50 protein-coding genes and 2 pseudogenes are annotated in these 56,548 nt (G+C 70.5%); 24 read left to right on the top strand and 28 right to left on the bottom strand.

What is annotated here, in order from left to right:
* The first annotated feature begins 315 nt into the window (after positions 1–315).
* The gene (locus Q8A52_RS35495) at positions 316–1,560 is read left to right on the top strand and encodes a putative hexosyltransferase (RefSeq protein ID WP_316759057.1); all 1,245 of its coding nucleotides are present in this window, start codon (positions 316–318) and stop codon (positions 1,558–1,560) included.
* Positions 1,561–2,379: 819 nt separating this feature from the next.
* The gene (locus tag Q8A52_RS35490; protein ID WP_316759344.1) at positions 2,380–2,799 is read left to right on the top strand and encodes a cold-shock protein; all 420 of its coding nucleotides are present in this window, start codon (positions 2,380–2,382) and stop codon (positions 2,797–2,799) included.
* 458 nt (positions 2,800–3,257) lie between these two features.
* Here the strand turns inward: Q8A52_RS35490 and exaC are convergent, their stop codons facing one another.
* The 5 genes from exaC to Q8A52_RS35465 all read right to left on the bottom strand — a co-directional run bounded on the left by exaC (position 3,258) and on the right by Q8A52_RS35465 (position 8,582).
* Positions 3,258–4,781 carry an acetaldehyde dehydrogenase ExaC gene (gene exaC / locus Q8A52_RS35485; protein ID WP_316759055.1) on the bottom strand — a complete coding sequence of 508 codons (1,524 nt, stop codon included), beginning with the start codon at positions 4,779–4,781 and terminating at the stop codon, positions 3,258–3,260.
* Between the two features lie 94 nt (positions 4,782–4,875).
* Positions 4,876–6,144, bottom strand: coding sequence for a GAF domain-containing protein (locus Q8A52_RS35480; RefSeq protein ID WP_316759052.1), 1,269 nt, complete (start codon positions 6,142–6,144; stop codon positions 4,876–4,878).
* 76 nt (positions 6,145–6,220) lie between these two features.
* On the bottom strand, positions 6,221–6,820 hold the full coding sequence (locus Q8A52_RS35475; protein ID WP_316759050.1) for an N-acetylmuramoyl-L-alanine amidase: 600 nt from the start codon (positions 6,818–6,820) through the stop codon (positions 6,221–6,223).
* Positions 6,821–6,869: 49 nt separating this feature from the next.
* The gene (locus Q8A52_RS35470; protein WP_316759048.1) at positions 6,870–7,883 is read right to left on the bottom strand and encodes an acetamidase/formamidase family protein; all 1,014 of its coding nucleotides are present in this window, start codon (positions 7,881–7,883) and stop codon (positions 6,870–6,872) included.
* A gap of 525 nt (positions 7,884–8,408) precedes the next feature.
* Positions 8,409–8,582: a hypothetical protein gene (locus Q8A52_RS35465; RefSeq protein ID WP_316759045.1), complete on the bottom strand. Its 174-nt coding sequence runs from the start codon at positions 8,580–8,582 to the stop codon at positions 8,409–8,411.
* A 170-nt stretch (positions 8,583–8,752) separates the two neighbouring features.
* Between Q8A52_RS35465 and Q8A52_RS35460 the strand changes: the two genes are divergently transcribed.
* Positions 8,753–9,247: a DUF4232 domain-containing protein gene (locus Q8A52_RS35460; RefSeq protein WP_316759042.1), complete on the top strand. Its 495-nt coding sequence runs from the start codon at positions 8,753–8,755 to the stop codon at positions 9,245–9,247.
* A 21-nt stretch (positions 9,248–9,268) separates the two neighbouring features.
* Here the strand turns inward: Q8A52_RS35460 and Q8A52_RS35455 are convergent, their stop codons facing one another.
* The gene (locus tag Q8A52_RS35455) at positions 9,269–9,757 is read right to left on the bottom strand and encodes an NUDIX hydrolase (protein WP_316759040.1); all 489 of its coding nucleotides are present in this window, start codon (positions 9,755–9,757) and stop codon (positions 9,269–9,271) included.
* Between the two features lie 98 nt (positions 9,758–9,855).
* On the opposite strand from Q8A52_RS35455, the gene Q8A52_RS35450 reads away from it, so the two are divergent.
* Positions 9,856–10,695 (top strand): alpha/beta fold hydrolase, encoded by an 840-nt coding sequence (locus Q8A52_RS35450; protein WP_316759037.1) that lies wholly within the window; start codon positions 9,856–9,858, stop codon positions 10,693–10,695.
* Between the two features lie 43 nt (positions 10,696–10,738).
* On the opposite strand, the gene Q8A52_RS35445 is transcribed toward Q8A52_RS35450, so the two are convergent.
* The gene (locus Q8A52_RS35445) at positions 10,739–11,947 is read right to left on the bottom strand and encodes an ROK family transcriptional regulator (protein WP_316759034.1); all 1,209 of its coding nucleotides are present in this window, start codon (positions 11,945–11,947) and stop codon (positions 10,739–10,741) included.
* Positions 11,948–12,014: 67 nt separating this feature from the next.
* Positions 12,015–13,460 carry a xylulokinase gene (gene xylB, locus Q8A52_RS35440; RefSeq protein ID WP_316759032.1) on the bottom strand — a complete coding sequence of 482 codons (1,446 nt, stop codon included), beginning with the start codon at positions 13,458–13,460 and terminating at the stop codon, positions 12,015–12,017.
* Between the two features lie 178 nt (positions 13,461–13,638).
* Here xylB and xylA point away from each other — a divergent pair, with 178 nt between their 5' ends.
* Together xylA and Q8A52_RS35430 are read left to right on the top strand one after the other, a co-directional pair.
* Positions 13,639–14,805: a xylose isomerase gene (gene xylA / locus Q8A52_RS35435; RefSeq protein ID WP_316759030.1), complete on the top strand. Its 1,167-nt coding sequence runs from the start codon at positions 13,639–13,641 to the stop codon at positions 14,803–14,805.
* A 175-nt stretch (positions 14,806–14,980) separates the two neighbouring features.
* Positions 14,981–15,427 carry a hypothetical protein gene (locus Q8A52_RS35430; RefSeq protein WP_316759028.1) on the top strand — a complete coding sequence of 149 codons (447 nt, stop codon included), beginning with the start codon at positions 14,981–14,983 and terminating at the stop codon, positions 15,425–15,427.
* 8 nt (positions 15,428–15,435) lie between these two features.
* Here the strand turns inward: Q8A52_RS35430 and Q8A52_RS35425 are convergent, their stop codons facing one another.
* Both Q8A52_RS35425 and Q8A52_RS35420 read right to left on the bottom strand, forming a co-directional pair.
* A complete protein-coding gene (locus Q8A52_RS35425) occupies positions 15,436–16,782 on the bottom strand; it encodes an esterase-like activity of phytase family protein (protein WP_316759026.1) in 1,347 nt (448 codons plus the stop codon).
* 182 nt (positions 16,783–16,964) lie between these two features.
* Positions 16,965–17,405: pseudogene (locus Q8A52_RS35420) on the bottom strand (SNF2-related protein); the annotation flags it as partial.
* 278 nt (positions 17,406–17,683) lie between these two features.
* Here Q8A52_RS35420 and Q8A52_RS35415 point away from each other — a divergent pair.
* A complete protein-coding gene (locus tag Q8A52_RS35415; protein ID WP_316759023.1) occupies positions 17,684–17,866 on the top strand; it encodes a hypothetical protein in 183 nt (60 codons plus the stop codon).
* 289 nt (positions 17,867–18,155) lie between these two features.
* Here the strand turns inward: Q8A52_RS35415 and Q8A52_RS35410 are convergent, their stop codons facing one another.
* From Q8A52_RS35410 to Q8A52_RS35400, 3 genes are all read right to left on the bottom strand, one after another.
* Positions 18,156–18,998: a hypothetical protein gene (locus Q8A52_RS35410; RefSeq protein WP_316759020.1), complete on the bottom strand. Its 843-nt coding sequence runs from the start codon at positions 18,996–18,998 to the stop codon at positions 18,156–18,158.
* A gap of 137 nt (positions 18,999–19,135) precedes the next feature.
* On the bottom strand, positions 19,136–19,432 hold the full coding sequence (locus Q8A52_RS35405) for a hypothetical protein (protein ID WP_316759019.1): 297 nt from the start codon (positions 19,430–19,432) through the stop codon (positions 19,136–19,138).
* Between the two features lie 132 nt (positions 19,433–19,564).
* Positions 19,565–20,098: a PadR family transcriptional regulator gene (locus Q8A52_RS35400; RefSeq protein ID WP_316759016.1), complete on the bottom strand. Its 534-nt coding sequence runs from the start codon at positions 20,096–20,098 to the stop codon at positions 19,565–19,567.
* 125 nt (positions 20,099–20,223) lie between these two features.
* Between Q8A52_RS35400 and Q8A52_RS35395 the strand changes: the two genes are divergently transcribed.
* Positions 20,224–20,979 (top strand): alpha/beta fold hydrolase, encoded by a 756-nt coding sequence (locus Q8A52_RS35395; protein WP_316759013.1) that lies wholly within the window; start codon positions 20,224–20,226, stop codon positions 20,977–20,979.
* Between the two features lie 81 nt (positions 20,980–21,060).
* Here Q8A52_RS35395 and Q8A52_RS35390 read toward each other — a convergent pair whose 3' ends face one another.
* Positions 21,061–21,660, bottom strand: a complete 600-nt coding sequence (locus Q8A52_RS35390; RefSeq protein WP_316759011.1) for a class I SAM-dependent methyltransferase — start codon at positions 21,658–21,660, stop codon at positions 21,061–21,063.
* 189 nt (positions 21,661–21,849) lie between these two features.
* Between Q8A52_RS35390 and Q8A52_RS35385 the strand changes: the two genes are divergently transcribed.
* The 5 genes from Q8A52_RS35385 (at position 21,850) to Q8A52_RS35365 (ending at position 26,842) form a co-directional block, all read left to right on the top strand.
* Complete coding sequence (locus Q8A52_RS35385) at positions 21,850–22,626, top strand: MHYT domain-containing protein (RefSeq protein WP_316759009.1); 777 nt, start codon at positions 21,850–21,852, stop codon at positions 22,624–22,626.
* Positions 22,627–22,673: 47 nt separating this feature from the next.
* Positions 22,674–25,184, top strand: coding sequence for a sensor histidine kinase (locus Q8A52_RS35380; protein WP_316759006.1), 2,511 nt, complete (start codon positions 22,674–22,676; stop codon positions 25,182–25,184).
* Positions 25,181–25,618, top strand: coding sequence for a roadblock/LC7 domain-containing protein (locus Q8A52_RS35375; RefSeq protein ID WP_316759003.1), 438 nt, complete (start codon positions 25,181–25,183; stop codon positions 25,616–25,618). The genes Q8A52_RS35380 and Q8A52_RS35375 overlap by 4 nt, the downstream gene beginning before the upstream one ends.
* A gap of 22 nt (positions 25,619–25,640) precedes the next feature.
* A complete protein-coding gene (locus Q8A52_RS35370) occupies positions 25,641–26,054 on the top strand; it encodes a DUF742 domain-containing protein (RefSeq protein ID WP_316759000.1) in 414 nt (137 codons plus the stop codon).
* Positions 26,055–26,236: 182 nt separating this feature from the next.
* A complete protein-coding gene (locus Q8A52_RS35365; RefSeq protein ID WP_316758997.1) occupies positions 26,237–26,842 on the top strand; it encodes a GTP-binding protein in 606 nt (201 codons plus the stop codon).
* 9 nt (positions 26,843–26,851) lie between these two features.
* On the opposite strand, the gene Q8A52_RS35360 is transcribed toward Q8A52_RS35365, so the two are convergent.
* Entirely contained in the window at positions 26,852–27,280 is a 429-nt protein-coding gene (locus Q8A52_RS35360) for a PPOX class F420-dependent oxidoreductase (protein ID WP_316758994.1), read from the bottom strand.
* A gap of 92 nt (positions 27,281–27,372) precedes the next feature.
* On the opposite strand from Q8A52_RS35360, the gene Q8A52_RS35355 reads away from it, so the two are divergent.
* Together Q8A52_RS35355 and Q8A52_RS35350 are read left to right on the top strand one after the other, a co-directional pair.
* Positions 27,373–27,786 (top strand): roadblock/LC7 domain-containing protein, encoded by a 414-nt coding sequence (locus Q8A52_RS35355; protein WP_263206034.1) that lies wholly within the window; start codon positions 27,373–27,375, stop codon positions 27,784–27,786.
* A 125-nt stretch (positions 27,787–27,911) separates the two neighbouring features.
* Positions 27,912–28,805 carry a DUF6397 family protein gene (locus Q8A52_RS35350; RefSeq protein ID WP_316758988.1) on the top strand — a complete coding sequence of 298 codons (894 nt, stop codon included), beginning with the start codon at positions 27,912–27,914 and terminating at the stop codon, positions 28,803–28,805.
* A 9-nt stretch (positions 28,806–28,814) separates the two neighbouring features.
* Here Q8A52_RS35350 and Q8A52_RS35345 read toward each other — a convergent pair whose 3' ends face one another.
* Together Q8A52_RS35345 and Q8A52_RS35340 are read right to left on the bottom strand one after the other, a co-directional pair.
* The gene (locus Q8A52_RS35345) at positions 28,815–29,678 is read right to left on the bottom strand and encodes an acyl-CoA thioesterase (protein WP_316758985.1); all 864 of its coding nucleotides are present in this window, start codon (positions 29,676–29,678) and stop codon (positions 28,815–28,817) included.
* 19 nt (positions 29,679–29,697) lie between these two features.
* Complete coding sequence (locus Q8A52_RS35340) at positions 29,698–32,211, bottom strand: DEAD/DEAH box helicase (protein ID WP_316758982.1); 2,514 nt, start codon at positions 32,209–32,211, stop codon at positions 29,698–29,700.
* 145 nt (positions 32,212–32,356) lie between these two features.
* On the opposite strand from Q8A52_RS35340, the gene Q8A52_RS35335 reads away from it, so the two are divergent.
* A complete protein-coding gene (locus Q8A52_RS35335; protein WP_316758981.1) occupies positions 32,357–33,151 on the top strand; it encodes a metal-dependent hydrolase in 795 nt (264 codons plus the stop codon).
* Positions 33,152–33,177: 26 nt separating this feature from the next.
* Here Q8A52_RS35335 and Q8A52_RS35330 read toward each other — a convergent pair whose 3' ends face one another.
* From Q8A52_RS35330 to kdpB (Q8A52_RS35295), 8 genes are all read right to left on the bottom strand, one after another.
* Complete coding sequence (locus Q8A52_RS35330) at positions 33,178–33,444, bottom strand: type B 50S ribosomal protein L31 (RefSeq protein ID WP_316758978.1); 267 nt, start codon at positions 33,442–33,444, stop codon at positions 33,178–33,180.
* Positions 33,445–33,489: 45 nt separating this feature from the next.
* A complete protein-coding gene (locus Q8A52_RS35325) occupies positions 33,490–33,960 on the bottom strand; it encodes a DUF5709 domain-containing protein (RefSeq protein ID WP_316758976.1) in 471 nt (156 codons plus the stop codon).
* An 805-nt stretch (positions 33,961–34,765) separates the two neighbouring features.
* Positions 34,766–35,284 carry a hypothetical protein gene (locus Q8A52_RS35320; RefSeq protein WP_316758974.1) on the bottom strand — a complete coding sequence of 173 codons (519 nt, stop codon included), beginning with the start codon at positions 35,282–35,284 and terminating at the stop codon, positions 34,766–34,768.
* A 106-nt stretch (positions 35,285–35,390) separates the two neighbouring features.
* On the bottom strand, positions 35,391–37,349 hold the full coding sequence (locus Q8A52_RS35315; protein ID WP_316758972.1) for an APC family permease: 1,959 nt from the start codon (positions 37,347–37,349) through the stop codon (positions 35,391–35,393).
* Between the two features lie 157 nt (positions 37,350–37,506).
* On the bottom strand, positions 37,507–37,869 hold the full coding sequence (locus Q8A52_RS35310; protein ID WP_316758969.1) for a hypothetical protein: 363 nt from the start codon (positions 37,867–37,869) through the stop codon (positions 37,507–37,509).
* A gap of 27 nt (positions 37,870–37,896) precedes the next feature.
* Entirely contained in the window at positions 37,897–38,673 is a 777-nt protein-coding gene (locus Q8A52_RS35305; RefSeq protein WP_316758966.1) for a GNAT family N-acetyltransferase, read from the bottom strand.
* Positions 38,674–38,889: 216 nt separating this feature from the next.
* Positions 38,890–39,699 carry an SDR family NAD(P)-dependent oxidoreductase gene (locus tag Q8A52_RS35300; protein ID WP_316758963.1) on the bottom strand — a complete coding sequence of 270 codons (810 nt, stop codon included), beginning with the start codon at positions 39,697–39,699 and terminating at the stop codon, positions 38,890–38,892.
* A gap of 336 nt (positions 39,700–40,035) precedes the next feature.
* Positions 40,036–42,189 (bottom strand): potassium-transporting ATPase subunit KdpB, encoded by a 2,154-nt coding sequence (gene kdpB / locus Q8A52_RS35295; RefSeq protein WP_316758961.1) that lies wholly within the window; start codon positions 42,187–42,189, stop codon positions 40,036–40,038.
* Between the two features lie 651 nt (positions 42,190–42,840).
* On the opposite strand from kdpB (Q8A52_RS35295), the gene Q8A52_RS35290 reads away from it, so the two are divergent.
* Entirely contained in the window at positions 42,841–44,253 is a 1,413-nt protein-coding gene (locus tag Q8A52_RS35290; protein WP_316758959.1) for a hypothetical protein, read from the top strand.
* Positions 44,254–44,339: 86 nt separating this feature from the next.
* Here the strand turns inward: Q8A52_RS35290 and Q8A52_RS35285 are convergent, their stop codons facing one another.
* Positions 44,340–45,914: a Na+/H+ antiporter gene (locus Q8A52_RS35285; RefSeq protein ID WP_316758957.1), complete on the bottom strand. Its 1,575-nt coding sequence runs from the start codon at positions 45,912–45,914 to the stop codon at positions 44,340–44,342.
* Positions 45,915–46,150: 236 nt separating this feature from the next.
* Here Q8A52_RS35285 and Q8A52_RS35280 point away from each other — a divergent pair, with 236 nt between their 5' ends.
* From Q8A52_RS35280 to Q8A52_RS49230, 3 genes and pseudogenes are all read left to right on the top strand, one after another.
* The gene (locus Q8A52_RS35280; protein WP_316758956.1) at positions 46,151–48,655 is read left to right on the top strand and encodes a sensor histidine kinase; all 2,505 of its coding nucleotides are present in this window, start codon (positions 46,151–46,153) and stop codon (positions 48,653–48,655) included.
* On the top strand, positions 48,655–49,461 hold the full coding sequence (locus tag Q8A52_RS35275) for a DUF4118 domain-containing protein (RefSeq protein WP_316758955.1): 807 nt from the start codon (positions 48,655–48,657) through the stop codon (positions 49,459–49,461). Before Q8A52_RS35280 ends, Q8A52_RS35275 begins: the two co-directional genes overlap by 1 nt.
* 142 nt (positions 49,462–49,603) lie before the next feature.
* Positions 49,604–49,895, top strand: a pseudogene (locus tag Q8A52_RS49230) (NAD-binding protein); the annotation flags it as partial.
* A gap of 188 nt (positions 49,896–50,083) precedes the next feature.
* On the opposite strand, the gene Q8A52_RS35265 reads toward Q8A52_RS49230, so the two are convergent.
* Positions 50,084–50,227 carry a hypothetical protein gene (locus Q8A52_RS35265; protein ID WP_316758953.1) on the bottom strand — a complete coding sequence of 48 codons (144 nt, stop codon included), beginning with the start codon at positions 50,225–50,227 and terminating at the stop codon, positions 50,084–50,086.
* Positions 50,228–50,641 carry a hypothetical protein gene (locus Q8A52_RS35260; protein ID WP_316758952.1) on the bottom strand — a complete coding sequence of 138 codons (414 nt, stop codon included), beginning with the start codon at positions 50,639–50,641 and terminating at the stop codon, positions 50,228–50,230. It lies immediately after the preceding gene.
* 284 nt (positions 50,642–50,925) lie between these two features.
* Between Q8A52_RS35260 and Q8A52_RS35255 the strand changes: the two genes are divergently transcribed.
* From Q8A52_RS35255 to kdpB (Q8A52_RS35240), 4 genes are all read left to right on the top strand, one after another.
* Positions 50,926–52,761, top strand: a complete 1,836-nt coding sequence (locus Q8A52_RS35255) for an APC family permease (RefSeq protein ID WP_316758951.1) — start codon at positions 50,926–50,928, stop codon at positions 52,759–52,761.
* Between the two features lie 268 nt (positions 52,762–53,029).
* Entirely contained in the window at positions 53,030–53,119 is a 90-nt protein-coding gene (gene kdpF, locus Q8A52_RS35250; RefSeq protein WP_016434100.1) for a K(+)-transporting ATPase subunit F, read from the top strand.
* An 8-nt stretch (positions 53,120–53,127) separates the two neighbouring features.
* Entirely contained in the window at positions 53,128–54,792 is a 1,665-nt protein-coding gene (gene kdpA, locus Q8A52_RS35245; RefSeq protein WP_316758950.1) for a potassium-transporting ATPase subunit KdpA, read from the top strand.
* Positions 54,789–56,548, top strand: a 1,760-nt coding sequence (gene kdpB, locus Q8A52_RS35240; RefSeq protein ID WP_316758949.1) for a potassium-transporting ATPase subunit KdpB, incomplete at its 3' end; no start/stop codon positions are given. The genes kdpA and kdpB (Q8A52_RS35240), both read left to right, overlap by 4 nt.

The raw sequence follows: 56,548 nt of genomic DNA, 5'->3' as shown, positions 1-56,548 counted from the left end.
ATCCCTAATTGCGCGTCATCTCTCCGACCGAGAAGAGGATCGGTCGGAGAGATGACGCCATAGTGTCAAGGGCGGGGACTGTTGCAGGCTCCGGCCTGGGCCCTGCAAGCTGAACCCCAACAGCTCGGGCACTGGAGGCGACCCTGTCAAGCTCGCGGCTCGATCGCCGACCCGACACCGACTCAAAGAGTGACTTTGACTGCTACCGACAATGAACGGTCCTCACGTTCTGCGGGTGCGATCCGGACAGCGCCCTGCCGGGCACCGGCGACCGCTGCGGAGCCTCGACCGCGGGCGGCCTTGTGGATGTGGGGGGTGAGTGTCGCTCTATACGGGCTGGTCGGCGCAAGTGCGCCCAACAACAATACCCTCAGGGAAGCGATCACCCCCTTTCGAATACCCGCCATGTCAGGCATCCTCTCCGAGGCGGCCACAGTCACAGCAATACTCCTGTCATGTCTCGCAACGCTCGGGATGCTGCACGCCCATAGACGGGGATGGAGTCCCGACGTCAGATTCCTGTTCCGCGTCGGCGCCCTTGCTGCACTCCTTTTGGTCAATTTCACACCGGTCGGTTCTTCCGATACGGCCAGTTACGCCGCATACGGCCGGATCACCGCACTCGGTGGTGATCCTTATTTGATGACGCCCGCCAAGTTGGGGGGCGGCTACGCCGAGCTGGTCGGTGCCGCGTGGCGGAACACACCGTCTGTGTACGGACCGGTCGCGACGTGGTTGCAGTCTGCTGCCGCGTTCGTCGGCGGTGACCAGCCGGGGCTGACGATATGGGTGCTGATGCTGGTGAACGTGGCAGCGTTCCTGGGCACCGGATACCTTCTGACCCGCACTGCCGACGACCCCGTCCGTGCCACTCTTCTGTGGATTGCCAATCCTCTTCTGATCGGTGTGCTCGTCGCGGGTGGGCATCTGGACACCGTCGTCGCCTGCCTGGCTGTCTGCGCCATCCGCCTCGTCAGCCGGGCAACTGTCCGAGGGCATCACGATCTGATCGCCGGCGGGTTGATCGGCCTGGCATCCTGCATCAAGATCAGTACGCTTCTGCTCAGTGTTGGGCTGGTTTGGCCGATGCTGCGTTCAGGCGCCTGGCGACGGGCTGTCCGGCAGATATTGGCCACCGTGCTGATCCTGATCGCCCTCTACAGCGTGTACGGTCTGCACGCCTTGGCCCCGCTCTCTGCCGCTTCACATCAGGTTTCCATACCCTCGGTGTGGGCTTTCTTCGATCAGTTCGCCGCCACATGGCTGGGACAGGGTGTGATATCGACCAGTATTGGTTTCCTGTGGCCTTTCCTGATGCTCGCGGTTGCGTCCGTACTCCGTCGCCACGTTCCGGCGGGCACTCCCGCTGTAGCCGCCGTCCCGTTCGTGCTCGCCTTCGCATGGATCCTCACGGCGCCGTGGGTGATGCCCTGGTACGCGGCTTACGCATGCGCGCTGTCGGCCATGTTCCGCCAAGGTCGCCTCACCCAGTACCTCGTCGTGACCACCGCTGTGCTGTTCCTGTTCCACAGCGGCGGCGGCCACGGCTGGAGATGGTGAGAGAGCCGGTGTCCCTACCCCCCACCGGGACCATCGGCATTCCGGAATGCGTCCCGGTTGCCATGTCACGTCATGAGCGGACATGAAGAGGAGGGGCCTGAGGCCATGAACGGCTTCAGGCCCCTCATCCATCTGCTCTTCGTCAGCCTTCGATCCAGCCGTTCTTGGTAGCGAACGGCAGCAAGCCCTCGTGAATCTGCAGAATCTGGCGCCCCGTGAGTTTCGGCTCCGTCGACAGCAGGATCTCGGTCACTTCCCCGGCCTACTCGTCGTAGCGGAGCACATGACACGACCCGTCGTCGTCGGCACTCTGCCCGGCCGCGGCGACGGCAGAAACCTCTTGAGGTGTGGCCAGAGTGCCGTTTCGCGTGTTTGGCGAGTCGCACCGACGATGCCTCTGGGCCGCGGCCCCTCTTCGATCTCGAACTCGGCGGCCGCACCGGTGGGGACAAAGGCCTTCGGCATCAGCAAGTCGTTCGTATGGAGAAGGCTTCCTCTCCGCCGTGGATCGGGCCTTGACCGCCGCAGTACCGCCGCATTGCGGAGCACTGGTGCAAAGCCTTGCGCACCAATGCGCCGCCACCTGGCTCGAGTTCGCCCGGCACCCTGATAAGCGCGACCGGTCGGTTCCCGAGGCAGCCGGATGACGACCTGCCTCACGTCCATCCGGGTCACATGCTTCTTCGTCGAGTCGACTGCGCCAAGGCCACATGAGCGTGGAGCTCCGTATCCCGCCGTGCGCTCGCGCTCATGTCGACCGCTGCACTAATCTCCAGCCAGATACTTTCGGGCAAGGGGCCCGAGTTGTTGGGGGTTGGTATGGTCACTGGTCGTGTGGTCCGGTTCGACGGTGCAAGGGGTTATGGTTTCATCGCACCCGATCACGGTGGAGAGGACGTCTTTCTCCACGTGAACGACATGCTGATACCGGAGTCCTATATCCGCTCGGGTACAGCAGTCGAATTCGAGATCGAGGAAGGGGACCGGGGGCCGAAGGCATCGTCCGTGCAGCTGGCCAAGAACGCCGACGGCACCCCGGTGACGCCCCCGCTGTCTGCGGCAGTGCGGCAGGCAGCGGGCGACGAAGCGTTGTGCGATGTACTCCATCGCGATGAGTTCCTGAGGGATGTGACCGAGGTGCTGCTGGAGGCAGCACCGTCACTGACAGGTGCCCAGATCGTCCCGATACGCACCGCATTGCTGCTCTTCGCAAAGGGCCATGGCTGGATCGAGGGCTGACGACGTCCCAACGTCCCGGACAGGCCTGGCGTGTCCGGGACGTTCTCACCGGGTCACCAGGGCTGTCCGTCATGTCATCCGCAGCTTTTGGACGTCATCGGCCTTGGGCCCGACAGTGACTGCCCTGCTGATCGCCGCCGGCCAACTCCGAGCGCCCGGCAGGCCAACGCCGCCTTCTACCGCATCGTCGTGACTCGCCTTCGAGTTCCTCGCCGAGGCGCGTCACCACGCGAACCGCTCAATTGAGGACTCCATGCGGCGGTGGGACGAGCGCGAGGACGTTGCAGGGGGGGTGGCCCGGGGCTGGCCCGGAAATGCCCCGGAACAGCTGGTCAGAGGTGGGAGATAGCCGGGAGAAATCGGGAGTAAAGCCGAATTCGCTTCGCGGCCCAGCCGGGGCGAGCCTGATAGGGACGCCTGCCAGGCATCTGCCCTGGGCAGGCGCCCTTTCCCTGTGTCTAGAAGAAGCCCAGCCTCTTCGGCGAGTACGACACCAGCAGGTTCTTCGTCTGCTGGTAGTGCTCCAGCATCATCTTGTGCGTCTCGCGGCCGATCCCGGACTGCTTGTAGCCGCCGAATGCCGCGTGGGCGGGGTACGCGTGGTAGCAGTTCGTCCAGACGCGCCCCGCCTGGATCGCGCGGCCCGCCCGGTACGCGGTGTTGATGTCACGGGTCCACACGCCGGCGCCGAGGCCGTACAGCGTGTCGTTGGCGATCTTGATGGCGTCGTCGAAGTCGTCGAAGGAGGCCACCGAGACGACCGGGCCGAAGATCTCCTCCTGGAAGATCCGCATCCGGTTGTCGCCCTGGAAGATGGTCGGCTGGACATAGTAGCCCCCCTTCAACTCACCGTCGTACTCGATGCGTTCGCCGCCCGTGAGCACTTTGGCGCCTTCCTGGCGGCCGATGTCGAAGTAGGAGAGGATCTTCTCCAGCTGGTCGTTGGAGGCCTGGGCGCCGATCATGGTGTCCGTGTCCAGGGGGTGCCCCGGCTTGATCAGCCGGGTGCGGGCGACCGCCGCTTCGAGGAACTCGGTGTAGTGGCCGCTCTGGACCAGCGCCCGGGACGGGCAGGTGCAGACCTCGCCCTGGTTGAGCGCGAACATCGTGAAGCCCTCGAGGGCCTTGTCCCTGAAGTCGTCGTCACGCGCCCAGACGTCGTCGAAGAAGATGTTCGGGGACTTGCCGCCCAGCTCCAGCGTGACCGGCTTGATGTTCTCCGAGGCGTACTGCATGATCAGCCGCCCCGTCGTCGTCTCTCCGGTGAACGCAACCTTGGCCACCCGCGGGCTGGACGCGAGCGGCTTGCCCGCCTCCACACCGAAGCCGTTGACGATGTTCACCACGCCCGGCGGCAGCAGGTCCGCGATCAGGCTCATCCAGTAGTGGATGGAGGCCGGGGTCTGCTCGGCCGGCTTGATCACGACCGCGTTGCCCGCGGCGAGGGCCGGCGCCAGCTTCCAGGTCGCCATCAGGATCGGGAAGTTCCACGGAATGATCTGTGCCACCACACCGAGCGGCTCGTGGAAGTGGTACGCCACCGTGTCGTCGTCGACCTCGCTTAGCGAGCCCTCCTGCGCCCGGATCGTGCCCGCGAAGTACCGGAAGTGGTCGATGGCGAGCGGGATGTCGGCGGCCAGCGTCTCGCGCACCGGCTTGCCGTTCTCCCAGCTCTCGGCGACCGCCAGCGGCTCGAGGTAGGCCTCCATACGGTCGGCGATCTTGAGGAGGATGTCGGAGCGCTCCGTCACCGACATACGGCCCCAGGCGGGAGCCGCCGCGTGCGCCGCGTCCAGCGCCCGCTCCACGTCCTCCGCGGTGCCGCGCGCGATCTCGGTGAACGGCTGCCCGTTCACCGGGGACGGGTTCTCGAAGTACTGCCCGCGAGCCGGCGGCACGTACTCGCCGCCGATGAAGTGGTCGTAGCGCGCCTGGTAGGAGACGATCGCGCCCTCGGTACCGGGCGCCGCGTAACGGGTCATGCTGGTCTGCCTCCTTCACAAGCGCTGCCCGCCGTTGGGCAGCGCTCGCCGGGAGGGTAGGAACACGGACGTTGCAACCACGTTGCGTGCCGGGTCAGCGGGGTGTCCGGCGGACGGGCAGCGCCAGCTCGGACTCCAGCGCCGCCAGCTGCGCCCGTACCGTCGCCGTCGGCCGCAGGACGGCGAGCGCCCGCCACACCTCGAGGTCGTCCTCGCCCCAGGGCGCGTGTGCCCAGTCCGCCAGCAGGTCCGGATCACGCCGGGCGATCAGCGCCGTGCGCAGTCCGTCGGCAAGACGCCGCCTGAGCCGCACCACCGCCGGTGCCTGCGAGCCGGGCAGCAGCGGTCCGGAGTACGCCGCCGCGGCAGCGGTGACCGCCCCCGCTTCCAGACGCCGCTCCACCACGGCGACGTCCGACTCGACCGGAGCCGTCAGTCGGTACGGCCTCGACGCGAGCAGCCCCGGGCCGAGCAGCCTGCGCAGCCGGGCCAGTTCGGCGCGCAGCGTCACCGGCGTCACCGACTCGTCCTCGTACAGCGCGCACTGCAGCTCGTCCCCGGTCAGCCCCTCCGGGTGCCGGGCCAGCAGCACCAGGAGCTCGCTGTGCCGGCGGCTGAGCCTGATCCGGCGGCCGTCGAGCAGGAGCTCGGCCTCGTCGCGGCCCAGCGCCGTCAGACCGTTCGCCCGGTCCGCGGGCCGTGGCGGGTCGAGCAGCGCGAGCTGCGACTCGGCGGCGCGCGCCACGGCCTGGACGAACCCCAGGCTGTGCGGATGGGCCAGGTCGTCACCACCCGTGAGGTCCACGGCGCCGAGCACCCGCCCGGTGCGCGGATCGTGCACCGGCGCGGCCGCGCAGGTCCATGGCTGCACCCGCCGGATGAAGTGCTCCGCCGCGAAGACCTGGACCGGCCGACCGACGGCGACCGCCGTGCCCGGTGCGTTCGTACCGACCGCGGTCTCCGCCCAGCGCGCACCTGGGACGAAGTTCATCCGGTCGGCCCGACGCCGGGTGCTCGGATGGCCCTCGACCCACAGCAGCCTGCCGTGCGCGTCGCACACGGCGAGCAGATGCTCACCGTCGGCCGCGAACGTGCCCATCAGCTCGCGGAACAGTGGCATCACCCGGGCCAACGGATGCTCCGCCCGATAGGTTCCGAGTTCCCCGTCCATGAGCTCCACGCTCGCGGTCCCGTCCGGCCCCACACCCGCCCGCGCGGAACGCCGCCACGAGTCCGCCACCACCGCGCGCACCGGCAGCGGCACGGTGCCGGCCGTGGTGAACGTCTCGTGCGCCCGGCGCAGCGCCCGTACGCGCTCGGCAGGGTCGGCCCCCGGCTCCAGGGCCACCCACGGATCGGACAACTCGGCCTCCCCGGACTGCGATGCTGGAGACATCGTCACTCGGGGTGTTCACGCGGGCAACAGTTTCGACTCCGGCCTAGGTGAAATTGACCAGTCTGATGTACCTGTCCCAGTCCCAGTTCGGCCCCGGATCGGTGTGGTCGGACCCCGGCACCTGGTAGTGCCCGATGATGTGGTCCCGGTCCTTGGGGATGTCGTAAGTGGCGCAGATCGCCGCGGTCAGCTTCGCCGACTCCGCGTACAGGGCGTCGGTGAAATAGGCGGGCCGATCCACCCAGCCCTCGTGCTCGATGCCGACGCTGCGGGTGTTGTAGTCCCAGTTCCCCGCGTGCCAGGCGACATCCGCCTCGCGCACGCACTGCGCAACGTGCCCGTCGGCCGAGCGCACCACATAGTGTGCGGACACCTCCTTCTTCGGGTTCTGGAAGATCGACAGTGTGTCGGCGTATCCCTCCTGTGTGACGTGGATGATCACGCGATCGACGCGATGGCTGCCGGGCCGGGCGGAAGCCGTGTAGTTGGAGGTGCTGGCCGCCTGCCACTCGGCGAGCGGATAGTCGACGGCGTGGGACTGCGCACCGGCCCGCGCGTCGGGGAGCAGCGCGTACGGGACGGTGGCGAGGGCAGCGCCCTTGAGGAACCGTCGCCTGCTGGGGATCGGTCTTGCCCGGTCCATGGTCGGTTGCCTTTCCATCGTGGGGGGTTTGGGGGCATGCGGCACGCAGTCACCGGCGGAGACCTCCTGCGGTCTCACGCAGCCGGGCGTGCAGCCCGCGGTAAGTCTCGCGCTTCGGCAGCCAGTCCTTGCGGAGCTTGGCCACGCACGTGTAGTTGGTGTCGCACACGTTCGCCAACGGTGATTGCACCGCCTGGGTTGCGAATTGATACGCGTCCAGTTGTCCGAACCCGTAGTCGCGCACCAGCCACTGCACCAGGTCCAGCTGGGATATCCGGAAGGCGTCCTCCAACGGACGTGCCGAGCCTGTCGAGATGATGTGCGTGTCCGATTCCAGGCGGGGCCACGGGGTGGCGACCCCCTTGAGGAGTTCCACGATCACCACCGTGTTCATCGCGCACTCGACCGCCACCCCGCAGGTCTCGCCCTCACCCTGCCGGGCGTGCCCGTCACCGAGGCTGAGCAGCGCGCCCTCGACATTCACCCCGAGGTAGCAGGTGACGCCGGCCCGCATCTCCGGTGTGTCCATGTTCCCGCCGTGCGCGTCGGGCACCAGGGCCGAGCGCACCTCCAGGTTGGCGGGGGCCACGCCCACCGTGCCGTGCATCGGGTCCAGAGGCAGCTCGATCTCGATGTCGCCTTCGTGCGCCCGGAACAGCGCCGTACGCCGGGTCCGGTCCAGCTGCCAGATCCACACCGTCTCCGGCAGCGACGGCTGCAGCGTGGCCGTGGCCTGCGTCGAGGTGAGCGCCCCGAACAGGGGGACGGTGGTCGACGCGGCCCAGTCGCGAGCCGGTTCGATCGACACGAAGTGCACGGCGACCGTGTCGCCCGGCTCCGCGTCCTCGATGTGGAAGGGGCCCGTCTGCGGGTTCAGGAACGGGAACTCGCAGACCTCGGAGACCAGATCCTTCTCGGACCGCACCCGGCCCGCGAAGCAGTCCTCCGTGTACAGGTCCAGGACCGTGCCGGGCGCGATCCGCGCCACGGGCGGCGCCCCGCCGAACGTCCAGGCGTACTCGCCGGGTTCGGGGCGCACCGTCAGGATTCGGGGATCGGTCATCTCTGCACAGCTCCGTTCTGCCGTTGGCACGTGAGGCGGGTGAGGCGGGTGTGAGGCGGGTGAGGCGGGTTCGTCGAGGTGGGCGCGGGCGGTCGCCGACGATCGCGGCCTGGCGCGGCCGGTCCGGACGGGACGACGCCGTATCAGCACGACCCGTGCCGCGGACCGATCGCGATGCGGACGCCGACGACGGGGCCGGCGCACGACACGGGCGCGGCCGGATCGGACACCGCGTCCACCCGGCAACGCCCGCCGCCGTGATCACGTCGACGGCTGCGCCTCGCGTGAATCACGGTACGGCGCCGGTGGGTTGGGCTGCAGGCCGTCGAGTGGTTCGGTGGACGACGCCGGGACTGTGGACAACTCGGCCACTCCCTCGGGTGGCCCGGTGACGGTCCTGTGACCGGAGGAGTGACCTCCGCCGCAGCCTGCCGTGATCGCGTTCTGATCGACTCGGCGGATGCATGCCACCTCCCGCGGCCTGTCCGCCGCCTTCGCCGGAGTCCTGCTCCTGACGGCCTGCGGTCAGGAGTCCGGCGTGACCGACCGGTCCGGCGGCTCGGCGTGCGGCACCGGCCCCCCGGAGGCCGCCGTGTCCAGCGAGCCCTCCGCGGAGGAGACGGGCGGTGTCAGCGTCATCGACGTCGGTGCCGGGGCCCACCAGTGCGTCCCGTCATCGACGTCGGTGCCGGAGCCCACCAGTGCGCCACCTACCGGGCGACCAACCGCGGGACGGAGCCCTTCACCTACGACGTCACCTTCAGGCTCGCGTCTCCGGTTCAGCGGCGGCGTCGGAGCTCAGGTCCGCGACCGTGCCGTCCGCCGGGCCGGGCCGGGCCGTGACAGGCAGCGTCTCACGGGTCACGGACGTGACGGATGTGCCGGAGTGTTCGCGCGTCGAGGTCACGAAAGTCAGGTGCGTCCCCGTCGACGAGGCGCCGGCCGAAGGCGGGCGCTGCCCGTCGTCCGGGGTGCGTCTCTACGCCGACGACGGCGATGCCGCGATGGGCCTTCGCGTGGTGACACTCCATCTGGAGAACTGCGGGACCGGCACGTTCCGCGTTGACGGCTCCCCCCGGGCGAGTCCTCTCGGCGAGGATCACCGGCCGGTGAGCGGTGTGGGCGTCCTGCACGACGGCTCGTTCATCGCCGGGAGCACTGGAGCCGACGGCCCGCCCCGGCCGCTGGCGCTGAGGCCGGGGGAGCGCGCATGTGCCGGCCTGGTGTGGCGCAACACGGTCCTGTCCGGCACACCCGTGAACGCCCCCTACGTCAGGGTGTGGGCCGAGCCGGGTGCCGCGCCGGTGATGGTGACACCGGAACCGGACCTGGGCACGGCGGGGAAGCTCGCCGTCGGCCCGTGAAGTAGGGCGGGTAGGCCGCAGTCACAGGGGCATCCCCTCCCGCAGACAGGCGACCGTTCCGGACAGTGCGGCCGTGTGCAGTGCGGTGAGCGTGGGCAGCCGTGCGGTGAGCGGGATGCCGGCCAACTCGTCGGGAGCGGACAACCTGTGCCGGTCGTGCTCGGCGCTGAGCCGGATGCTCGTGTCGTCGGCGAGGCGCCCGCCGTGGAAGAAGCAGTCGAGGACTGGCCCGGTACCGAGGACGTCCCCCCGGTGGTCGATGCCGATCAGGTGGGGAGTGGGCCCGAGCTCGATGCCGGTCTCCTCGCGCATCTCCCGTCGTGCGGCCGTCCACGGGTCCTCGCCGTGGTCGAGCATCCCGCCCGGCAGCCACCAGGTCCCGGCGACCGGCGCTTCGGGCCCGTAGCGCAGGAGCAGGATGCGGTCACGGGCGTCCAGCATCACTACGCACGAGGCGAGCAGGGCCTGGGGCTGGGTCTTGATCCAGATCTCACGGGGCACCCACTCCACCAGGCCTGCCTCCCCAGTCGGATGACGGATCCCTGCCCGCATCCCGGCGGTCCGGAACCCGGTTGCCCCGCACGAACGCCGCTGCCAGGGTCGTCCCCATGCCCTACTTCACCGCGTACGACGGAACCGAGCTGGCCTACCACGTCTTCGGCGACGGCCCACCGCTGATCTGCCTGCCCGGTGGGCCGATGCAGGCCTCCGCCTACCTCGGTGACCTCGGGGGCCTCTCCGGACACCGCCAGTTGATCATGCTTGACCTGCGGGGAACGGGTGAGTCGGGCGTGCCCGAGGACCCGGCGTCGTACCGCTGCGACCGGCTCGTCGCGGACGTGGAGGCGCTGCGTGAGCATCTGGGACCGGACCGGGTGGATCTGCTCGGGCATTCGGGCGGCGCGAATCTGGCTGTGCGGTACGTGGAGCGTCATCCGGACCGCGTGGGCAAGCTGGCGCTGATCACACCCGGCCCGATGGCCGTGGGCCTCACGATCAGCGGGGATCTGCGGCGCGAGACGGCCATGCTCCGACGGGACGAGCCCTGGTACCCGGAGGCCTTCGCGGCGCTGGAAACGATCGTCGCGGGTCGGGCCACCCCCGACTCCTGGCAGGCCATCGCGCCCTTCTACTACGGCCGTTGGGACGCCGCGGCACGCGCTCACCGGGCCGCGGAGGACGTGCAGCGGAACCAGGAGGCCGCAGCCGTCTACGGAGCCGAGGGCGCCTACGCCCCCGACGCCACCCGTACCGCACTCGCGGCCTTCGGGCAGCCGGTGCTGCTGCTCGCCGGCGAGTTCGACCTGAACTCGCCGCCACCCGCGATGGCCGAGTTCGCCGGACTGTTTCCCGACGCCCGGTTCGTCGTTCAGCCCGGGACCGGCCACTTCCCCTGGCTGGACGACCCCGAGCGTTTCCGCGCCACGAGCGCGGCGTTCCTCGGCTGAGGCACCGTCGGACACGAAGGCACCGTCAGGTCCTGAGGGGCTGTCAGGCGTGCTCCGCGACCATCGCCGGGTCGTCGAGGACGGCCCGCACCACGGAGTGCGCGGCGCCCAGCAGCGGACCCTCGGACCCCAGCCGTGACACGGACACCGGACAGGCGGGCCCCGCCGTGCGGTCCGCCAACTCGCGCTCCAGCGACGGCAGCAGCCAGGGCGAGAGCCCGGCCAGCGCACCGCCCAGGACGACGGATTCGGGGTCGAGCAGGTTGACCGCCCCGGTCAGGGCGATGCCGAGTGCCGCTCCCGCGTCCCTGAGGGCCCGCCGTACGTCCTCGTCGCCCTCCTCCGCGCGCCGGGCCAGCAGACCGACGAGATCCTCGCCCGGCTCCAGGCCGGCCGCGCGCAGGACCGCCTCCTCGCCGGCGTACTGCTCCAGGCATCCGCGCCCGCCGCACGGACACGGCGGCCCGTCCGGCCGCACGGGCACATGGCCCAGCTCACCGGCGAAGCCTCGTGTGCCGCGCAGCAGCTGCCCGTTTACGACGACCGCGGCACCGATGCCGATCTCGGCCGACACATGCAGGAAGTCGCCGGGCGTGTGCTCGCCGAGCCAGAGCTCGGCGAGCGCGCCGAAGTTGGCCTCGTTGTCCACGGTCAGCGGGATGCCGGTGGACAGCAGGGCGCCCAGGTCCGTGTCGTTCCAGTCGAGGTTCGGGGCGCGTACGACGGTGCGCGCGTCGCGCGCCACCAGCCCGGGCACGGCGACCGCCAGCCCGGCGGGCCACAGCCCCTCCCGTTCCGCCTCGGCGACGACCCGGCGCACCAGTGCGGTGAGTTCCCGGATCACCGGTCCGGGAGCACGGCCCCGGTTCGCGCCGTGCCGCACGGCCCGCGCGCGCACCACGCCGCGCAGATCGACCGCGCACACCGCGAGATGGTCGACGCCGACCTCCGCCCCGATGCCTGCGGGACCGTGTCCGCTGACGGCGAGCGCCGATCCCGGCCGGCCCACCCTGCCGGGCCGTTCGGGGCCCAGCTCCTCCAGCAGTCCGGTGCGGATCAGCTCGTCCACGAGGGTCGACACCGCCGCACGGGTCAGACCGATGCGCGAGGCGACAGCGGCACGCGAGAGCGGCCCCTCGGCGCTGACGGCGTGCATCACGCGGGCGAGATTGCGGCGGCGCATGCCCTGCTGGGTGTCGGGCAGAGCGCGGCCGGGACCGGCCGGGCGGGCCCTGTGTAGCGGTGCGGTCATGCCTCCGTCAGTCCTCGGTCCGTGTCCCCGACAGGCGTCCCTGCCGGGCTCCGTCGATGGGCGTCGGTCAGTGGGCGTCCGTCCCCCGCTCCAGCAGCGGGGCCGCGTCGGAGAGTACCCCGGAGATCCGGGCCAGTGTCTCCTCGTCCCGCTCCACGGCGTTCAGCACCGGTCCGGCGGCCGTGTTCCAGCGGCGGGCGACGGCGGTCGGGTCCTCGCCGGTCAGCAGTCCGGCCGCCTGTGCCGCGGCACCGAGCGCGACCAGCTCCTTGGCCTCGGGCAGCTGGACCGGCCGGCCCGACAGCCGCCGTACGGTCTGCTGCCAGGCAGTGCCGCGGGCCCCGCCGCCGATCAGCAGCAGCGGTCTGCTCCGGTCCGCGTCCTCGTCGAGCACCAGGTCCAGGGCGCCGAGCAGCGAGTGGACGGCGCCGTCGTACGCCGCCTGCAGGAGCTGCCCGCCCGTCGTGTCGTGGCGCAGCCCGTGCAGCAGACCGGCGGCGTTCGGCAGATTCGGGGTGCGCTCGCCGTCCAAGTACGGCAGGAGGGTGACCGAGCCGCCGGCCTCCACGGCCTCCCGGTCCAGGCCCAGTAGCGCCGCGATGCGGTCGACCGCGAGGGTGCAGTTCAGGGTGCAGGCCAGCGGCAGCCAGTCGCCGTGCGCGTCGGCGAAGCCCGCGACGGTGCCGGTGGGGTCGGTGGGGCGGTGCTTCGACACGGCGTACACGGTGCCCGACGTGCCGAGGCTCAGTACCGGGGTCCCGGGGCGCAGTCCGAGACCCAGCGCGGCCGCCGCATTGTCGCCGGTGCCCGGCGCGACCAGGGTGCCCTTGGAGAACGGCAGGTCGTGGCTGTCGCGCACCGTCCCGGCCACCTCGCCGGGCCGTACGACCCGGGGCAGCAGCGCCGGGTCGAGTCCCACGTGCCGGAGGGTCTCCTCGTCGTACGACTCGGTCCCGGACGCCCACCAGCCGGTGCCGGAGGCATCGCCCCGGTCCGTCGTGCCCTGGCCGGTGAGGCGCTCGGTGAGGTAGTCGTGCGGGAGCCGCACGGCCTTGGTGGCGCGCACGGCATCCGGCTCGTTCTCGGCGAGCCAGGCCCACTTCGTGACGGTGAAGGAGGCGCCGGGCACACTGCCGGTGCGTTCCGCCCAGCCCTTGGGGCCGCCCAGCTCCTCGACCAGACGGCGCGCCTGGCGTGCCGAGCGCACGTCGTTCCAGAGCAGGGCGGGCCGTACCGGCTCACCCCGGGCGTCCAGGGTGACCAGGCCGTGCTGCTGGCCGCCGATCGACACCGCGGCTGCCTCATGGGCCGCGTCACCGCACTGGCGCAACGCCTCGCACAGCGCGTCCCACCACTGGCGCGGGTCGCTCTCCCGGCCGGCGCCGGAGGAGACGGTGTGGGGCGCCTGGCCGCTCGCCACGACCTGCCCGGTGGACGCGTCGACGACCAGCGCCTTGGTGGACTGGGTGGATGTGTCCACGCCGACGACGAGCGGACCCTCGGCTGCTGACATCGGGCTCTCCCTCTTCCCCGGCTCGCGGGATCTGGCCTGGTGTTTTCCGATGTGTCCAGGGAGTGGCGACCGGTACGTCACCCCTTTGAGGACATCTTGTCTCTTCCCAGAGACGCGAGGGCATACTAATTTGTAAACGGCCATGACGAAATAGTCGGAGCAAGCAAGGAGCCGCGGCATGAGCTACCAGCCCACCCCCGAGGACAGGTTCACCTTCGGCCTGTGGACCGTCGGCTGGCAGGGAAGGGACCCGTTCGGCGACGCCACCCGTCGCGCCCTCGACCCGGTCGAGACGGTGCAGCGCCTGGCCGAGCTGGGCGCCTACGGAGTGACCTTCCACGACGACGACCTGATTCCCTTCGGGTCCTCGGACGCCGAGCGCGAGTCGCACATCAAGCGCTTCCGCCAGGCCCTGGACGCGACCGGCCTGACCGTGCCGATGGCCACGACCAACCTCTTCACCCATCCGGTCTTCAAGGACGGCGCGTTCACCGCCAACGACCGCGACGTGCGCCGCTACGCGCTGCGCAAGACCGTCCGCAACATCGACCTGGCGGTCGAACTGGGCGCGAAGACGTATGTCGCCTGGGGCGGCCGGGAGGGCGCCGAGTCCGGCGCCGCCAAGGACGTGCGCGTCGCTCTCGACCGCATGAAGGAGGCCTTCGACCTCCTCGGCGAGTACGTCACCTCCCAGGGCTACGACCTGCGCTTCGCCCTTGAGCCCAAGCCGAACGAGCCGCGCGGCGACATCCTGCTGCCCACCGTCGGCCACGCGCTGGCGTTCATCGAGCGCCTGGAGCGCCCGGAGCTCTACGGCGTCAACCCGGAGGTCGGCCACGAGCAGATGGCCGGACTGAACTTCCCGCACGGCATCGCGCAGGCCCTGTGGGCGGGCAAGCTCTTCCACATCGACCTGAACGGCCAGTCCGGGATCAAGTACGACCAGGACCTGCGCTTCGGCGCCGGTGACCTGCGGTCCGCCTTCTGGCTGGTCGACCTCCTGGAGACCGCCGGCTACGACGGTCCCCGCCACTTCGACTTCAAGCCGCCGCGGACGGAGGACTTCGACGGCGTGTGGGCGTCCGCGGCCGGATGCATGCGCAACTACCTCGTCCTCAAGGAGCGTTCGGCGGCCTTCCGTGCCGACCCGGCGGTCCAGGAGGCGCTGCGCGCCTCGCGGCTCGACCAGCTGGCGCAGCCCACCGCGGCCGACGGCCTGCGGGCACTGCTCGCCGATCGCACGGCCTTCGAGGACTTCGACGCGGAGGCGGCCGCCGCGCGCGGGATGGCCTTCGAGCAGCTCGACCAGCTGGCCATGGATCACCTGCTGGGCGCACGGGGCTGAACCGCACGCGCGTGGGGCGGCCGTTTCACGGTCACCCCACGCGCGCGTGTCGTTGTCGGTCTGGCTGAGCGACCTTTGGACGGAATGCTCCGGAACCGTGCGGTCCCTGCATGAGTCCGTATCAACTTCCATGCAGGGGTCGCGCGTTGTCCGCTACGAGGCGACTCTTGAGGGTATGGCCATGCCGCCCGTACCGCCCCAGCCGCCCGGACCTCCGAGCGACACCCCGCCTCCGGGCGGCGGCTTCGGACCGCCGCCCGAAGGCTACGACCCGGCGACGACTCCCTTCAGTGCTCTCGAGACCCCGAGCAGGCGCCGTGCCCCGCTGTTCGCCGTGCTGGCCGTCCTCGTGGCCGCGGCGGCCGTCGCAGCCGTGGTCGTGATGACCTCGGGCGGCGACGGCTCACCGGAGAAGAAGCCGCCCGCGCACAGCACTGCGAGCACGAGCGGCTCTCCCAGGCCTTCCTTCAGCATCCCGACCGAACTGCCCAGCAGGCTGCCGTCCAAGCTGCCCAGCAGGCTGCCGTCAAAGCTGCCGAGCCGACTGCCGTCAGGATTCCCCACCGAGGTGCCGAGTGACCTCGAATCGATCCTGCCGTCCCTCGTGGGTGAACTTCCCTGACCGGCCCGCTAGATGCCCTCGGGCAGCCGGACGTACGTCACGGTCGTCTCGATGCCACTGTCGACCAGTCGGCCCTGAGCGTCGAAGGCGCCGGTGCCGTCCGTCATCCCGAAGTCGTTGTCGTTGATGAGGGCGAGCGTGTCGCGGTCCACGCGCGCGATGCCCTCGATTTTCCCGGGCACACCGCTCACCGCGCCCAGGTCAACGACGAGCCGCTTGGCGAGCACCGGGACGCCCGCGGCCGCGGGGTCCTCCAGCTGCTCCAGGGACGGGGATGTCGTGTCGTCGTCCCAGGGGCCGCCGAGGATGTCCGCCTTGTGCCCCAGCCTCACCAGCTGCAGCCGGGCCGTCTTGTCGGTGCGCTCCTCGACCAGCAGCCGGTCACCGCCCACGGCGACCACCGAAGAGATCTTGAGCTCGGACGTGTCGTCCTCGCTCGGGTCGACCACGTTCACCGGGTCGAACCGGTAGGCGTATTCGGCGGTAACCGCCTTCTTCTTCGGCGAGAACCGCAGCAGTCGGGTCGTGCGCGAGGCGTCACCGGCGTTCGCGTCCGGCAGGGAGAGCGGGCTCTGCAGGGCCATCACCAGGTCTCCGCAGGGCAGTTGGGCCAGCCCCTCGAATCCGCGGTTGGTCTTCCGGTGCAGCAGTACGGACGGCAGCGCCTCGACCACCGGGTAGTCGGTGCCCGTGAGGTCCAGCCCCTCGGGCACGTAACGCGTGAGCACCTTCCCGCGCGCGGAGACGTGGATCAGCGACGGGCCGTACTCGTCGACGAGCCAGAAGCTCCCGTCCTCGGCCCACACGATGCCCTCGGTGTCCATACCGTTCGGGTCGTACGACAGGGCGGTCTTCGCGTCATAGCTGTACGGCGCCTCGTCCCGGCCCTGCTGGTTGGGCAGCCCGGTGACGGCCTTGCCCGACCGCGTGGTGATCGCAATCGCGTCGATCACCTCCACCTTGTCGCCGGTCACCCGGATCTTCACGATGGCCGGGTCGAAGCCCGGTACCGGGAACGTGCGGCGCTTCTTGCCGTCCACCTTGATCTGGCCGTTGGGGCCGCGGTCGGTGACCGTCCAGTACTCGCCCTTGGGACCCGCAGGGTAGATGTCGCTGCCGATGCCGCCGAGGTCCACGCCCCGGTCGTTGTCGACGCTGCCGGGAAGCAGGGCGTTGCTGAACGCGCCGAGCGGGATGTCGCCGAGCGTCGCCGTACGGGTGACGTGCGCGGCGTCCCCGGACGGTGCCGCCGTGGCCGTCCCTGCGGCCACGAGGGCGGCCGCGAGGGCCAAGGGCAGACCCGTCGTGACGGAACGGTTGGCGACGCGGCGCCGGCCGGTGACATGCGGGGACATCGAGCCTCCTGGGAGCAAGTTCGTTGACAGCGGCCAGATTTGGGTCCCCGACGGAACGTCGTGCGACCGTCGGATGAACGGAGGGCGTCTTCCACTCGTCGGTCGTGGGGGTCTCGTGTGGGGGGTTGCGTGAGTGGCGGGTCGTCAGGAATCCGAGGAAGCACCCGACTTCCTCAGGACTCTCCGGACGGTTCGTAGAGGATCGTGTCGAGCAGTTCGTCCAGAAGCTCCAGCTTTCCCGAGCCTCCCGCGATCGTCGGGCGGTCCTCCTTGAGGAACTGCGCCGGGTGATTGCAGATCTGCTTCAGGCCGGTGAGCAGGTTCACGATCAGGCCCCGCCGCTGCATGCCGTCGGCCGCCCGGATCCGCTCCAGTGTCTCGCGCACCAAGGCCTCGTACAGGGCCGCCTGTTCCTCGGTCAGCGGCACCGGGTGATCGGTCTCGGTCTTCGGTGGCAGCTCGGGCGCGATGCCGGGGTCCGACTTGCGCCGCCGCAGCAGGAACGGCCGCACGAGCCGGGAGAGGCGCTCCGCGGCGAGGGGGTCCCGGCCGCCCTCGACGGCCTGCGCGTACCGCGCGGGGAAGGTGCCGAGGCGGCCCAGCAGCCCAGGGGTCGTCCAGTCTTGCGGGAATCGTCTGCACAGCTCTGCCCGCACTCCTCAAATTTGACTACCGAGCTTGGGTCGCCGGGGGTACAGCACCTGGACGGGCGACCCGGAATGGCTAGGCTGTGAGCCGAGCCACTTCACCAGGTGTTCGATTCACGGTGTCGGTGCGGGCGCTCAGGGGCGCGTAAGGGTCGCGTCTCAGGGACGTCTCAGGGTTGCGGTCCGGAACCGCGGGAAGCGCGGGCCCGTTTTCAGATCAGAGAGCGGCAGTGGCCGCGAAGGAGGCGACGCACATGTCGAACAACGCGAAGATCGCCGCAGGGGGTGTGGCGGTCGGGCTCATCCTGTTGATCTGGCTGCCCTGGTGGGTGTCGTTCCTGATCGTGCTGGGAGTCCCGGCGGCCGCGTACCTCACGCTGGACCCCTCGCAGCGGCGCAGGCTGCGCCGTGTCACGCGCAAGGAGATCGGCCACTGAGGCGCCGTCGCCCCGGCGCGTCCCGACTCGGTGCACGGGAGTGGGCCGCAGCGCCGCCCGCGGCCCTGCCGGTGGCATGGTCCGCGGGCGGCGTGACGCCTTGCTGACATTCCGGGCTCCGGTCGACGAAGCGCGGCGGACGTGGTCCCGGCAGCTGCGGCCCGGCTCGAAGCGCGGCGTGCCCATGACGCCCGGACCCGGACAGCGCCTCGGTGGCCTCCTCGGCGCTCCGGGCAGGCACTGACGACCCCCGCGGCCGGCCGAGCGCCGGGACTCGGCCCGCGAGGGCTCAACTGGGCCGTACGGCCAGCTTGTCGAGTGCCTCCAGGAGGCCGGGGAGCTCGGGGCCGCGGCCCACCGGCAGGACCTCGCCCGGCTCGTCGTCCAGCAGCACGAACGCGATGTCGTCCGTGCGGGCCACCATCGACCAGCCGGGACCGTCGGCGCGCAGGGTCCGGGCCTCGCCGGGCGCGAACGAGGAGCGGACCCGGCCGAGAGGCGGTGGCGAGTCCACATACGCGCGCACCTCCGCCAGGACCCGGCGGACCCCACTGTGGCCCTTCGGCGCGTCCTCCCGGCCCTCCGGGGCGTCTTCTCCCGCCTCCTTCGGCGCGTTCCCCGGCCTGGGGAAGTCGGCGTCGTCGATCTGCTCCCGCCACACCGCCCACTGCAGCGCGATCTCGTCCGCGCCCAGGCGCCGCTGAGCCGGGCCCCAGGCACTTGTGTCCGGCGGGGTCAGCGGGTCACGGTCCGCCATGTCGGGGCCGGGATCGTGCGGCGCCGGCACCCCCGGAGCCGCGACGGCGACCGCGAGGGGCCAGCCCGGCAGTGCGGCGACGACCGTGCGCTCGTCCGGCGACAGGTCGTACTCCATGCCGCAGTCCCAGGACGCGATCGCGACCGCGACCAGCGAGACGTCGTCGATGACGACCGTCCAGCGAGCCCCGTCGCCGTCCTGGCCCAGCACCAGCCCGTACCCGTCGGCACGGGGCGCGAGGCCCAGGGCCGCACAGGCCTCCGGATAGTCGTCACCCAGCACGCTCGGAAACTGCGCCGGCGTCAGCAGCACCGCCGTGAGCACATACAGCGCATCGTCCGCGGCGGCGACGGCCTCGTCTTCCGTCTCGGCCATCCCAGCCTCCCCAGTGGTTCGTCCAACGGCGCGCACCCTAGTGCGAGCGGAAGGCCGTTGTCACGACTCCCCATCACACCCGGAGCTGCAGTTTTCCACCTGGAGCGGGCGAAACGGCCGGATTCGCGGCCTGCAGATCAGGACACCGGCAGCCCGAGAAGGTCACGGGCCACCGTACGCGGCGACTCGTCGCGCTCCCGGGCCAGCGCGATCACGGCCCGGCACGCCAGCTCGCTCACCCCGAACGACAGCGCCTCCGGGGACACCCAGGCCGCCGCCTCGTCGATCCGGTCCTGGTCGTCCTCCGCGCGGGCCGACACATAGGCGGCCGCTGCTTCGAACAAGTTGTGTGCACGCTTCTCACGGCCGCCGGCCTCCTTTGTGCTCGTGGAGGATCGGAATCCGGCGAGGTGCCTACGGATCCTTTCGAACATGCGGACCGCCTTCCGCCTGTGTGGCTTCGACTCTGATCGTTCATCTGCTCCTGTTCAACGTAGAGTTGGAGCTGCGGCGACAGAAGAGGGTCGCATCGGTGAAGTGGTTCGAGCGGCCCGAACGCGGACGCCTCAGCGGCCGGCCTCGTCCAGTGAGGCGATGGTGTCGCGCAGCCAGGTGAGTTCGGCCCGGCTCGTGGCACGCGCGATGGTGAGGATGCCGCTCCGGAAGGGGTCGTCCAGCTCCTCGGCGCGCAGCGGCCGGTCACCCTCGTAGAAGAAGCTCGCCGGCTCCTCCAGAAAGGCCTGTCTGCGCCGCAGGACCGTCACCTGGGCGGCGGGGTCGTCGAGGTGTCTGAGGAAGGCGAGCACCGTGAACCAGCGGTTCTCGTCGGTGATGTCGCGCTGCGCCGGTTCGGCGAGCCGACGGCGCAACTCGCTCCTGCCCTCCTCGGTGAGCGTGAGCACATGCCGCGGTGCGGCCACCGACCCCGGCTCGGTGGCCCGGGCCAGGAGGTCGGCCTTCTCCAGTCGCTTGATCGCGGGATAGAGCGTGCTCTCGGCCACGGGGCGTACGTGCCCGGTCAGGGCCGCGATGTGTTTGCGCAGGACATAGCCGTGCAGCGGGGCGTCGTAGAGGAATCCGAGGATCGCGAGCTCCAGCATGCCCGCATTCTCTCGTATGCGCGCTGTACATCGAGACATCGATACTTCGGATCACATATACCTCGGTATCGAGGTATCTTGGTGGCGTGCCCGAACGCGGCACTCGAGCCACTGAGGGGGACCCCATGAAGCAGACCGAGTTCGACGGCAAGGGCAGCCGCATCCGCTGGACGGAGACGCCCGGCGAGGAGCCCGCGCGGGTGTACGTGCACGGCCTGGGATCGGTCTCGGCCGTGTACCACGCGCACATCGCGGCCCGCCCGGAACTCGCCGACCGGCGGAGCCTGTTCGTCGATCTGCCTGGACACGGCATCAGCGACCGGCCCGAACACTTCGGGTACACGCTGGAGGACAACGCCGACGCCCTGGCGGCGGCACTGGACGCGGCGGGTCTCACCGGCGCCGAGCTGATCGCGCACAGCATGGGCGGGGCGGTCGCCATCGTGCTCGCCCATCGGCGGCCCGACCTCGTCTCCCGGCTGGTCCTCACGGAGGCCAACCTCGACGCCTTTCCGCCTGCGAACGCGGGGAGCAGTGGCATCGCCTCCTACCAGGAGGACGAGTTCGTCGACGGGGGGCACGCGCACGTGCTGCGGAAGGTCGGCCCGCTCTGGGCGGCGACCATGCGGCTCGCCGACCCGCGCGCACTGCACCGCACCGCCGTCGGGCTCCGGCGCGGCTCGGACCCCGTCATGCGCACCATCCTGGAAGGACTGGCGATCGACCGTGTGTACCTTCAGGGTGAGTTCAGCGGTGAACTCCCGGGCAGGGACGCCCTGGAAGCCACCGGGGTGCGCGTGGTGACCGTGCCCGGCGCCGGGCACAACGTCATGTTCGACAACGCTGACGCCTTCGTGGCGGCGGTCGAGGGGCGGGTGTGACGGGCTGCCCCGGCGTACGCCCGGGCGCACGGCCCGGCGGCGCCCCGCGCGCGTGGACCACCGGGTGCGGAGGGGGCGCGCTCAGTGCTCCCGGACCGCCAGCGCGAGGAAGCGGGTGTCCTCGTCGACGTACGACGTCATGCGCCACCCGGAGCCTGCCAGCAGAGGACCCAGGTTGGCCTCCGCGCGCAGGTCGTCCGGGGTGATCTGCCGCCCCTGGCGCGCGGCCAGGGCCGCCCGGCCGATCGGATGGAACAGTGCCAGCTTGCCGCCGGGTCGTACCACACGCGCCAACTCCCGAAGATTCTCGGCCGGATGGGGCAGGTGTGCGATGAGGCCCGCTCCGAACACGGCGTCGAGGGACTCCGACCGAAGCGGCAGCGCGGTGACGTCGGCGAGCACCAGCCGGCCGTCGCGGTCCCTCTCGGCCCGTACGGCCGCCTGCAGCATCTCCGGGGTCAGATCGACCCCCACGACCACGCCCGAAGGTCCCACGGCCGCGCGCAGCGGCGGCAGCGCGCGTCCTGTGCCGCAGCCCGCGTCGAGCACCCGGTCCCCCGTGCGCAGCCCCAGGTCGGCCACGGCGGACGCGTAGGCCGGACCGTCGTCGGGGAACCGGTTGTCCCAGTCGGCCGCGCGGGCCCCGAAGAACTCCTGGACGTGTGTGTGGTCGTCGCTCATGCTCCGCATGATCCCTCACCAGCACGGTTTCGCACGTTTGCCGGTGCCCCAGCGCCCATGACGCATGGTGTCTTCCACGCGCATCTTCGAGCGGGACGCGATCGTTCCGGCGCACCTCTGCGTCATATTCCAGCACCTTTCGAAATGCGCCCCCTCCGTGCACCTGTGCACCCCTAGCGTCCCGGGGCCATGGGACACCTCGACCACGCCGCCTTCGGCTGGCTGACCCCTGTGCTGTCGTATGTGATGGCCTGCATCGGCGCCGCACTGGGACTGCGCTGCACCGTCCGCGCGCTCGGCACCACGGGCCGCTCGCGTCGCAACTGGCTCGTCACCGCGGCCTCCGCGATCGGTACCGGCATCTGGACCATGCACTTCGTGGCCATGCTCGGCTTCAGCGTCAGTGGCACCGGCATCCGCTACGACGTGCCGCTGACCATCCTCAGCCTGCTGGTCGCCATGGCCGTCGTCTGCGCCGGCGTCTTCGCCGTGGGCTACGGCCGGAACCGCACCCGGGCGCTGTTCCTCGGCGGCCTCACCACCGGGCTGGGTGTCGCGAGCATGCACTACCTGGGCATGGCGGCGGTACGGCTGCACGGCGACATCACCTACGACCCCGTGCTCGTCGCGCTCTCCGTCGTGATCGCCGTGGTCGCGGCCACCGCGGCCCTGTGGGCGGGGCTGAACATCAAGTCGCCCGTCGCGGTCACGGTCGCCTCCCTCGTCATGGGAGCAGCCGTCAGCAGCATGCACTACACGGCCATGTTCGCGGTGAGCGTGCACGTCACGCCCTCCGCCTCGATCCTGCCCGGGGCCACGGCGATGCAGTTCATCTTCCCCCTCGCCGTCGGCCTCGGGTCCTACCTGTTCCTCACCTCGGCGTTCGTCGCCCTCTCGCCTGCGGCGGGCGAGCGCGAACCGTCCGCCCGGGCCCGCCCGACGGCCGAGAGCGCCGCCGCCCGCTAGCGGGGTCCGGCAGGGCACGCCCCGAACCACCACCGAGCGAGGAGGCCATGCGTACACCCCGTAGAACCCCCACAGCAGGAGCGGAGACGCGGGACCCGCAGCCCCTGCGCGGCCGCCGAGCGCACGCGGGACCGCCCGCAGACGAAGGCACGGACGACCCCGCGGGCGCACCGTCGGACCACCCGCCCACGCGCGCGGCGCGATGGCGAATACGGCCGCGGACCGTACGGGCCAAGGTCGTCTGCCTGTTGATGGTGCCCGTCGTCTCGCTGCTCGCCCTGTGGGCGTACGCCACCGTCAGCACCGTCCAGGACGTGGCCCGGCTGCGGCAGTCCCAGCGCGTCGACTCCGAACTGCGTTCCCCGGTCGCCGCCGCCGTCACCGTCCTGCAGGCCGAGCGCGCGGCCGCGGTGCGGTATGCGACCGACCCGGCCGCCGGACGGAGCGGTGACCTCCGCACACTCGCCGCGCGCACCGACCGGGCCGTCGCCAGGCTACGGCTCGGGAACGACAACACCGTCGCCGACAGCGAGGAACTGCCCCGCGGTGTCGCCCAGCGGCTGGCCGACTTCGTCCATGGGGCCGAGCGCCTGCCCGCGTTGCGGACGGCGGTGCTCGACCGCCGGGCCGGCTGGGACGAGGCCTACGCGCAGTACACGAAGACCATTGCGACGGCCTTCACCGTGGACGGAGCCCTCACCGGCATCCAGGCGGACGACCTCGGCTCCGACGCGCGGGTGCTGCTCGAATTCTCCCGCGCGGGGGAGGCGTTGGCCCAGGAGGACGCGGTGCTGGCGAGCGCCCGCCTCACCGGCGGTCTCCAGGGCAAGCGGCTGCGGCTGTTCACCGGCGCCGCCGCCACGCGCCGCACGCTCACCGACTCCGCCGCGGCGGACCTGCCCGAAGCCCAGCGCGCCGCCTGGCTGGATCTGGCCGGCAGCGGTGCCTACACCTCGGTCGGCGCCCTCGAGGACAAGGCCCTCGCCGGTGCCCCGGGTGCCCGCGCGCTCGACGCGGCCCCCATGGCCACCTGGGACGCGGCCCACGCGCGCGTGCGGGACGGGATGCGGTCCATCGAGACCGACGCGGCCCGCACCGTCGCGGGCCGGGCCGATCCGTTCGCACGAGGTCTGCTCACCCCGGCCGGCGCCGCGGTCCTCTTCGGCCTTGTCGCCGTCGCCGCCTCGCTCGTCATCTCCGTCCGCATCGGGCGCGCCCTCGTCGTGGAACTGGTGAGTCTGCGCAACAGCGCCCTGGATCTCGCCCACCGCAAACTTCCCGAGGCGATGCGGAGGCTGCGCGCGGGGGAGGAGATCGACATCCGGGCCGAGGCGCCGTCAGGACCACCCGCGGAGGACGAGACCGGCCAGGTCGCCGAGGCCCTCGGCACCGTGCACCGCGCTGCGCTGCGTGCCGCCGTGGAGCGCGCCGAACTCGCCAGCGGCATCTCGGGAGTGTTCGTCAACCTCGCCCGACGCAGCCAGATCCTGGTCCATCGTCAGCTCAGCCTCCTGGACAGCATGGAGCGACGCTCCGACGACCCCAACGAGCTCAGCGACCTCTTCCGGCTCGACCACCTCACCACCCGTATGCGACGCCACGCGGAGAGCCTGATCATCCTCTCCGGAGCGGCACCCGGACGTGCCTGGCGCATGCCGGTGTCCCTGACCAACGTGGTGCGCGCGGCCGTCTCCGAAGTCGAGGACTACGCGCGCGTGGAGGTACGCCGGCTCCCCGAGTCCTCCGTCATCGGCGGGGCCGTGGCCGACCTCACCCATCTGCTCGCCGAGATCGTGGAGAACGCCGCCCAGTTCTCGCCGCCGCACACGCGCGTGCGCATCACCGGCGAACCCGTCGGCAACGGCTATGCCGTGGAGGTCGAGGACCGGGGGCTGGGCATGGGGCAGGAGACGCTCGCCGAGGCGAACCGGCGCATCGAGCAGTCCGAGGCACTCGACCTGTTCGACAGCGACCGCCTCGGACTCTTCGTGGTCAGCAGGCTCGCCGCGCGCCACGGCATCAAGGTCCACCTGAGGACCTCGCCCTACGGCGGCACGACCGCCGTGGTCCTGCTGCCCACCGCACTGCTGCACAGCGGCGCGGCGGAACGTTCCCCCCGCTCGTCGGCGGACGGGGAGCGAGCGGCGGAACGCGAGTACGCGCGTGTGCCCGGCGCCGCTCCGCTCCCGGAGGCCGTCGCCGCGTCGGCCGACCGACCCGCCCTGGCGGCCACCGCCCCGCCACCGACCGACCCCGCGCCTCCTGGAGTCACCACCTTGCGGCCGCACCGCCCACCCAACGACTCCGAGGGCTCCGACGACCTCCCGCGCCGCGTACGACAGGCGAACCTCGTCCCCCAACTGCGCGCGCAGCGCACCGAGGAGCCGGCCCGGACGCCGGTCTCGCGAGACGACGACCGGCGCACCCCCGAACTCGTGCGGGCCCGCATGGCGGCCTACCGGGACGGCTGGGCGCGCGGCGGCGGCAGGCAACCGGGCCGCGGCGCCGCCCCGGACCCCGAACCGGGCACAGACAGCAGCGAAGGAGACCCCGCATGATCCAGGACCCGAACCTGAGGGCCGCCCAGCGATCCGGTGAACTCGACTGGCTGCTGGACGACCTGGTGCTACGCGTGGGCGAAGTGCGGCACGCCGTGGTGCTCTCCAACGACGGCCTGGCCGTCGGCGCCTCGAACGGCCTCCAGCGCGCGGACGCCGAGCACCTCGCCGCCGTCGCCTCCGGCTTCCACAGCCTCGCCAAGGGCACGGGCCGGCACTTCGGAGCGGGTGGCGTGCGCCAGACCATGGTGGAGATGGACGACGCGTTCCTGTTCGTGGCCGCGGCCGGCGACGGCTCCTGCCTCGCCGTCCTCACCGCCGTGACCGCCGACATCGGACTGGTCGCGTACGAGATGGCACGGCTGGTCAAGCGCGTCGGCGAGCACCTCTACACGCCGCCGCGCGTCGCCTCCCGCCCGCCCGCCGCCCGCTGAGCCGAGAGGGCGGTCGGCACCGATGACCCAGGATATGAGGGGCGCCCAGCGGGAGCTGGACAGCCAGTGGTACGACAGCGAGGCCGGGCCCCTGGTCCGCCCGTACGCCATGACCGGCGGACGGACCAGACCCGGCCCCACCGGAGTGCGGTTCGACCTGATCGCGCTCGTGACGCTCGACTCCGCCGTGCCCGCCGCCCACGACGACCCCGGGGTCGGGCCCGAGCACCGGGCGCTCCTCGACCTGTGCCGCACGGAAACCCAGTCCGTCGCCGAGCTCGCCGCGGGCGCCGACCTTCCCGTGGGCGTGGTCAGGGTGCTCCTCGGCGACCTTCTGGAACTGGGCCGCGTCACCGTCAGCCGACGGGTGCCCCCGGCGCAACTCCCCGATGAACGGATACTCCGCGAGGTCATTGAGGGATTGCGGGCCCTGTAGATGAAGGTTCAGAACCAGCCGCGGTACGGCACAGGGTTGTATTCCCTTCCGCCAGCAACCGGCTCGAGCCGGTCAGATGGTGACGATATCGGTGCAATCCCTCGGAGCGGAGCATCGGTTGTCATGATGCTGACTTCGCACACAGACGTCGAACACAGTCGGCACTCCCGAGAGAAGTGATCATGGTCTCCGAGCATTCCGATGCCACGCATGGCGAGACGTCCGCCCTTGCGCTGAAGATACTTGTCGCCGGCGGATTCGGCGTCGGCAAGACCACCATGGTGGGAGCGGTCAGCGAGATCAGGCCGCTGCGCACCGAGGAACTGCTCAGCGAAGCAGGCCAGTCGGTGGACGACACGGACGGCGTGGACCAGAAGGTCACCACGACCGTCGCCATGGACTTCGGGCGCATCACCATCCGCGACGGCCTCTCCCTGTACCTCTTCGGGACACCTGGACAGGACCGCTTCTGGTTCCTCTGGGACGAGCTGTCGCAGGGAGCTCTCGGTGCCGTGGTTCTCGCGGACACCCGGCGGCTGGAGGACTGCTTCCCGGCGGTGGACTACTTCGAGCACCGGCGCATCCCGTTCGTCGTGGCCGTCAACTGCTTCACCGGCGCTCGGACCTACGGCGCCCACGACGTCTCCCACGCCCTCGATCTCGACCGGGGAACGCCGGTGGTCCTCTGCGACGCCCGCGACCGGGACTCGGGCAAGGAAGTGCTGATCCGCCTCGTCGAATACGCCGGGCGGATGCACACCGCCCGGCTCCTCGACTCCGTGAGCTGAGCGGCCGCCTCAGTCCGACAGGTTCTTCACCGCCACGACGTTGTCGACGGCGACGCGGACCACGAGCTCGCCCGGAACGCCGTTGCGGGCGCCGAACTCCTCGGCGCGCTCCTCACCCATGTACCGGGCCGCGATCCGGGTCGCCCACGCCCGTACCTCGTCGAGGTCCTCCGAGACCCGGGCGCGACCGTTCAGGACCACGAAGTGGAACGGCGGCCGGTCGTCGTCCACGCACAGGGCGATCCGCCCGTCACGGGCGAGATTTCGCCCTTTCACGGTCTCCTTACCGGTGTTGAAGACCACTTCGTCCCCGTCCAGCAGGAACCAGATGGGGGCCACATGCGGGCTCCCGTCGGCCCGCACGGTCGAAAGCTTGCCGGTGCGGGTGCCGTGCGAGACGAACGCCCGCCATTCCTCATCGGTCATCTTCTGTGCCATGTCCCCATTTTCCTTGCCCGGACGGCGGTCCTGGGGAAGGCTGGCGGACAGACCCTCCGGCCAGGGGGAGAGATCACACGGGGAGACGGAGCATGGCGCAGAACCAGGGACTCGGCTGGCTGCTCGACGACCTGACGGAGCGCGTGGAACACGTACGCCACGCGCTGGTCCTGTCGAACGACGGCCTGGTGACGGGAGCGAGCACCGGCCTTCGCCGTGAGGACGCCGAGCACCTCGCCGCGGTCGCCTCCGGACTGCACAGCCTGGCCAAGGGATCGGGACGCCACTTCGGCGCGGGCACCGTGCGCCAGACCATGATCGAGTACGACGACGCCGTCCTGTTCGTCACCGCGGCCGGCACCGGCAGCTGTCTGTGCGTGCTCAGCGGCGCGGAGGCCGACATCGGCCAGATCGCCTACGAGATGACGCTGCTTGTCAACCGGGTCGGCGAACACCTCGGCGTGGACGCCCGACGTCCCGAGCGAACGTCCCCCGCAGATCTCTGACCTGCGCATTTTCGTTCCCCCTGGAGTTATCCACAGGCTCGCCACGCAATTCGCCGGAGCGGCTACGGTTTTTTCACGGCGACCGCACACGGCGTGAGCCACCGACTCCACGGGGGAGTTCGACCATGTCAGGCAACACCGTCATTCGACTGCGTTCCCTCACCTGCGCGCCGAGCCGCGCCGCACGCGAGCTGAGGATGAAACGGGGCGAGTTCGACCTCGCAGTGCACCTCGGCCGTATCCGGACCGTGCCGGACGAGGGAGGAGGCGGAGGCCGCCGCGTCGAGCACGCCGAGATCGACCGGCTGCGCTCGGGTGAGGGGTTCCCTGAAGCGTTCCGCGACAGCGTCAAGGCCGTGGGCACCACGGAGGGCGCGGAGATCATGAACGTGTCGGTCACCAGGTTCACCCGCTTTGCGCGCCTCGGGCTGGTGGTGCCGGTGAAGTTCTACCTGAACCGCTATCGAGCAGTGGTCTGGCTCTATCTTGCCGAGGAACTGCGGGAGTTCGCGGCCGACGAGAAGAACGCGTCCCTGCTGACCGGCCGTACGCCCGAGGTACTGCGTTCTCAACTCGGCACCGGTCTGGATCTGCGCGCCCGCAACTGGCGCGGACGTCATCTCGGTTTCCTGCTGCGACAGGCCGAGGATCCGTGGGAGCGCGCCGGAGCCTTCGCCGCGTTCCTCGACCCCGCCCATATCGCGGACGTGGTCAAGGACCCGTACGAGCGCTCCCATCTGAACCGCTTCCGCCCGGCGCCACCTGCCCACGGGGCGCCGGGATCGCCCTCGGCGCACCTCGCCGAGAAGATCATGACGGCGGACGACCTGGACGAGATCGGCCGGCTGAGGAGCGACCTGGCCCGGGGCCTGGAAGAAGCCCGCGCCTACCAACCCGCTCCGCGTCCCGCACCGCGACACGGCCCGCCCGCACCCGCACCCGTGCCCGAAGCGCCGGAGCGGCCCCGCGGGTTGCTGGGCCGGCTGCGCGGCAGAAGCCTCCGGCACGAGGGACTGTGAGGCCCCGGCCTACAGGGCCCTGAACAGACCCTCCTGGACGACCGAAACGAGCAGGCGCCCCTCCAGGTCGTAGATGCGCCCGCGAGCCAGACCGCGGCCACCCGTCGCGATCGGGGACTCCTGGTCGTACAGGAACCACTCGTCCGCGCGGAACGGCCGATGGAACCACATGGCGTGGTCCAGCGAGGCCATGTCGAAGTTCCGCGGGCCCCACAGGGGTTCGACGGGGATGCGGACCGCGTCCAGGAGAGTCATGTCGCTGGCGTAGGTGAGGGCGCAGGTGTGCACCAGCGGGTCGTCGCCCAGAGGTCCGACCGCGCGCATCCACACCGCGCTGCGCGGCTCCGCGCCCTTGACCTCGTCGGCATTCCAGCGCAGCCGGTCGACGTAGCGGATGTCGAAGGGCTGACGGCGTGCCATCCGCTCCAACTGCTCCGGCAGAGTGCCCAGATGCTTGCGGATCTCCTCCGAGACCGTCGGCAGGGACTCCGGGTCCGGCACATCACGGGCCGGCAGCTGGTGCTCGAAAGGTCCTTCCTCAGGCATGTGAAAGGAGGCGGTCAGATTGAAGATCGTGCGGCCCTGCTGTACGGCGGTGACCCGCCGCGTCGTGAACGACCGCCCGTCCCGGACCCGCTCCACCTGGTACACGATCGGCACGCCCGGCCGCCCCGGGCGCAGGAAGTATGCGTGCAGCGAGTGCACCGGGCGCTCGCCGTCCGTGGTGCGCCCCGCGGCGACCAGTGCCTGGCCGGCCACCTGGCCGCCGAAGACCCGCTGGAGGGACTCCTGTGGGCTGCGGCCACGGAAGATGTTGACCTCGATCTGCTCCAGGTCGAGCAGGTCGACGAGTCTCTCGGCCGGATTCGTCATGGGCGGGACTCTACTGTGCTCACAGCTGTCCGACGTCGGTCACGCGGACGACCGCGCGGCCCTCCGCGTCGGAGGCCGCGAGGTCGACCTCCGCGCTGATGCCCCAGTCGTGGTCGTCGTTCGGGTCGTCGAAGATCTGGCGGACGCGCCACAGCCCGTTCTGCGGCTCTTCCTGGATCACGAGCAGCTTGGGGCCACGGGCGTCGGGGCCGGTGCCCAGGTCCTCGTACTCGTCCCAGTACTTGTCCATCGCCTCGCCCCAGGCCTCGGCGTCCCAGCCGGAGTCGGCGTCCATCTCGCCCAGCTCGTCGACCTGGTCGAGGGCGGCGAGCTCCACGCGGCGGAACATCGCGTTGCGGACCAGCACGCGGAAGGCGCGCGCGTTGGTGGTCACGGGCTTCACCTCGTCGGCCTTCTCCTGGGCCTCCTCGGCGGTCATCTCCTCCGGATTGGCCAGTTGCTCCCACTCGTCCAGCAGGCTGGAGTCGACCTGGCGCACCATCTCGCCCAGCCACTCGACCAGATCCTGGAGGTCCTCCGACTTGATGTCGTCGGGGACGGTGTGGTCCAGGGTCTTGTATGCGCTGGCCAGGTAGCGCAGCACGATGCCCTCGATGCGGGCCAGCTCGTAGAAGGACACCAACTCCGTGAAGGAAAGGGCCCGCTCGTACATGTCACGGATGACGGACTTCGGCGACAGCGGATGGTCGCCGACCCAGGGGTGGCTCTTACGGTAGGTGTTGTACGCGTGGAAGAGGAGCTCTTCCAGCGGCTTCGGGTAGGTGACGTCCTGGAGGCGCTCCATGCGCTCCTCGTACTCGACACCGTCCGCCTTCATCGCGGCCACCGCCTCGCCGCGCGCCTTGTTCTGCTGGGCGACCAGGATCTGCCGCGGGTCGTCCAGCGTGGACTCCACGACGGACACCATGTCCAGGGCGTAGGACGGCGACTCCGGGTCCAGCAGTTCGAACGCGGCGAGCGCGAACGTGGACAGCGGCTGGTTCAGCGCGAAGTCCTGCTGGAGGTCGACCGTGAGGCGCACGATGCGGCCCTCGGCGTCCGGCTCGTCGAGCTTCTCGACGATGCCGCCGTCGAGCAGCGAGCGGTAGATGGCGATGGCCCGCCGGATGTGCCTGAGCTGCTGCTTGCGCGGCTCGTGGTTGTCCTCCAGCAGCCGCCGCATCGCCTCGAAGGCGTTGCCGGGCCGGGCGATCACCGACAGCAGCATCGTGTGCGTCACGCGGAAGCGGGACGTCAGCGGCTCCGGCTCGGCGGCGATCAGTTTCTCGAAGGTGTTCTCCGTCCAGCCGACGAATCCCTCGGGCGCCTTCTTGCGGACCACCTTGCGGCGCTTCTTCGGGTCGTCGCCCGCCTTCGCGAGTGCCTTCTCGTTCTCGATGACGTGCTCGGGCGCCTGCGCGACCACGAGCCCGGCCGTGTCGAACCCGGCCCGGCCGGCCCGGCCCGCGATCTGGTGGAACTCACGGGCGCGCAGGGTGCGCACGCGGTTGCCGTCGTACTTGGTCAGGGCCGTGAACAGCACGGTCCGAATGGGGACGTTGACGCCCACGCCGAGGGTGTCGGTGCCGCAGATGACCTTCAGCAGACCGGCCTGGGCGAGCTTCTCCACCAGGCGCCGGTACTTGGGCAGCATGCCGGCGTGGTGGACGCCGATGCCGTGGCGGACATAACGGGACAGGTTGCGGCCGAACTTGGTGGTGAAGCGGAAGTTGCCGATCAGCTCGGCGATCTGGTCCTTCTCCTCGCGCGAGCACATGTTGATGCTCATGAGCGCCTGCGCCCGCTCCACGGCCTGCGCCTGGGTGAAGTGGACGATGTAGACCGGTGCCTGCTTGGTCTGCAGCAGGTCCGTGAGCGTCTCCGTGAGCGGGGTGAACTTGTACTCGTAGGAGAGGGGCACCGGACGGGTCGCCGAGCGCACCACCGAGGTCGGGCGGCCGGTGCGGCGGGTGAGGTCCTTCTCGAAGAAGGAGACGTCGCCGAGTGTGGCCGACATCAGGATGAACTGCGCCTGCGGGAGCTCGAGCAGGGGGATCTGCCAGGCCCAGCCGCGGTCGCCCTCCGCGTAGAAGTGGAACTCGTCCATGACGACCTGGCCGACGTCCGCGTCCTTGCCGTCGCGCAGCGCGATGGACGCAAGCACCTCGGCGGTGCAGCAGATGACGGGTGCGTCGGCGTTGACGGACGCGTCGCCGGTCAGCATGCCGACGTTCTCGGTGCCGAAGAGCTTGCACAGCTCGAAGAACTTCTCGGACACCAGCGCCTTGATCGGGGCCGTGTAGAAGGTGACCTCGTCCCGGGCCAGGGCGGCGAAGTGGGCGCCCGCGGCGATCATGCTCTTGCCGGAGCCGGTGGGCGTCGACACGATCACGTTCGCACCGGAGACCACCTCGATCAGCGCCTCCTCCTGATGGGGGTAGAGCGTGAGACCCCGCTCCTGTGCCCACGCCTCGAAGGCTTCGTAGAGGGCGTCGGGGTCGGCGGTCGGCGGCAGCTGATCGATGAGGGTCACGCACCCATCTTGCCTGGCCTCCCGGCCGATGGGGGAATCGGCTGCGGGTGCGAAGATCATGCCAGCTACGCTGTGGCGCCGACGGAGCGTCAATGCACCCGGTCAACTGGACAGCGGCACACGAGGAATGGGGCGGGGAACGGCCATGATGGGACCAGCACACTCACTGTCGGGAGCCGCTGCCTGGCTCGGCGTCGGAGCGGCGGCCGCCGCAGCCGGGCACCCCATGCCCTGGCCGGTCGTGCTGGTCGGTGCCCTGATCTGTGCCGGCGCGGCGCTCGCCCCCGACCTCGACCACAAGGCGGCCACCATCTCGCGCGCCTTCGGACCGCTTTCGCGCTGGCTCTGCGAGATCGTCGACAAGCTGTCGTACGCCGTCTACAAGGCCACCAAGAAGCAGGGCGACCCGCGCCGCTCCGGGGGACACCGGACGCTGACGCACACCTGGCTGTGGGCGGCCCTGATCGGTGCGGGCTGCTCGGCTGCGGCGATCACCGGGGGCCGCTGGGCGGTGCTGGCGATCCTGTTCGCGCACATGGTGCTGGCGATCGAGGGCCTGCTGTGGCGGGCGACGCGTGGTTCCAGCGCCGACGTCCTGGTCTGGCTGCTGGCGGCGACCAGCTCGTGGATCCTCGCGGGCGTCCTGGACAAGCCGGGCAACGGCTCGGACTGGCTGTTCACCGCACCTGGCCAGGAGTACCTGTGGCTGGGCCTGCCGGTCGTGCTCGGGGCGCTGGTGCACGACATCGGGGACGCGCTGACCGTCTCCGGCTGCCCGATCCTGTGGCCGATCCCGGTCGGCCGCAAGCGCTGGTACCCGGTGGGTCCGCCGAAGGGCCTGCGGTTCCGGGCGGGCAGCTGGGTCGAGCTCAAGGTACTGATGCCGGCCTTCATGCTGCTCGGGGGAGTGGGCTGTGCGGCCGCCCTCAATGTGATCTGACGGCCGGGCCGGGGCCGGCCGGCTGCTCAGCTCCCGCCGGAGTCCTGCCCGGCGCCGCCGTAGCGCCGCTCGAAGCGTGCGACGCGGCCCTCCGAGTCGACCGTGCGGGCCTTGCCCGTGTAGAAGGGGTGGCTCTCCGAGGAGATCTCGACGTCGACCACGGGGTACGTCTCGCCGTCGTCCCACTCGATGGTCTGGTCGCTGGTCGCGGTGGACCGGGTCAGGAAGGCGTATCCCGCGGAGCGGTCGCGGAACACCACGGGACGGTAGTCGGGGTGCTTGTCCTGCTGCATGGATGCTCCTCGCGCGGGGCGCCCGGCGGGCACTGGACGTCGGGGTCAGCCGTAGTAGGTGTCCTCGTCCACGATGTGCATCGCGGCCTCCTCGGCGGAGGCGCCCGCGCCGTCGATCCCGACGTCCGTGGCGACCAGGGCGCTCTCCTCGTCCTCGTGCGCGCCTTCGTCGGGTGCCACGAGGCGGCCGGAGCGGAGCCCGCCGACCTCGTTGTCCAGGAGCTCACCGTCGGTGCCCTGGCAGTCGCCGATGCCGTCGTCGTCGGGTACGGCGAGATCGGGCAGCTCCTCGGCGAGGCGCTGGTCCAGGGTCTCGCCCTGGTGACGCTCCGCCGCCGTCACGCCGGTGTGCTCCACGGCCCACGGCCGCTCGGGAGGGGACCAGCCGCGGTCGAGGGGATCGTCGACACCGTCGGCGACCAGCGTGTCCTCCGCGTCGAGCAGCCCCGAGTCCTCCTGGATCTCGGATCCATCGGGCTGGTAGACGTCGTCTCCCCATCCGTCGGCGCTGTCCACGGGTACCTCCAGGTGCTGGTGACGGCTCCTTCTCACCGCGGTCGGCGCAGGGCCGTCGGCGCGCGCGGCACGAGTTTCACCCGGCTCGAACCGGACGGCTCCCGGGCGTCCCCCGAACCGGTGCCGCTCTCCAGCCTTCCACCCCGGTTCGGCACCGCGCAACGGCACGTGCCCTGGCCTGGGGGTGCGTCGCCGCGCCGCGGTCCGAGGCGGCTCGCGGGGCGGCCCGGCGCGGGGAGGGCATGCCGCTGTACGGGCCGCCCGGCCCCAGCCTGGTGGCCCCGCCCGGGCGGCTCCCGCCCCCACCCCGGCCGGGCGTCGCCGGCACTGCGGGCCCGGACGGACTGCACCCGGCACGGGCCCGGTTGTAGGGTGCGCCACTTCATGCGCAGTGCGAAAGTTCTGACCTGCAGTTTCCGCGCCTGTGCGCAACGGGCTGCGGTCGGTTGTCCAAGTGAAATGCGCAATGAGTGAAGGCGATGAGACTGCACGGTCACACTAGGTAGCGCCCTTTGTCAGGGCAGCAGGACTTCGGAATGGTCGGGGGGCACCTGGCTTGTGTGCGGGTGATGCCGAGGGCTTGACAGTCTTCCAAGCCGGCCGGCGAGGGCCGTTGAGTCGGCTGGCGTAGCGGCGGCCGAGTGCTGCGTAGGCGGTCGCGTGGGCCACCTGGATCTGTCACGCGCCCTCGCCGCATCGGAGTGCTCAGTCCGATTCTGTCCCCGGCCGCGGAGCCACCATCCGCCCCTCGTTTCTGTCACCTCGGACAGATTCAAGAGGTCATGGCGTTTCCGCATCTGTCAGGTCAGGAAAGGCCGGAAGCCCGGAGAACCGCCTCCGCGGTCTCCTCGTCGATCTGGTGCCCCAACCGGTCGAGGACGTCCGCTCCGTGGCGCAGCGTGCCCCGCTCCAGAGAACGGCGGACGCCCGTGTCGACTTCGTGCCAGAGCAGGGGGTTGGCGGCGAGGATCCGGGGATCGAGTTCGAGGCGGTGGCCGTAGACGTCCCGCAGGACCAGGTGGGAGGAGACACCGTCGTACTGTCGTACGGCCGCAAGCGCGTCCGTGCGGACCACGCGCTGGCGCCAAGGGGTGCGTACCGCTAGCCAGCCGGGGCCCGCACTCACCCGCTGTGGGAGCAGGACGGCGCCTACCCCGGCCGACAGGGTGACCCAGAGCAGGGCGCGGAGGGGCGTCAGGCTGCCCGCGTCCCAGTCGATCAGGAAGCTCATGGCGCAGAAGACCAGGGCGCAGCTCACCGCGAGCCGGGCGCTGCCACGCCAGTGGCGGTCGCCGGCCGGGCCCGTCGATCCGCTCCGTCGCATGACGTTGACGCTAGGGGGCCGTACGGGCTCCGGCGACTGCTGCTTACGGGGTCCTAACGCCGCACGGGAGAATCTTGACGGGATCCTGACGCGGTCGCCGGAGTCCTCAGCCGGTGTGGACGCGCGGGCGCCTGGCCCGGTCCTGTTCGGCCTCGCGCAGGACCTCACGGGTGACCGGGGCGACCTCGCCCTGCCCGAAGAGGAAGAAGCGCAGGAAGTTGGCGAAGGGGTTGCCCTCGGTCCACTCGAAGTAGATGTGCGGGGTGCAGCGGGTGCTGTCGCGGACATGGAGGAGGAGGGCTGCCAGGGCGTTGGGGATGGAGGAGGACTCCAACGTCAGGACACGGTAGCGGTTGTGCAGGACCTCGCCGCGTACCGTCAGGCCCGCCTCGAACTCGGAGGGGTCGGTGACCGTGACCTCAACGAAGACGAAGTCCTCCTGTTCGGGCAGGTCGTTGTCGGCCCGGATCTGCTCGATCTTGTCGCGGTACTCGGCCATGTCCCGTCGGCCGGGCTCGTTGGCGATGAAGCGGATCTTTCGGCTGGCGATGTCACGGACGAATCGTTCCGCCATCGGATCGAGCGTCACGCTGGTCACACGCAGCTCGAAGGCGCGGGCCAGCCGGGACAGCAGCGAGACCAGCATGATGCCGACGATGAAGCAGGCGCCGATCTTCACACCGTCCGGGCGCTCGACGACGTTGGCAGCGGTCACGTAGAGCAGGACCGCGGACACGGTTGCGAAGCCGATGGTCCAGCCGCGCTGCCCGGCCCTACGGGAGGCGATGGTCACCGCGATTGCTGCGGAGGACATCAGGACCAGCACGCCGGTGGCGTAGGCGCCGCCCTGCGCATCCACGTCGGCGTCGAAGATCCAGGTGACCAGGAAGGCGACCAGCGTGAAGACGATCACCATCGGGCGCACGGCTCGGGCCCAGTGCGGTGCCATGCCGTAGCGGGGCAGGTAGCGCGGCATGAGGTTGAGCAGGCCGGCCATGGCAGAGGCGCCGGCGAACCACAGGATGGCGATAGTCGAAAGGTCGTAGAGCGTGCCGAAGACGTTGCCCAGGTACTCGTGCGCCAGATACGCCAGCGCGCGACCGTTGGCCTTGCCGCCGGACTTGAACTCGTTCTCCGGGATGAGCACCGTCGTGATGAAGCTCGTGGCGATCAGGAACACGCTCATGATGAGCGCTGCGGCCGTCAGCAGCTTCTTGGTGTCCCGGATCCGGCCCTTCGGCTTCTCCTCGGTGTCGTCTGTGTCCCCCTGGACGTGGGGCATGACGGCGACGCCGGTCTCGAAGCCGGACAGGCCCAGGGCGAGCTTCGGGAACACCAGCAGGGACACACCGATCATGGCCAGGACGTTGCCGTGCTCGGTGGTCAGGGCGCTGGTCCAGTCGGTAACCACATGGCCCGCAGTGAGGACGTGCCACATGCCGACCACCACGACCACCGCGTTCAGAACGAGATAGACCACCACCAGGGCCACCGCGACGCCGATCGCCTCCAGGAAGCCCTTGAGGAACACCGCGCCCAGCAGCGCGACGAGGATCAACGTGATGAGCATCTGCTGGCCGTGCAGCGTGCTCGTCAGGTGCGGGTTCTCGATCAGGTGGGTGGAGGCGTCGGCGGCCGACAGGGTGATGGTGATGAGGAAGTCGGTGGCGGCGAAGCCGAGGAGGGTGAGGACGAACAGTTTGCCCTTCCAGAAGGACAGCAGCCGCTCCAGCATGGCGATTGAGCCCTCGCCGTGGGGACTTTCCTCGGCCACGCGGCGGTATACCGGGAGGGCGCCGGCCAGGGTGACTATGACGAGGACGAGGGTGGCGATCGGGGAGAGCAGGCCGGCCGCGAGGGCCGCGATGCCGGGCTGGTAGCCGAGGGTGGAGAAGTAGTCGACACCGGTCAGGCACATCACGCGGTACCAGCGCTGGCCCTTGTGCGAAGGCTCCGGCTCGGCCTGCGGGCCGGCGTGGGCACCGTGCTTGCCCATGTCGGACAGGCCCTCCAGCATCCACGTCCGCAGTCGGCTCGGGGGCGGGTGTTCGGTGGTGGTGGCCATCGGCGTGCTCTCCCGGTGTGCGGCTCAGCGTGGGGTTCCGGCCATCACACGGACGGCGGCACCAGCGTAAGCAAGGGGTGACGCACAGACCCACGGATATGTCCGCTGAACGCGTCAAGGCCGCGTTAAGGTCGAGCGCGTCGCGTGATGCGCGCCGTCAGAACCGGACATCCAGCGTCATGTCGTACGACGTTTCCCTGCCGCCCCTCAGCCAGGTGATGTGGATCCGTAGGCTGCTCGCGTCCCGATGCAGGGACGGCTGCATGGTGAGGCTGCCGTCGGTGTAGGTGCCGTCCGGATGGGTGCCGTAGGCGCCGCCGCGGTCGTCGTACTCGTTGCCGAGGTCGTCCAGAGCCTCCAGGACCGGGAGTACGAGGGACTCGCTACCCGACTCCGGCAACGGTGGGGTGATCCAGTAGTGGAGGGTGAAGGAGTTCTCCCCGCGCTTCAGCCGGGTGATCGTGAGCTCGTGGCTCCCTCCGAGGATCGGAAGGGTGAGGAGCGGGGGCTTCCTGGGCACTGGCTTCTCTCTCTTTCGGGGCGGTCGCTAGGCGCTGAGCCGACCGTGTGACACGGGGCTCCCCGCCGCGTAGTGGACGTATTCGCGGACCAGGCGGAAACCGGCGTTCCAGGCCAAGAGGCGGCTGGCGCGGTTGTGGATCGAACAGTTCCAGCTGGGCGTGTGGCCACGGGAGGCGATGTCCGCGCAAAGGGAGGTGACGCAGGCGAGGGCGAGGTGGTGGCGTCTGCGGTCGGGGTCGGTGTAGACCGCCACGTCCTCGTAGCCGGTGCCGCGGAAGTAGGTGCAGGCCACTGCGAGGATGCGACCGGTGCGGCCCACCGCGGCCCAGGCGTGTCCGGAGGCGGCGAGGCGGCGCGGTCCGCCCCAGCTGGCCGAGAGCCAGGACGCGTCCGGGCCGAGGGCATGCACGGCGTCGGCGTCCGCGGGTTCCAGGTGCCGTACGGTCACCGCGTGCGGGACGGTGGCGGGCTGAGGCGTGGCCTGGAGCGTCCAGATCATGCGCTCCCACGGGGTGAGTCGGTCGAAGGCGGCGCCGAGGGTGGGCAGGAACCGTGCCGGAGCCTCGACGCGGTTGCCGGCCAGAGGCGCGAGGAGACCCGGCGTGAGCTCCTCCGGGCTGCCGCGCAGCACGACGTGGCCGGCGCAGGATACGGCGACCGTGCGCGGCTGGACGGGTCGGTCGGCCCACCAGCGGCCGATGCCCGTGGCCAGCACGTGCTCGCCGATCGTGGCGGGGCCGGGGAATCCGGTGGGGAACCAGCGCGTGAGCGCCCGGGGGTCCGGCGGTGAGATCTCGATCATCGGTGCCTCGTGGGGGTTGGGTACGGGTGGATCGGGCGGGCGACGGGGCGCTTTCCCGCTCCTCGTCGCCCGCCCGTGCGATCGACGGCGTGCATCGACGTGGTCGGTCAGCTCTGGCCGGCCTTGTTGCCGTGGTTGGCCTTCTTCTTGCTGCGAGCCTTCTTCTTGCGGGCGCGCTTCGACACGTATGTCAACTCCTCTGCTGGGGAAGGTCCTTCAAGCAGTGCGGCCGACCAGCAGGTCCGCCAGCTTGGTGAGGCGCTTGACCGTCCGGTCCTCGGTCGCGGCTGGAGCAGGTTCCACGCGCTCATCGCGGTCGTAGTAGGCGCCGTTGACAATCTCGACCGCCGGGTCGCACAGCCGCACCACGTGCGCCGCGCCCTCGGCGGGCGAGACGCCCTCATGGGCGTAGAGCGGCAGCAGAGCGGTGTCGCAGGCACCCGGGTGCACGGAGACCGCGGTGACGCGGGGGTCGGCTGCGAACACCGTCAGGGCCAGCTGGGACTGGGCGTAGGCGGCCAGGCGCGAGTATCGGCGGGCGCGGTTGGGGTCGGCCCACTGGATGGACGCCGTGCGGTGCAGGGACGAGGAGACGTTCACGACCCGGCCGCCCGGGTCGCTGGTCAGGGCCGGCTCCAGCAGGCACGTCAGCAGGTAATGGGCGAGGAAGTTGACCTGGAAGGCGATCTCGTTGCCGTCGGCGGTGACGGTGTGCCGCTCGGGAGCGGCCACGCCCGCGTTGTTGACCAGGACGTCCAGGTGCGGGTGTTCGGCGACGACCGTGCGGGCGAGGGTCTCGACTTCATCCAGGTGTGCGAAGTCGGCCGAGTAGAGAGCCAGTTGGCCGGCACCGACTCCAGCCGTGGCGATGAGGCGGTCGGCGGCGGCCCGGGTCTCCTCGGCGGTACGGCCGTGCAGCAGCACGGTGGCGCCGCGCTCGGCGAGCTGCCGGGCGGTCTCGTAGCCGATGCCGGAGGTGGCGCCGGTGACCAGGACGGTGCGGGACGAAAGGGTGGAGTTGGGCATGATCCAATCCGGGGTTGCGGGCACGTCGGTACCGCCCGGTGAGGGGCGGTGGGCGTGGGGTGGCGAAGGGAGGGCGAGGGGCGCAGGAGCCGATCACGGCGCCCCTCGGGTCACGGAAAGCGGCGTCGGCGGGACGCGGGCGCTTCCGGTCAGCGCGGCACATGACACGACGGCCGAGCGGGACTCGGCGGCCGGTCGAAGAGAAGCCAGGCGCTGTTCACAGGTTCCATGGAAGCCGTGTTGCACATCCCGGGCAAGCCGAAACCCCGTTCTCTGACGGGGCTCTGACGTGTGCATACGTTGCCTTGACGGGCGAGCCAGACGGACGGGCGGGGCTCAGCCAAGGCCGGGTACCCCCGAGATCAGCAGGTCGATCAGCTTGATGCCCACGAAGGGCAGCACGAGGCCGCCGAGGCCGTAGACGAGCAGGTTGCGGCGCAGCAGGTCGTGTGCGGAGGACGGGGTGTAGCGCACGCCGCGCAGGGCCAGTGGGATCAGTGCGACGATGATCAACGCGTTGAAGATGATCGCGGAGGTGATGGCCGAGGTCGGGCTGTGCAGGCCCATGACGTTCAGGGACTCCAGGCCCGGGTACGAGCCCGCGAACATCGCCGGGATGATCGCGAAGTACTTCGCGACGTCGTTGGTGATGGAGAACGTGGTCAACGCACCTCGGGTGATGAGGAGTTGCTTGCCGATCTCGACGATCTCGATGAGCTTGGTCGGGTTGGAGTCGAGGTCGACCATGTTGCCGGCCTCCTTGGCGGCCGAGGTGCCGGTGTTCATCGCCACGCCGACGTCCGCCTGTGCGAGCGCGGGCGCGTCATTCGTACCGTCACCGGTCATCGCGACCAGCTTGCCGCCCTCCTGCTCCCGCCGGATCAGCGCGAGCTTGTCCTCAGGGGTCGCCTCGGCCAAGTAGTCGTCCACGCCGGCCTCTTCGGCGATGGCGCGGGCGGTGAGCGGGTTGTCGCCGGTGACCATGACCGTGCGGATGCCCATGCGGCGCAGTTCGGCGAAGCGTTCGCGGATGCCGTCCTTGACGACGTCCTTCAGATGGATCAGGCCGAGCACCCGCGGTCCGTCCCAGTCGTGCACGGCGACCAGTAGCGGTGTCCCGCCGGACGCGGCCACGGCGTCCGCGTACGTCCGTGCCTCGGGCGGGACTTGGCCGCCGTACTGCTGCACCCACTCGATCACCTGCTGCGCGGCGCCCTTACGGATGGCGCAGACGGCTCCGTTGTCCCAGCGCAGGTCGACGCCGCTCATCCGGGTCTGCGCGCTGAAGGCGACCCAGCGGGCGTTCGCCAGTTCGCCCTCGGCGGGGGCCCGTAATCCGTGCCTGTTCTTGGCGAGGACGACGACGGAGCGGCCCTCCGGGGTCTCGTCGGCCAGCGAGGAAAGCTGGGCGGCATCGGCGAGCGCCCGTTCGTCGGTCCCGGGCAGCGGCATGAAGGCAGCGGCCTCGCGGTTGCCCAGGGTGATGGTGCCGGTCTTGTCGAGCAGCAGGGTGTTCACATCACCCGCCGCCTCCACCGCCCGGCCGGACATGGCGAGCACCTTGCGCTGTACCAGCCGGTCCATGCCCGCGATGCCGATCGCGGACAACAAGGCGCCGATCGTGGTCGGGATGAGCGTGACGAGGAGGGCGACCAGCACGGTTGTCGACTGGGCGGCGTCGGCGTACTCAGCCATCGGCTGAAGGGCGACCACGACCAGGACGAAGACGATCGTCAGGGAGGCCAGCAGGATGTTCAGCGCGATCTCGTTCGGGGTCTTCTGCCGGGAGGCGCCCTCGACGAGAGCGATCATCCGGTCCAGGAAGCTGTTGCCCGGGCGTGCGCTGACCCGTACGACGATTCGGTCGGACAGGACCGTCGTACCGCCCGTGACGCCACTGCGGTCACCGCCCGACTCCCGGATGACAGGCGCGGATTCGCCGGTGACGGCGGATTCGTCGACTGCGGCGACCCCGTCGACGACATCGCCGTCCGCTGGGATCATCTCGCCTGCCTCGACCAGTACGACGTCCAGGGGCTTGAGAGCGGTGGCGGCGACCGCCTCCGTGCGGGCGGTGCGCGGATCGGTGCCGTAGCGCCAGTCGAGCACACGCAGCGCCACCGTGTCCGTACGGGCCCTGCGCAGCGACTCTGCCTGTGCCTTGCCGCGCCCCTCGGCGACCGCCTCGGCGAGGTTGGCGAAGACCACCGTCAGCCACAGCCAGAGACTGATGACCCAGGTGAAGACAGCCGGGTGGAACAGGGCCGACAGCGTGGTCAGTACCGCCCCGACGGACACCACGAACAGGACCGGGTTACGGACCAGGGCGCGCGGGTGCAGTTTGCGCAGGGCCTCGGGGAAGGAGCGGAAGAGCTGGCCGGGCTCGAACAGTCCGCTCGGAGCGCGGCGTCTCGCCCTTCCCTCCGATCCGGTCCGGGCTGCGCGCTGGGGGCGTGACGGTGGGGCCTGCTCGGGAGCAGCGGGAAGCATGGACACCTTCGTGCCTTGAGTGGCGGACAGGGACTGTGGCCGTGGGTCCGTGCGGTGCCGGGGCCCCGGCACCGCACGGGGGCGCACGGACGTCGGCGATGGGACGACGACAGACGTCGTGCGCGGGTGCCTGTCCATCGGACACGCACCGGACCGCCTTCGCGCCGCTGCGGAGTGGGGACTCCATCAGTCGTGAGGGGCCGCTGACGTCCGCGGCCCCAACGGCGGCCGACAGCGAACCTAACCCGGTTCGCGGCTCCAACCCCCCTGAAGGGACGGGAATTTGCGGCACCCATACGGCCTGGCGGCGAGCCGCGTCAAAGCGCCGTCAAACAACGCTGCATTGCCATCAGGAACGCGTCAACGCAAGTCATCCGTGGCTGGATCCGATCGCAGACTGATCTGCAACGGGGGACGGGCGACCGTCCGTGGCGTGACGTTGGAGGGACCGTGACTTTCCCCAAGCTCTCGACTCCGATCGAGCAGGGGATGCCCCTATCGGCCGGGACAGCGCAGGGTCCCAGGACCGAGGGGGGAACACCGCCACGGCAAACACCGGTCGACCCAGCGGGCGGCAGCCCCGGACCGCGGAGACGCGGGGGTTCACGGACGGGCGATCCGGGTCCGGGGCAGCGCCTGGGGCGACAGGTCGTGGCCGCGCGGGCCGCTCTGCGCCGCCGCTTCTGGGCCACGGTGCCCGCGCGGCTGCGCCTTCTGCGCGCGGCCACGCTCCTGCTCGCCGCCGCGGTTGCGGTGCTGCTGGTCGTTGCCGGGCTGGCCGCGAACGGCACCTGGGACGGCGTGGCCGACCGTGACGCGCCCCGCACCACCAGCGCCGCCGACCTCAACCTCGCCCTGAACGACATGGATGCCCAGGCGGCCAACATCCTGCTGTCCAGCGGAGACGCGGGGAAGGGCCGCCTGCAGACCCCGTACAACAAAGCAGTCGGCTTCTACGGCGACGCCCGCCGCGAGATCGGACACGACCTGCGCACCCTCGCCGTCGCGGCGCAGGGGGACCGGGGTGATGAGAAGACCGTCGAGCACCTGACCGACGACTTCGCCGAGTATCAGGAGCTGATCGGACGAGCCCTGGAGAACGACGGTCGCAGCGGTGGCCAGGCGTCCGCCCTGGTCGACTATCGCAGGGCGACGGACCTCCTGCAGGCCAAGCTACTGCCCGCCGCACGGCAGCTGGTCTCGGCCAACGACGACAACTTCGAGCATGAATACCGCTCGGCCGACACCGTCCTGTCCGCCCAGCTCGCCGCCGTCATCGCCCTCGGCGTGCTGCTGCTCGCCCTGCTGGGCATCCTCCAGTGGTACCTGACCCGTCGCTTCCACCGGATCCTCAACCCCGGCCTGCTGTGCGCCACCGTCTGCACCCTGCTCGCGGTGATCCTGGGCGCGCAGATGCTGAGCGCCACCTCCGCGCATCTGCGCGGCGCCCGCCGCGACGCCTTCGACTCCGTCGTCGCTCTCTCGCGCGCCCGCGCCATCGCCTACGACGCCAACGCCGACGAGAGCCGCTTCCTCCTCGACCAGCAGCGCCGCGACCAGTACGCACGCTCGTTCCTCGCCAAGTCGCAGAAGCTGTACGGCCTCGACGGCGCGACCCTGTCCACGTACGACTCGATGCTCGCCTCCACCTGGCGCCACTACGAGGGCGACCACCACCTCCTGCGCTTCTCCGGGGAATTCCGGCGTGAGCTGGACAACATCACCTTCCCAGGGGAACGCGCCGCGGCCGAGAAGACGGTGGACACGTACGCCGTCTACCAGCGCGACGACCGCAGGATCCGGGCGCTGCTGGCGGCTGGGAAGGAGCGGGAGGCGGTGGAGTTCTGCATGGACTGGAAGCCGGGCACCTCCAACGCCCACTTCGGCGCGTGGATGGCCGCCCTGGACAAGCTGACGGACATCAACCGCGCCCACTTCACGTCCTCGGTGCAGGGCGGCCGTTCGGCGGTGAGCGGCCTGCTGCCCTGGGCAGGGGGACTGCTGCTCGCGGCGATGCTTGTCACCGCGCTGGGACTGCGGCCGAGGCTGGCGGAGTTCCGCTGAGCGATCACCGGCGGCCGAGCGGCCCGAGTACGAGTACAGCCGTCGGGAGCAGCCAGATCCAGTGAACGTGCACGGCCACGGTCCTGTCAGGCGTCCGCAAGGCGAGCCTCTTCCAGGTCCAGGGACCGCTGGAGCCGTCGCCGGGTGGTGTCGCTGATGCGGTGTGTGTCGTACAGGCGCTGCAGTTCCGCCGTTTCCACTGCGATCAGGTCGCGGCGCAGCTGGCGATAGACGAGGTCGGCGGATTCGGTGGCGGCGGCGGTGCCGTTGCTTTCGGTGAGGCGGTCGCGGGCGTCGTCGAGGCGCGCGCTCAGGCCGCGCCGGAGCCGGTCGAGGACGATGTCCGGTGCGGTCTCCAGCTCGGCCAGCTCCTCCAGGCGGGCAAGCCCGGCGTGAGCGAGGTGGCTGCGGGCCTCGGCTTCCTCGCGTTCGGTGTGGGCGGGCTCCAGGGCGATGCCGGAGGCGCGGACGACTGGGGAGAGGGTGAAGCCCTGGACGACGAGGGTGACCACCACGACCGAGGTGGTCAGGACCAGGACCAGGGGGCGGTCCGCCAGCGCCGTGCCGGTCTTGGTGACCTCGGGGATGGACAGCGCGGCGGCCAGCGGCATCACCCCGCGGGTGCCCGCCCAGGTCAGCACCACCGGCAGCCGCCAGTTCATCCGGCCGATCCCGCCCTTGCGCTGTACGACTGCCGACAGCGGCGCGAGCCACAGCAGGCGTACCGCGATGAGCGTGGCGGCGATGGCGAGGGCGTACAGCGGCCAGGCACGGTCGCCGTCGGCCAGGGCCCGCACCTCCGCGGGAAGCGCCAGCCCTATGAGCGAGAAGACCACGCTCTCCAGCAGGAACACCACCGTGCCGTACACGGCGTGCAGCTGGAGGCGGATGCGGGCGTTGGTGAGCCGATCCCCGCGCCCGCCCAGGACGACGCCGGCCACCACGCACGACGTCACCCCGGAGGTGTGCGCGGCCTCTGCCAGCAGGTACGCGGCATAGGGGGTGACCAGGGCGATCACCGTCTCGAGGACCGGCTCCTCGGTACGGCGCCGGATCAGGGCCACGACCCCGGCCACGGCGGCACCGATCACTGTGCCGCCCCCGGCGAGCAGGAGAAACTGGCTGCCCGCCGCACCCCAGTTGGCCGCCGCCGACGCGATGGCGATGCCTGCCGCGACCCGGACCAGCACCAGGGAGGTTGCGTCGTTGAACAGGCTCTCCGCCTGGACGAGCACCTGCACCTTCGGTGGCAGGGCGAGCCTGCGGCCGAGTGCGGTCACCGCCACCGGGTCGGTACTGGCCAGCACCGCGCCCAGCACGAACGCCATCTGCCAGGACAGGGGTGTGACCGTGGCCGCCACCGCGCCGACGGCCGCAGCGGAGGCGAGGACCAGGCCTATGGCGAGGATCCCGACCGGTTTCCACACCGCCCGCAGCTCCCGCCAGGGCATCTCCTCCGCGCTCGCGTACAGCAGCGGCGGCAGCACCACCAGCCCGATGATCTGCGGGCTGATCTCGATCTGCGGGGTGCCCGGCAGAAGGGCCACGGCGAGACCGGCGACGACCAGCAGGGAGGGTGCGGGTATGCGCCAGCGGCGCGCGAAGGTCGCCACCACGGTGGCCAGAATGACCAATCCGAGTACCGTACCGACGCTGCGCATGCCGTCCCCCTGGAGCTACAAGGAGAGCCGCCTTGGCTCCCCTGCCGACCAGACTTCCCGGCACACCGCTTTCACCCTATCGGCCCAGCTCACGTCAAGGCAGTGTCAAGGTCCCCGGCACCGGCGCCAAGAAATCGCTAACGCTCGCCCGTACCGGCTTACGGAGGGGCTTCCTTAGGAGGAGTCCCTTCTCGACCCAGGGGTGTTGATCCAGTGAGCGGAGCGCGTCGGCGGCGATGAGTGACGTACGACCCGGACGACTGAAGGTCTACCTCGGGGCGGCCCCAGGGGTCGGCAAGACCTACCGGATGCTCGACGAGGGGCGGCGCCGTGCCGCCCGCGGGGCGGATGTGGTGGTGGGGTTCGCGGAGTGCCACGGGCGCCCGCACACGCAGGCGATGATCGACGGCCTGGAGGTCGTCCCCCGTGCCCGCTGCACCTACCGCGACGGGGCCTTCGAGGAGATGGACGTGACGGCGGTGCTGGCCCGCCGCCCACAGGTGGCGATCGTGGACGAGTTCGCCCACAGCAACGTCCCCGGCGACGGCCGGAACCCCAAGCGGTGGCAGGACATCGAGGAACTCCTCGCCGCCGGCATCGACGTGATCACGGCGTTGAACATCCAGCACCTGGAATCCCTCAACGACGTGGTCGAGAAGATCACCAGGGTGCCGCAGCACGAGACGGTACCCGACGACGTCGTCCGCCGTGCCCACCAGGTCGAGCTGGTGGACATGCCGCCCGAAGGCCTGCGCCGCCGCATGGCGCACGGCAACATCTACGCCCCCGAGAAGATCGACGCGGCCCTCGCCAACTACTTCCGGCCCGGCAATCTGACCGCCCTGCGTCAGCTGGCACTGCTGTGGGTGGCGGACCGGGTCGACGAGGCGCTCCAGGAGTACCGCTCGCAGCACGGCATCGGCGGGGTGTGGGAGACCCGTGAGCGGGTGGTCGTCGCGCTGACCGGCGGCCCGGAGGGCGACACACTGGTCCGGCGGGCCGCTCGGATTGCCGCCCGATCGGCCGGCGGCGATCTCCTCGCCGTGCACGTGGCCCGCAGCGACGGCCTGGCCGGCGGTGTCTCGGCCGCCTCCCTCGCCAGGCAGCGCAGGCTCGTCGAGGACCTCGGCGGCAGCTACCACTCGGTCGTCGGCGACGACGTGGCCACCGCCCTGGTGGAGTTCGCCCGCGCCGAGAACGCCACCCAGCTCGTCCTCGGCACCAGCAGACGCGGTCGGCTGGCGCGGTTCCTGAGCGGGCCGGGCACCGGGGAGACCGTGACCGAGTTGTCTGGCGACATCGACGTCCACCGGGTCACCCACGAACGGGCCGGACGCGGCACCCTGCTCCCTTCCCGGCGCCGCACCCTCTCGACGGCCCGGCTGATCGCCGGCCCGGTGGCCGGCCTGGTGCTGCCCGTTCTGCTCACCGCCGTCCTCGCCCAGGTGCGCGGGGCAGTGAACCTGACGAGCGAGGCTCTGCTGTTTCTGCTCGCCGTGGTCGGCGTGGCCTGCATAGGCGGGGTCGCGTCGGCAGTGATCGCCTCGGTGACGGCATCGCTGCTGCTGAACTACTGGTTCATCCCACCCACCGGTTCCTTCACTCTGAACGATCCCAACGCCCTGCTGGCCCTGGGCGTGTTCGCCGTTGTCGCGGCCACCGTCGCCGCAGTCGTGGACCGCTCCCTACGGCTGTCCCGGCGCTCGGCCCGCGCCACCGCCGAGGCCGAGACCATGTCGTCCCTGGCAGGCACCATCGTGCGCGGCGGCGCGACCATCCCCGCTCTGCTGGAGCGCACACGGGAGACCTTCGGCATGGAGTCGGCGGAGCTGGTCGACGAGCCGCCGGACGCCGAGGGTGTCACCGCCGTGCCAGCTGGTCCGGGGGAGTACCTGGTGTTGCGCGGCCGCCCCCTGTCCTCTTCTGAGCGCCGTGTGCTGGCCGCGTTCGCCGCACACGTTGGCTCCGCGGTCGAGCGAGCCCGTCTGGCCGAGGCGGCGGCCGAGGTCGAGCCCGTCAAGGCCGCCGACCGGATGCGTACGGCGCTGCTGCGGGCCGTCGGACACGACCTGCGCACCCCGCTCGCCGCGGGCTGGGCCGCCGTCACCTCGCTGCGCAGCCGCGACGTCGAATTCTCCGCCGCCGACCGCGACGAACTCCTCGCCACCGCCGACGAGTCCATGGCCAAGCTCAACCGCCTGGTGGAGAACCTCCTCGACCTCAGCCGCCTGGAAGCGGGTGCCCTCACCCTGAACCTGCGTCCCACCTCGCTGGAGGAGGTGCTGCCCATGGCGCTGGCGGACGTACCCGGCGTCGAGGTGGCGGACGTGGAGGAGACCCCGGCGGTGCTGACCGACCCGCCACTACTGGAGCGAGTGATCGCCAACCTCGCCGTCAACGCCGCCCGCCACACCCCTCCCGGGCAGAAGGTACTGGTCAGCGCAAGCGCCTTGGGCGGGAGGGTGGAACTGCGGGTCGTGGACCGCGGCCCCGGCCTCCCGCCGACGGGCCGGGATCGCCTCTTCGAGCCGTTCCAGCGGCTCGGGGACACCGACAACACCACCGGACTCGGCCTCGGGCTCGCCCTCGCACGCGGCCTGACCGAGGCGATGAACGGCACTCTCACTCCCGAGGACACTCCCGGCGGCGGCCTGACCATGGTCGTGTCACTGCCCCTCGCCGAGCTGGCAGAGCAGGCCGTGGGTACCGAATCAACCGAGCAGAGCGTAGGAGGTGCGTGATGAGCACTGAGACCGGCACCTGGAGACTGCACCGCACACGCGGGGCCAACACCACTCTCCACGCCTGGCCGCTGCGCGACCGGCTAGCCCTGGCGGCCGGCGTGGCGGCCCCGTTCCTGGTGGCACTCGCTCTCGTGCCATTCCGCACCGACCTGTCGCACACGAATGCCGCGCTGATTCTCGTGGTGGTGGTCGTCGCGGTGGCCGCGCTGGGCAGCCGTACGGCGGGCGTCGTGGCGGCACTGTCGGCGGCGGCCTGGTTCGATTTCTTCCTGACCCGGCCGTACCAGACCTTCGACATCACCGCATCCGCAGATGTCGAAACCGCTGTTCTGCTGCTCGGCGTGGGCCTGATCGTCTCCCAACTCGCCGCCCGCGCCCGCCGCCTGGAGGTCGTCGCCGTGACCGACGCGGCGCACCTGGCCCGGATCCACCGCACGGCCGCCCTCGCCCAGTCCGCCAACTCCGCCGACACCGTGGTCGACCACGTGCGCCACGAGCTGGTCGAGCTGCTTGGCCTGAGCGCCTGCCGCTTCGAGTACGGCACCCTGATGGGGCGGTACCCGCGCCTGGAGAAGGACGGCAGCATGACGGTGGGTCGCCGCACCTGGGATGTGGACACCTGCGGCTGGCCCGAGGGCGACATCGAACTTCGGGCGTACGGCAACGGCCACTACCTGGGCCGCTTCATGCTCGCCCCCGGCCCAGGCCCCGTACCCCCGCTCCAGGCCCGCCTGGTTGCCGTGACACTGGCCGACCAGACGGGTGCCGCGCTGGACACGTCAGGACCGGTGAGCAGATGGTGACACCCGGCCCGGCGCATCCCGCTACGCGATCCTGATGCCAGATCGGCCGCCCGGTGGAACGGCACCGCGCACCCCGCCGTTCCTTTCCGATGTGACGTCAACTTTGCACCTAAAAACGGTACTTGGCCCGCGGTCCCAGCACATGGTGATCTGCGGCGACGACGGACTCGCGCACCGGCTCGCCCTCGAACTGGACGCGGTGTGCGGAGAGGTCGTCACCGAGGTGCTGCCAATCCCGGGACCATGAGTACGGCGCCGGGATCATCGCGCTGCACGACGACCCGCGCTCACCTGTCCAGCTACTCGTCTCCGCGCGCCCGGACGAGTGGACCCTGCGGGCGGCCGGTGTCGAGCGAGCCGGCCCGCTGGCCCTGACTTACCGCGACGACCAGGTCAACATGACCGCCGTCCTGTTCGCCCGCACCCTCAATCCCGTAGGTACGACTTGTGGCGTGGAAGTCGAGGGCAAGGTCTTCCGCGGTGGCGTCCACCGCAGGGCCGAGTACTGCGGGCCGGCGACCGGGTGGTGCTGGCGACGACCCGGCGCGGGCTGAACATCCCGATGACGGGCGAGCAGCCGCATCTCCCGGCCCAGAGGGACCGAGGAATCGACGGGGAGGAGCTACTCCAGCCCGGACACCTTGAACACGGCCAACGCGGTCTCGCGGTCCATGCGGGCCGAGAGGCGGCGCAGCGCGGTCTGCCCGCACAGCAGCAGACCGTCGGCCGCCGACCGCCGGGCGCTCTTCTCCAGGCGGTGCCACAACTATGGGTTGTGCACCAGCACATCGGGATCGATCTCGACATGCGCGCCGAACGCGTCCAGCAGCAGGAGCCGTTGGGAGACGCCGTCCAGGCAGCGGACGGACACCAGCAGGTCCGTACGGATCCGGCGCTCGCGCAGCAGCCGGTGCGACGCCAGCCAGTTCTCGCCGGCCGAGACCCGCGCGGGGCACAGCACGAGGAACAGCAGCAGAGCGAGCGCGAGCCAGAGGGCGCCGCGCAGGAGCGTGAACCGCCCCGAGCCGCAGTCGATGAGCAGCAACAGAGCGAACAGTGCGCCGGCGCAGCGGACGGAGTCCTTCACGCCCTGTGCCCAGCGGTGGTCGTGCACCGCGTCCCCAGTTGTGTCTGCGCCAGCGCCTGCCGTCGGCCTGCGCCCGTTGTCGCGGCGTCCCATACCGGTGACGGTAGAGACAGGGAGGGCCCGAACAGTGCATTTTGGCGCGACGCTGATGGACGACGAGCTGTCCTTGACGCTGCCCTTGCGGAGTCGCCGCGCGCGGCGGAGACCGTTGCTGTCGCCTGGCACACATGGCCGTCAAGGTCTCGTCAAGGTCAGGCGGGTGGGCGCGAAGGTGCCGCAAGGAATGGCCAGTTGCGGTCGGAAATGGACGGAACCTGAGTGCACCCGCGCACCGTTCAGCCCTCGTGCGCGGCCGAAGGAAGAAGGAGCACTCACCCATGTCCCTCCTAACCCTCGAGCCGGGCGCCGTCCCCGCCGGCGAGGAGCCGCCCGATACCGGCGAGCGGCACCGTCTGACCGCCCTCACCGGCCTTGCCGCGCTGTCGCTGGACGCGATGGCCTCGGTGGCGTACGGCCCCGAGGCGATCGTGCTCGTGCTTGCGGCCGCGGGCTCCCACGGCCTGGGCTTCACGCTCCCCGTCACTCTGGCCATCGCCGCCCTCCTGGCGGTGCTGGTCGCCTCCTACCGGCAGGTGATCGCGGCCTTCCCGGACGGCGGCGGCTCCTACGCGGTTGCCAAGACGCACCTGGGTGCGCGCACCAGCCTGGTGGCGGCCGCGTCCCTGGTGCTGGACTACGTCCTGAACGTCGCCGTCGCCGTAACGGCCGGCGTGGCCGCCCTGACCTCCGCCTTCCCGGCAATGTACGGCGACCGGCTGTGGCTGTGCCTGGCCGTCCTCGTACTGATCACGGCGGTCAATCTGCGCGGCATAGTCGAGTCGGCCAAGGCTTTCATCGTGCCGACCGTCGTCTTCGTCGGCTCCATCTTCGTGCTGATCATCGTCGGACTCTTCCGGTCCGCGCCGGTGAGCACCGCCACGGCGGCCGGCCACGCCTCGGTCCTGGCGGACAACGCGACCACCGTCGGCGCCCTGCTCCTGCTGAAGGCGTTCGCTTCCGGGTGCTCCGCCCTGACCGGCGTCGAGGCCAACGCCGTCCCCTCCTTCCGCGTCCCGCGCGCCCGGCGCGCCCAGCGGGCCGAAATCGCCCTCGGCGCCGTCCTCGGCGCGATGCTGATCGGCCTGTCGGTACTGATCTCCCGCTTCCATCTCCAGCCGGTCGAGGGCGTCACCGTCCTCGCCCAGCTCGCGGACGCCTCGCTCGGCCACAACTGGGCCTTCTACGTGATCCAGTTCGCCACGATGATCCTGCTGGCCCTGTCGGCGAACACCTCCTTCGGCGGCCTTCCGGTCCTGCTGAAGCTGCTCGCCCGGGACAACTACCTGCCGCATGTCTTCGCCCTCAAGGCCGACCGCCAGGTCCACCGGCACGGTGTACTCGCCCTCGCCGCGGTCTCGGCCGCGCTGCTCGTCTTCTCCGGCGGCGACACCAACACCCTGGTGCCGCTCTTCGCCATCGGCGTCTTCGTCGGCTTCACCATCGCCCAGGTCGGCATGGTCCGGCACTGGCGCCTGGAACGTACGCCCGGCCGGCGCGGCAAGGCGCTGCTCAACGGCTTCGGTGCCCTGCTGAGCGGTGTCTCGGCCGTCGTCGTCACGGCGAGCAAGTTCGCCGAGGGCGCCTGGCTGATCGTCGTCGCGCTGCCGCTGCTGGTCGCGGCCTTCGTCGCCGTGCACCGCGCCTACGCCCGCATCGGCGAGCGTCTGGGCCTGGGCCGCATACCCGAGGCCCCGCACCGCGAGCGCTCGGTCGTGATCGTGCCCGTCTCCAGCCTGTCCCGGCTCACCTCCGAGGCCCTGAGCGCCGCCGGCTCGCTGGGCGACGAGGTCCGCGCGGTGACCGTCTGCCACCCCGATCCCGAGGAGCGGCCACAGTTGCACGCCCTGGAGCGCGCCTGGGCCGAGTGGGACCCCGGGGTGCCGCTGGTCCGGCTGTCGTGCGAGCGGCGCAGCCTGGGCCGCCCCATCGCCGCATACGTCCGTGAGGTGTCCGCCTCCGAGCCGGCCACGCGGGTCACCGTCCTGATCCCGGAGACGGAGCCGGAGCGGCTGTGGCAGCGGCTGCTGCAGAACCAGCGGGGCGCCGTCGTCGCCCACGCCGTGCGTCGGGAGACCGACGCGGTGATCTGCCGGCTGCGCTTCCGGCTGCTGTGAACCGGGTCACTGACGGTCACGGCGGCGCCACGGCGGCCTACTCACCGGTACGGGTCAGGGGGCGTAAGAGCCCCGTCAAAGCTGTGCGAGCCACCGTAAGAGGACCGTCAACGGACGACCGAATCCGGCCAGGGAGGCGCTTTCCTCTAATCGTCCGTTTCAACCGAACCTCATCCCAGGAGTTCGCGATGGCCGATCTGGCCTTCGTCGTCACCGTGCTCGCGGGTTTCGCGCTGGTGGCCCTTGTCGCCAAGGGGGTGACGAAGCTGTGACCGCCGAGAACATCGTCGGCCTGGTCGTGGCCGTCGCCCTGCTGGGCTATCTCGTCCTCGCCCTGATCTTCCCGGAGAGGTTCTGAGCGCAGACATGAGTCCAGAACTCGCAGGCTTCCTCCAGCTGCTCGCCCTCGTAGGCGCGCTGGCGCTCGCCTACGTCCCCCTTGGCAACTACATGGCCAAGGTCTACTCCTCGAAGAAGCACCTGCGGGTGGAGAAGTGGATCTACAAGGCCATTGGTGCCAACCCCGACACCGAGATGACCTGGCCCGCCTATCTGCGCGGCGTCCTCGCCTTCTCGGCCGTCAGCGTCCTCTTCCTCTACCTGCTGCAGCGGATCCAGGGTGCCCTGCCCGGCTCGATGGGCTACTCGTCGGTCAACCCGGCGCAGTCGTTCAACACGGCCGTCTCCTTCGTGACAAACACCAACTGGCAGTCGTACTACGGCGAGCAGACCATGGGTCACGTCGTGCAGACCGTCGGTCTGACCGTCCAGAACTTCGTCTCCGCGGCCGTCGGCATCGCCGTCGCCGTGGCGCTGGTGCGCGGTTTCGCGCGCTCGCGCACCGGTGAGCTGGGCAACTTCTGGTCCGATCTGGTGCGCGGCACCGTCCGCATCCTGGTGCCGGGTGCCGTGATCGCCGCCGTCGTGCTGGTGGCGTGCGGTGCGATCCAGAACTTCTCCGGCATCCATGAGGTCGGTCAGTTCATGGGCGGCTCGCAGCAGTGGAACGGCGGTGCGGTCGCCTCGCAGGAGGCCATCAAGGAGCTGGGCACCAACGGCGGCGGCTACTTCAACGCCAACAGTGCGCACCCGTTCGAGAACCCCACCCCGTTCGCGAACCTCTTCGAGATCTTCCTGCTCCTGGTGATCCCGTTTTCGCTGACCCGCACCTTCGGTGTGATGGTCGGCTCGGTGAAGCAGGGCTACGCGATCCTCGCCACCATGGGTGTCATCTGGGTCGGCTTCGTCGCCCTGATGATGGCGACGGAGTTCGCCCACCACGGCCCGGCGCTTCAGGCGGCCGGCGGGGCGATGGAGGGCAAGGAGGTCCGTTTCGGGGTCGGCTCGTCGTCGATCTTCGCGGTGTCGACCACGCTCACGTCGACCGGTGCGGTGGACTCCTTCCACTCCTCGTTCACCGGCCTCGGCGGCGGCGTCGCCATGCTCGGCATGATGCTGGGGGAGATCGCGCCCGGTGGTACCGGCTCCGGCCTCTACGGCATGCTGATCATGGCGATCATCGCGGTGTTCATCGCCGGTCTGATGGTCGGCCGTACGCCGGAGTACCTGGGCAAGAAGATCGGTTCCCGTGAGATCAAGCTGGCGGCCTGCTACATCCTGATCACCCCGGCGCTGGTGCTCATCTTCACGGCCGCTTCCATGGCGCTGCCGACTCCGCCGCACTCGATGCTCAACTCGGGCGCGCACGGATTCTCCGAGGTCCTGTACGCCTTCACGTCGGCTTCGAACAACAACGGCTCGGCCTTCGCCGGCCTGAACGCAAATACCGACTGGTACAACACCATGACCGGACTTGCCATGCTGCTCGGCCGCTTCCTGCCGATGGTGTTCGTCCTGGCGCTCGCCGGATCGCTCGCCGAGCAGAAGCCGGTCCCGGTCACCGCGGGCACCCTGCGCACGGAGAAGCCGCTGTTCACCGGTCTGCTGGTGGGCGCGATCCTGATCATCACCGGTCTGACCTACTTCCCGGCCCTAGCGCTGGGTCCGCTGGCCGAGGGGCTGGCGTCATGACCACTCGCATAGAAAAGCAAGAGGACTCGATGTCCGCAGCCACCCCGACCCGGGCGCCGCACAGCGACGTACCCACCGGGCACAAGCCGGCCGAGGGACGTGTCGGCGCGGGCCTGTTCGACCCCATGCAGCTGATCAAGTCGCTGCCGGACGCCGTCCGCAAGCTCGACCCGCGGGTGATGATCAAGTCGCCCGTGATGTTCGTGGTGTGGATCGGGTCGGTGCTGACCACGGTCTTCTCCTTCAAGGACCCGGGCGACTGGTTCGGCTGGGCGATCAGCGCCTGGCTGTGGCTGACCGTCGTCTTCGCCAACCTGGCGGAGGCCGTCGCCGAGGGCCGCGGCAAGGCACAGGCCGACACCCTGCGCAAGGCCAAGACGGACACCGTCGCGCGTCGGATGCGGGGGGACGGCTCCGAGGAGCAGGTGCCGGGCACCGAGCTGAAGATCGGTGACCTGGTCGTCTGCGAGGCGGGCGACATCATCCCCGGTGACGGTGACGTCATCGAGGGTGTCGCCTCGGTCGACGAGTCGGCGATCACGGGTGAGTCGGCCCCGGTCATCCGGGAGTCCGGCGGCGACCGCTCGGCGGTCACCGGTGGCACGAAGGTCCTGTCCGACCGGATCGTCATCAGGATCACGACGAAGCCGGGCGAGACCTTCATCGACCGGATGATCAGCCTCGTCGAGGGCGCGGCCCGGCAGAAGACGCCGAACGAGATCGCGCTGAACATCCTGCTGGCGTCGCTGACGATCGTCTTCCTGCTCGCGGTGGCCACCTTGCCGCCGTTCGCCGACTACGCGGGCACGCACCTGACGATGGTCGTGCTGGTGGCCCTGCTGGTCTGTCTGATCCCGACCACGATCGGCGCGCTGCTCTCCGCGATCGGTATCGCGGGCATGGACCGTCTGGTCCAGCGCAACGTGCTGGCCATGTCGGGCCGCGCGGTCGAGGCCGCCGGTGACGTCTCCACGCTGCTGCTCGACAAGACCGGCACCATCACGCTGGGCAACCGGCAGGCGTCCGAGTTCGTGCCGGTGCGCGGCACCACGGAGCCAGAGGTCGCCGACGCCGCCCAGCTGTCGTCGCTGGCCGACGAGACGCCCGAGGGCCGTTCCGTCGTCGTCCTGGCGAAGGAGAAGTACGGTCTGCGCGAGCGCCACCAGGGCGAGCTGGCGCACGCCGAGTGGATCGCCTTCACCGCCCAGACCCGTATGTCGGGTGTGGACGTGGACGGCAGGAAGATCCGCAAGGGCGCGGCCGGTTCGGTCATCGCCTGGGTCAAGGAGCAGGGCGGCGAAGTCGCCGAAGATGCTCAGGCGCTGACCGACCGCATCTCCGAGGCAGGCGGCACCCCGCTGCTGGTCGCGACTGAGGACGAGCAGGGCGCCCGCGTGCTGGGTGTCATCCACCTCAAGGACGTTGTCAAGGAGGGCATGCGGGAGCGGTTCGACGAGCTGCGCCGCATGGGCATCAAGACCGTCATGATCACGGGTGACAACCCGCTGACGGCCAAGGCGATCGCCGCGGAGGCGGGCGTCGACGACTTCCTCGCGGAGGCCACTCCCGAGGACAAGATGGCCCTCATCAAGCGGGAGCAGGCCGGCGGCAAGCTCGTCGCGATGACCGGTGACGGTACGAACGACGCCCCGGCGCTCGCGCAGGCGGACGTCGGCGTGGCGATGAACACGGGTACGTCGGCCGCCAAGGAGGCCGGCAACATGGTCGACCTCGACTCCAACCCGACCAAGCTCAT

This window comes from Streptomyces herbicida (assembly GCF_032656585.1).
Classification (GTDB): Bacteria; Actinomycetota; Actinomycetes; order Streptomycetales; family Streptomycetaceae; genus Streptomyces; species Streptomyces herbicida.
This window is presented reverse-complemented; position numbering and strand designations above follow the sequence as displayed.

Coding starts and splice junctions, on each gene's coding strand:
- Q8A52_RS35490 (WP_316759344.1), top strand. CDS start 2,380: ATGGTCACTGGTCGTGTGGTCCGGTTCGACGGTGCAAGGGGTTATGGT.
- exaC (WP_316759055.1), bottom strand. CDS start 4,781: ATGACCCGTTACGCGGCGCCCGGTACCGAGGGCGCGATCGTCTCCTAC.
- Q8A52_RS35475 (WP_316759050.1), bottom strand. CDS start 6,820: ATGGACCGGGCAAGACCGATCCCCAGCAGGCGACGGTTCCTCAAGGGC.
- Q8A52_RS35470 (WP_316759048.1), bottom strand. CDS start 7,883: ATGACCGATCCCCGAATCCTGACGGTGCGCCCCGAACCCGGCGAGTAC.
- Q8A52_RS35450 (WP_316759037.1), top strand. CDS start 9,856: ATGCCCTACTTCACCGCGTACGACGGAACCGAGCTGGCCTACCACGTC.
- Q8A52_RS35445 (WP_316759034.1), bottom strand. CDS start 11,947: ATGACCGCACCGCTACACAGGGCCCGCCCGGCCGGTCCCGGCCGCGCT.
- xylB (WP_316759032.1), bottom strand. CDS start 13,460: ATGTCAGCAGCCGAGGGTCCGCTCGTCGTCGGCGTGGACACATCCACC.
- xylA (WP_316759030.1), top strand. CDS start 13,639: ATGAGCTACCAGCCCACCCCCGAGGACAGGTTCACCTTCGGCCTGTGG.
- Q8A52_RS35430 (WP_316759028.1), top strand. CDS start 14,981: ATGGCCATGCCGCCCGTACCGCCCCAGCCGCCCGGACCTCCGAGCGAC.
- Q8A52_RS35425 (WP_316759026.1), bottom strand. CDS start 16,782: ATGTCCCCGCATGTCACCGGCCGGCGCCGCGTCGCCAACCGTTCCGTC.
- Q8A52_RS35415 (WP_316759023.1), top strand. CDS start 17,684: ATGTCGAACAACGCGAAGATCGCCGCAGGGGGTGTGGCGGTCGGGCTC.
- Q8A52_RS35410 (WP_316759020.1), bottom strand. CDS start 18,998: ATGGCCGAGACGGAAGACGAGGCCGTCGCCGCCGCGGACGATGCGCTG.
- Q8A52_RS35405 (WP_316759019.1), bottom strand. CDS start 19,432: ATGTTCGAAAGGATCCGTAGGCACCTCGCCGGATTCCGATCCTCCACG.
- Q8A52_RS35400 (WP_316759016.1), bottom strand. CDS start 20,098: ATGCTGGAGCTCGCGATCCTCGGATTCCTCTACGACGCCCCGCTGCAC.
- Q8A52_RS35395 (WP_316759013.1), top strand. CDS start 20,224: ATGAAGCAGACCGAGTTCGACGGCAAGGGCAGCCGCATCCGCTGGACG.
- Q8A52_RS35390 (WP_316759011.1), bottom strand. CDS start 21,660: ATGAGCGACGACCACACACACGTCCAGGAGTTCTTCGGGGCCCGCGCG.
- Q8A52_RS35385 (WP_316759009.1), top strand. CDS start 21,850: ATGGGACACCTCGACCACGCCGCCTTCGGCTGGCTGACCCCTGTGCTG.
- Q8A52_RS35380 (WP_316759006.1), top strand. CDS start 22,674: ATGCGTACACCCCGTAGAACCCCCACAGCAGGAGCGGAGACGCGGGAC.
- Q8A52_RS35375 (WP_316759003.1), top strand. CDS start 25,181: ATGATCCAGGACCCGAACCTGAGGGCCGCCCAGCGATCCGGTGAACTC.
- Q8A52_RS35370 (WP_316759000.1), top strand. CDS start 25,641: ATGACCCAGGATATGAGGGGCGCCCAGCGGGAGCTGGACAGCCAGTGG.
- Q8A52_RS35365 (WP_316758997.1), top strand. CDS start 26,237: ATGGTCTCCGAGCATTCCGATGCCACGCATGGCGAGACGTCCGCCCTT.
- Q8A52_RS35360 (WP_316758994.1), bottom strand. CDS start 27,280: ATGGCACAGAAGATGACCGATGAGGAATGGCGGGCGTTCGTCTCGCAC.
- Q8A52_RS35355 (WP_263206034.1), top strand. CDS start 27,373: ATGGCGCAGAACCAGGGACTCGGCTGGCTGCTCGACGACCTGACGGAG.
- Q8A52_RS35350 (WP_316758988.1), top strand. CDS start 27,912: ATGTCAGGCAACACCGTCATTCGACTGCGTTCCCTCACCTGCGCGCCG.
- Q8A52_RS35345 (WP_316758985.1), bottom strand. CDS start 29,678: ATGACGAATCCGGCCGAGAGACTCGTCGACCTGCTCGACCTGGAGCAG.
- Q8A52_RS35335 (WP_316758981.1), top strand. CDS start 32,357: ATGATGGGACCAGCACACTCACTGTCGGGAGCCGCTGCCTGGCTCGGC.
- Q8A52_RS35330 (WP_316758978.1), bottom strand. CDS start 33,444: ATGCAGCAGGACAAGCACCCCGACTACCGTCCCGTGGTGTTCCGCGAC.
- Q8A52_RS35320 (WP_316758974.1), bottom strand. CDS start 35,284: ATGCGACGGAGCGGATCGACGGGCCCGGCCGGCGACCGCCACTGGCGT.
- Q8A52_RS35315 (WP_316758972.1), bottom strand. CDS start 37,349: ATGGCCACCACCACCGAACACCCGCCCCCGAGCCGACTGCGGACGTGG.
- Q8A52_RS35305 (WP_316758966.1), bottom strand. CDS start 38,673: ATGATCGAGATCTCACCGCCGGACCCCCGGGCGCTCACGCGCTGGTTC.
- Q8A52_RS35300 (WP_316758963.1), bottom strand. CDS start 39,699: ATGCCCAACTCCACCCTTTCGTCCCGCACCGTCCTGGTCACCGGCGCC.
- kdpB (WP_316758961.1), bottom strand. CDS start 42,189: ATGCTTCCCGCTGCTCCCGAGCAGGCCCCACCGTCACGCCCCCAGCGC.
- Q8A52_RS35285 (WP_316758957.1), bottom strand. CDS start 45,914: ATGCGCAGCGTCGGTACGGTACTCGGATTGGTCATTCTGGCCACCGTG.
- Q8A52_RS35280 (WP_316758956.1), top strand. CDS start 46,151: ATGAGTGACGTACGACCCGGACGACTGAAGGTCTACCTCGGGGCGGCC.
- Q8A52_RS35275 (WP_316758955.1), top strand. CDS start 48,655: ATGAGCACTGAGACCGGCACCTGGAGACTGCACCGCACACGCGGGGCC.
- Q8A52_RS35260 (WP_316758952.1), bottom strand. CDS start 50,641: ATGGGACGCCGCGACAACGGGCGCAGGCCGACGGCAGGCGCTGGCGCA.
- Q8A52_RS35255 (WP_316758951.1), top strand. CDS start 50,926: ATGTCCCTCCTAACCCTCGAGCCGGGCGCCGTCCCCGCCGGCGAGGAG.
- kdpA (WP_316758950.1), top strand. CDS start 53,128: ATGAGTCCAGAACTCGCAGGCTTCCTCCAGCTGCTCGCCCTCGTAGGC.